Annotated in this window: 53 protein-coding genes and 1 pseudogene (2 of these 54 only partly in view); 25 read left to right on the top strand and 29 right to left on the bottom strand. The window is 51.2% G+C overall.

Annotated elements, in window-relative coordinates:
* Positions 1–285: the 5' portion of an AbrB family transcriptional regulator gene (locus AKG35_RS02450; RefSeq protein WP_011129843.1), read on the bottom strand. It extends 87 nt beyond the left edge of the window; 285 of the gene's 372 nt are visible here — the first part of the coding sequence; it begins with the start codon at positions 283–285; its stop codon lies off the left edge, out of view.
* 102 nt (positions 286–387) lie between these two features.
* On the opposite strand from AKG35_RS02450, the gene AKG35_RS02445 reads away from it, so the two are divergent.
* Positions 388–657: a YciI family protein gene (locus AKG35_RS02445; RefSeq protein WP_011129842.1), complete on the top strand. Its 270-nt coding sequence runs from the start codon at positions 388–390 to the stop codon at positions 655–657.
* Here AKG35_RS02445 and AKG35_RS02440 read toward each other — a convergent pair.
* On the bottom strand, positions 633–1,010 hold the full coding sequence (locus AKG35_RS02440) for a c-type cytochrome (RefSeq protein WP_011129841.1): 378 nt from the start codon (positions 1,008–1,010) through the stop codon (positions 633–635). The two genes, AKG35_RS02445 and AKG35_RS02440, sit on opposite strands and share 25 nt — an antisense overlap.
* Before the next feature lie 349 nt (positions 1,011–1,359).
* Here AKG35_RS02440 and AKG35_RS12225 point away from each other — a divergent pair.
* Positions 1,360–1,815 (top strand): annotated as a pseudogene (locus tag AKG35_RS12225) (Nif11 domain/cupin domain-containing protein); the annotation flags it as partial.
* Here AKG35_RS12225 and AKG35_RS02430 read toward each other — a convergent pair.
* From AKG35_RS02430 to AKG35_RS02410, 5 genes are all read right to left on the bottom strand, one after another.
* Entirely contained in the window at positions 1,778–2,308 is a 531-nt protein-coding gene (locus AKG35_RS02430) for a phosphate-starvation-inducible PsiE family protein (RefSeq protein WP_011129839.1), read from the bottom strand. The pseudogene AKG35_RS12225 and the gene AKG35_RS02430 overlap by 38 nt on opposite strands.
* Before the next feature lie 29 nt (positions 2,309–2,337).
* Positions 2,338–2,622, bottom strand: a complete 285-nt coding sequence (locus tag AKG35_RS02425; RefSeq protein WP_011129838.1) for a hypothetical protein — start codon at positions 2,620–2,622, stop codon at positions 2,338–2,340.
* Positions 2,623–2,627: 5 nt separating this feature from the next.
* On the bottom strand, positions 2,628–2,945 hold the full coding sequence (locus AKG35_RS02420; RefSeq protein WP_011129837.1) for a hypothetical protein: 318 nt from the start codon (positions 2,943–2,945) through the stop codon (positions 2,628–2,630).
* Positions 2,945–3,316 (bottom strand): YkvA family protein, encoded by a 372-nt coding sequence (locus tag AKG35_RS02415; RefSeq protein WP_011129836.1) that lies wholly within the window; start codon positions 3,314–3,316, stop codon positions 2,945–2,947. Before AKG35_RS02415 ends, AKG35_RS02420 begins: the two co-directional genes overlap by 1 nt.
* Positions 3,317–3,426: 110 nt before the next feature.
* The gene (locus AKG35_RS02410) at positions 3,427–4,353 is read right to left on the bottom strand and encodes a sigma-70 family RNA polymerase sigma factor (protein ID WP_011129835.1); all 927 of its coding nucleotides are present in this window, start codon (positions 4,351–4,353) and stop codon (positions 3,427–3,429) included.
* A 238-nt stretch (positions 4,354–4,591) separates the two neighbouring features.
* Here AKG35_RS02410 and AKG35_RS02405 point away from each other — a divergent pair, with 238 nt between their 5' ends.
* The gene (locus AKG35_RS02405; RefSeq protein ID WP_011129834.1) at positions 4,592–5,062 is read left to right on the top strand and encodes a DUF2214 family protein; all 471 of its coding nucleotides are present in this window, start codon (positions 4,592–4,594) and stop codon (positions 5,060–5,062) included.
* Positions 5,063–5,067: 5 nt separating this feature from the next.
* Positions 5,068–5,700: a peptidase gene (locus AKG35_RS02400; RefSeq protein ID WP_011129833.1), complete on the top strand. Its 633-nt coding sequence runs from the start codon at positions 5,068–5,070 to the stop codon at positions 5,698–5,700.
* A 47-nt stretch (positions 5,701–5,747) separates the two neighbouring features.
* Here AKG35_RS02400 and hisIE read toward each other — a convergent pair whose 3' ends face one another.
* On the bottom strand, positions 5,748–6,416 hold the full coding sequence (gene hisIE / locus AKG35_RS02395) for a bifunctional phosphoribosyl-AMP cyclohydrolase/phosphoribosyl-ATP diphosphatase HisIE (RefSeq protein WP_011129832.1): 669 nt from the start codon (positions 6,414–6,416) through the stop codon (positions 5,748–5,750).
* A 1,065-nt stretch (positions 6,417–7,481) separates the two neighbouring features.
* Between hisIE and AKG35_RS02385 the strand changes: the two genes are divergently transcribed.
* The gene (locus AKG35_RS02385; RefSeq protein ID WP_063419415.1) at positions 7,482–7,967 is read left to right on the top strand and encodes a 6-carboxytetrahydropterin synthase; all 486 of its coding nucleotides are present in this window, start codon (positions 7,482–7,484) and stop codon (positions 7,965–7,967) included.
* Positions 7,968–8,016: 49 nt separating this feature from the next.
* On the opposite strand, the gene clpB is transcribed toward AKG35_RS02385, so the two are convergent.
* The 11 genes from clpB to AKG35_RS02335 form a co-directional block, all read right to left on the bottom strand.
* Positions 8,017–10,614, bottom strand: coding sequence for an ATP-dependent chaperone ClpB (gene clpB, locus AKG35_RS02380; RefSeq protein ID WP_011129828.1), 2,598 nt, complete (start codon positions 10,612–10,614; stop codon positions 8,017–8,019).
* Positions 10,615–11,043: 429 nt separating this feature from the next.
* Positions 11,044–11,259, bottom strand: a complete 216-nt coding sequence (locus AKG35_RS13740; RefSeq protein ID WP_011129827.1) for a Nif11-like leader peptide family natural product precursor — start codon at positions 11,257–11,259, stop codon at positions 11,044–11,046.
* 197 nt (positions 11,260–11,456) lie between these two features.
* On the bottom strand, positions 11,457–11,816 hold the full coding sequence (petE, locus tag AKG35_RS02375; protein WP_011129826.1) for a plastocyanin: 360 nt from the start codon (positions 11,814–11,816) through the stop codon (positions 11,457–11,459).
* Positions 11,817–11,844: 28 nt separating this feature from the next.
* A complete protein-coding gene (locus tag AKG35_RS02370) occupies positions 11,845–12,852 on the bottom strand; it encodes an NAD-dependent epimerase/dehydratase family protein (protein WP_011129825.1) in 1,008 nt (335 codons plus the stop codon).
* Positions 12,849–13,907: a uroporphyrinogen decarboxylase gene (gene hemE, locus AKG35_RS02365; RefSeq protein WP_011129824.1), complete on the bottom strand. Its 1,059-nt coding sequence runs from the start codon at positions 13,905–13,907 to the stop codon at positions 12,849–12,851. The genes AKG35_RS02370 and hemE overlap by 4 nt, the downstream gene beginning before the upstream one ends.
* Positions 13,908–14,016: 109 nt before the next feature.
* Entirely contained in the window at positions 14,017–16,287 is a 2,271-nt protein-coding gene (glgB, locus tag AKG35_RS02360; RefSeq protein ID WP_011129823.1) for a 1,4-alpha-glucan branching protein GlgB, read from the bottom strand.
* A 100-nt stretch (positions 16,288–16,387) separates the two neighbouring features.
* Positions 16,388–17,155, bottom strand: a complete 768-nt coding sequence (locus AKG35_RS02355; RefSeq protein ID WP_011129822.1) for a DUF3887 domain-containing protein — start codon at positions 17,153–17,155, stop codon at positions 16,388–16,390.
* Complete coding sequence (locus tag AKG35_RS02350) at positions 17,110–18,753, bottom strand: CocE/NonD family hydrolase (RefSeq protein WP_011129821.1); 1,644 nt, start codon at positions 18,751–18,753, stop codon at positions 17,110–17,112. The genes AKG35_RS02355 and AKG35_RS02350 overlap by 46 nt, the downstream gene beginning before the upstream one ends.
* Positions 18,743–19,009, bottom strand: coding sequence for a hypothetical protein (locus tag AKG35_RS02345; protein WP_011129820.1), 267 nt, complete (start codon positions 19,007–19,009; stop codon positions 18,743–18,745). The genes AKG35_RS02350 and AKG35_RS02345 overlap by 11 nt, the downstream gene beginning before the upstream one ends.
* Before the next feature lie 66 nt (positions 19,010–19,075).
* Positions 19,076–19,480 carry a DUF4332 domain-containing protein gene (locus tag AKG35_RS02340; protein ID WP_011129819.1) on the bottom strand — a complete coding sequence of 135 codons (405 nt, stop codon included), beginning with the start codon at positions 19,478–19,480 and terminating at the stop codon, positions 19,076–19,078.
* Positions 19,470–19,949, bottom strand: a complete 480-nt coding sequence (locus AKG35_RS02335) for a Ycf51 family protein (RefSeq protein WP_011129818.1) — start codon at positions 19,947–19,949, stop codon at positions 19,470–19,472. Before AKG35_RS02335 ends, AKG35_RS02340 begins: the two co-directional genes overlap by 11 nt.
* Positions 19,950–20,014: 65 nt before the next feature.
* Here AKG35_RS02335 and AKG35_RS02330 point away from each other — a divergent pair, with 65 nt between their 5' ends.
* From AKG35_RS02330 to AKG35_RS02295, 8 genes are read left to right on the top strand one after another with little or no spacing between them, the layout of a single operon-like run.
* Positions 20,015–24,451: a translocation/assembly module TamB gene (locus AKG35_RS02330; RefSeq protein WP_011129817.1), complete on the top strand. Its 4,437-nt coding sequence runs from the start codon at positions 20,015–20,017 to the stop codon at positions 24,449–24,451.
* Positions 24,452–24,455: 4 nt separating this feature from the next.
* Positions 24,456–25,370 (top strand): ROK family protein, encoded by a 915-nt coding sequence (locus tag AKG35_RS02325; protein ID WP_011129816.1) that lies wholly within the window; start codon positions 24,456–24,458, stop codon positions 25,368–25,370.
* Between the two features lie 34 nt (positions 25,371–25,404).
* On the top strand, positions 25,405–26,721 hold the full coding sequence (locus AKG35_RS02320) for a glutamate-5-semialdehyde dehydrogenase (protein ID WP_011129815.1): 1,317 nt from the start codon (positions 25,405–25,407) through the stop codon (positions 26,719–26,721).
* On the top strand, positions 26,688–27,101 hold the full coding sequence (locus AKG35_RS02315) for a dihydroneopterin aldolase (RefSeq protein WP_011129814.1): 414 nt from the start codon (positions 26,688–26,690) through the stop codon (positions 27,099–27,101). Before AKG35_RS02320 ends, AKG35_RS02315 begins: the two co-directional genes overlap by 34 nt.
* A 21-nt stretch (positions 27,102–27,122) precedes the next feature.
* A complete protein-coding gene (locus AKG35_RS02310; RefSeq protein WP_041384290.1) occupies positions 27,123–27,743 on the top strand; it encodes an esterase/lipase family protein in 621 nt (206 codons plus the stop codon).
* Between the two features lie 58 nt (positions 27,744–27,801).
* The gene (locus AKG35_RS02305; protein ID WP_011129812.1) at positions 27,802–28,503 is read left to right on the top strand and encodes a hypothetical protein; all 702 of its coding nucleotides are present in this window, start codon (positions 27,802–27,804) and stop codon (positions 28,501–28,503) included.
* 46 nt (positions 28,504–28,549) lie between these two features.
* Positions 28,550–29,062, top strand: a complete 513-nt coding sequence (locus tag AKG35_RS02300; RefSeq protein WP_011129811.1) for a hypothetical protein — start codon at positions 28,550–28,552, stop codon at positions 29,060–29,062.
* A gap of 20 nt (positions 29,063–29,082) precedes the next feature.
* Positions 29,083–30,168, top strand: a complete 1,086-nt coding sequence (locus AKG35_RS02295; protein ID WP_011129810.1) for a hypothetical protein — start codon at positions 29,083–29,085, stop codon at positions 30,166–30,168.
* A gap of 843 nt (positions 30,169–31,011) precedes the next feature.
* Here the strand turns inward: AKG35_RS02295 and AKG35_RS02285 are convergent.
* The 7 genes from AKG35_RS02285 to thrS all read right to left on the bottom strand — a co-directional run bounded on the left by AKG35_RS02285 (position 31,012) and on the right by thrS (position 42,741).
* On the bottom strand, positions 31,012–32,613 hold the full coding sequence (locus tag AKG35_RS02285; protein ID WP_011129809.1) for a permease: 1,602 nt from the start codon (positions 32,611–32,613) through the stop codon (positions 31,012–31,014).
* A gap of 436 nt (positions 32,614–33,049) precedes the next feature.
* Positions 33,050–34,540, bottom strand: a complete 1,491-nt coding sequence (locus AKG35_RS02280) for a hypothetical protein (RefSeq protein ID WP_011129808.1) — start codon at positions 34,538–34,540, stop codon at positions 33,050–33,052.
* Between the two features lie 4 nt (positions 34,541–34,544).
* Positions 34,545–36,692: a M3 family metallopeptidase gene (locus AKG35_RS02275; protein WP_011129807.1), complete on the bottom strand. Its 2,148-nt coding sequence runs from the start codon at positions 36,690–36,692 to the stop codon at positions 34,545–34,547.
* A gap of 3 nt (positions 36,693–36,695) precedes the next feature.
* Positions 36,696–38,267, bottom strand: a complete 1,572-nt coding sequence (locus AKG35_RS02270; protein ID WP_011129806.1) for an NAD(P)H-quinone oxidoreductase subunit 4 — start codon at positions 38,265–38,267, stop codon at positions 36,696–36,698.
* A gap of 56 nt (positions 38,268–38,323) precedes the next feature.
* Positions 38,324–39,274: a homoserine kinase gene (thrB, locus tag AKG35_RS02265; RefSeq protein ID WP_011129805.1), complete on the bottom strand. Its 951-nt coding sequence runs from the start codon at positions 39,272–39,274 to the stop codon at positions 38,324–38,326.
* A 14-nt stretch (positions 39,275–39,288) separates the two neighbouring features.
* Positions 39,289–40,350 (bottom strand): glucokinase, encoded by a 1,062-nt coding sequence (gene glk, locus AKG35_RS02260; RefSeq protein ID WP_011129804.1) that lies wholly within the window; start codon positions 40,348–40,350, stop codon positions 39,289–39,291.
* 468 nt (positions 40,351–40,818) lie between these two features.
* Positions 40,819–42,741: a threonine--tRNA ligase gene (gene thrS, locus AKG35_RS02255; RefSeq protein WP_011129803.1), complete on the bottom strand. Its 1,923-nt coding sequence runs from the start codon at positions 42,739–42,741 to the stop codon at positions 40,819–40,821.
* Between the two features lie 378 nt (positions 42,742–43,119).
* On the opposite strand from thrS, the gene AKG35_RS13160 reads away from it, so the two are divergent.
* Positions 43,120–43,260, top strand: a complete 141-nt coding sequence (locus AKG35_RS13160) for a hypothetical protein (protein ID WP_162009609.1) — start codon at positions 43,120–43,122, stop codon at positions 43,258–43,260.
* 192 nt (positions 43,261–43,452) lie between these two features.
* Here AKG35_RS13160 and AKG35_RS02250 read toward each other — a convergent pair whose 3' ends face one another.
* The 3 genes from AKG35_RS02250 to AKG35_RS02240 form a co-directional block, all read right to left on the bottom strand.
* Complete coding sequence (locus tag AKG35_RS02250) at positions 43,453–44,058, bottom strand: glycoside hydrolase family 24 protein (RefSeq protein ID WP_052646214.1); 606 nt, start codon at positions 44,056–44,058, stop codon at positions 43,453–43,455.
* Between the two features lie 320 nt (positions 44,059–44,378).
* On the bottom strand, positions 44,379–45,392 hold the full coding sequence (gene trpS, locus AKG35_RS02245; protein WP_011129801.1) for a tryptophan--tRNA ligase: 1,014 nt from the start codon (positions 45,390–45,392) through the stop codon (positions 44,379–44,381).
* 3 nt (positions 45,393–45,395) lie between these two features.
* Positions 45,396–45,998 carry a hypothetical protein gene (locus AKG35_RS02240; RefSeq protein ID WP_011129800.1) on the bottom strand — a complete coding sequence of 201 codons (603 nt, stop codon included), beginning with the start codon at positions 45,996–45,998 and terminating at the stop codon, positions 45,396–45,398.
* A 220-nt stretch (positions 45,999–46,218) separates the two neighbouring features.
* Here AKG35_RS02240 and AKG35_RS02235 point away from each other — a divergent pair, with 220 nt between their 5' ends.
* The 11 genes from AKG35_RS02235 to AKG35_RS02180 form a co-directional block, all read left to right on the top strand.
* Positions 46,219–47,586: a YcjF family protein gene (locus AKG35_RS02235; protein WP_011129799.1), complete on the top strand. Its 1,368-nt coding sequence runs from the start codon at positions 46,219–46,221 to the stop codon at positions 47,584–47,586.
* 155 nt (positions 47,587–47,741) lie between these two features.
* Positions 47,742–48,818 (top strand): photosystem II q(b) protein, encoded by a 1,077-nt coding sequence (gene psbA / locus AKG35_RS02230; protein WP_011129798.1) that lies wholly within the window; start codon positions 47,742–47,744, stop codon positions 48,816–48,818.
* Positions 48,819–48,964: 146 nt separating this feature from the next.
* Positions 48,965–49,966 carry a metal ABC transporter substrate-binding protein gene (locus tag AKG35_RS02225; protein WP_011129797.1) on the top strand — a complete coding sequence of 334 codons (1,002 nt, stop codon included), beginning with the start codon at positions 48,965–48,967 and terminating at the stop codon, positions 49,964–49,966.
* Positions 49,966–50,763, top strand: coding sequence for a metal ABC transporter ATP-binding protein (locus AKG35_RS02220; RefSeq protein ID WP_011129796.1), 798 nt, complete (start codon positions 49,966–49,968; stop codon positions 50,761–50,763). The genes AKG35_RS02225 and AKG35_RS02220 overlap by 1 nt, the downstream gene beginning before the upstream one ends.
* The gene (locus AKG35_RS02215) at positions 50,760–51,629 is read left to right on the top strand and encodes a metal ABC transporter permease (protein WP_011129795.1); all 870 of its coding nucleotides are present in this window, start codon (positions 50,760–50,762) and stop codon (positions 51,627–51,629) included. Before AKG35_RS02220 ends, AKG35_RS02215 begins: the two co-directional genes overlap by 4 nt.
* Positions 51,630–51,854: 225 nt before the next feature.
* Positions 51,855–52,151 carry a hypothetical protein gene (locus AKG35_RS02210; protein WP_011129794.1) on the top strand — a complete coding sequence of 99 codons (297 nt, stop codon included), beginning with the start codon at positions 51,855–51,857 and terminating at the stop codon, positions 52,149–52,151.
* A gap of 22 nt (positions 52,152–52,173) precedes the next feature.
* Positions 52,174–52,893, top strand: a complete 720-nt coding sequence (locus AKG35_RS02205; protein ID WP_011129793.1) for a class I SAM-dependent methyltransferase — start codon at positions 52,174–52,176, stop codon at positions 52,891–52,893.
* 1 nt (position 52,894) lies between these two features.
* Positions 52,895–54,052: an NAD(P)/FAD-dependent oxidoreductase gene (locus AKG35_RS02200; RefSeq protein ID WP_011129792.1), complete on the top strand. Its 1,158-nt coding sequence runs from the start codon at positions 52,895–52,897 to the stop codon at positions 54,050–54,052.
* Complete coding sequence (locus AKG35_RS02195; protein WP_011129791.1) at positions 54,043–55,137, top strand: type III polyketide synthase; 1,095 nt, start codon at positions 54,043–54,045, stop codon at positions 55,135–55,137. Before AKG35_RS02200 ends, AKG35_RS02195 begins: the two co-directional genes overlap by 10 nt.
* Before the next feature lie 398 nt (positions 55,138–55,535).
* Positions 55,536–55,838, top strand: coding sequence for a Nif11 family protein (locus AKG35_RS02190; protein ID WP_011129790.1), 303 nt, complete (start codon positions 55,536–55,538; stop codon positions 55,836–55,838).
* Positions 55,839–56,723: 885 nt separating this feature from the next.
* On the top strand, positions 56,724–57,515 hold the 5' portion of the coding sequence (locus AKG35_RS02180; RefSeq protein ID WP_011129788.1) for a DUF4336 domain-containing protein. Its footprint extends 432 nt past the window's final position; the window shows 792 of its 1,224 coding nt (coding positions 1–792); the start codon lies at positions 56,724–56,726; its stop codon lies off the right edge, out of view.

Raw genomic sequence — 57,515 nt, 5'->3', positions numbered from 1 at the left:
AAGATCAAGTAAGGCTGTATAGGCCTTGCCAATCAATAGATTGCCATTGCCCTGAACAGTAGCTACATAACTAAGCTTGCGCCCACCCTTACCGATACCTGCAACACCAGTTATCCCAAGGCTTACACCTTTAGCTTCTAGTAGAGCTTCGTAGAAAGCAGTGAAATTAAGGCGTTCTCCACCATCCTTCTTCGTGGAGACATAGCCACAGGCGCGAACAAGATCGGATTTGCTGACATCACCCAGGTCTTTGACTTTCGTGAGGAGGTCGCTGCCGGTGAGCATGATTTGTAAAATGGAAATCTACTTCAACAACATAGCGTTTAGTTACCCATTTGTGCCATCCTTTAAGAGACAAATTTTAGCGATGAGTTTTACGCAGCAGACATGGCACGATTTGTTCTTTGGGGTACTTACTGCGAAAACGCACTTGAAAAGCGAAGCCCTTTTCGTGAAGAACACCTCAATAGGCTTACCACTCTTAAGAAACAGGGCATTCTGATCACTCTTGGTCCAACAGAAGGGAGCACTCATGTTTTTGGGATTTTCGAAGCCGCAAGTCTTGATGTTGTTAGGAAGCTTCTAGAGCAAGACGTTTACTGGAAGGAAGGAATATGGACCTCTCTTGAGGTTTACCCTTGGGTCCAAGCATTCTGAGCTTGAGCCCATATCCAGGCCGCCACGAGCTGATCTCCACTATCGCCGAGAACATCCTCGTAACCAGACATTTGCCCGATTCCTTCTCGAGCCACTCTGGCGATTGCTTGAGGATTATCTAGACCATTGCGCTCTAGTGCTTTGAGCCTAAGGGTTTTGTTACGTCGGATGATATTGCCACCATTTACATGACACCCTGAACAGTGTTGCTTGAATAACGATCCTCCAGCATCGGTATCCAATGCAATGGTGCCAATAGGATGGATCAAGAGTGTAGAGATCAGGATTAATAATCCTGCAGTTTGGCCCCCAAGTTCAAGTACAAGTCGCCTCAGACGAATCTGTAGTTTCATGCAATCATCAGCAGTAACGCCTAAGTCTGCCGTAGTGATCTGTTGTGATCTGCTGATACCGCTTTAACAGTTGCGCATGGGCTTGGCACCACCGTGAAAGAGAGGACTGGGGTATCACAAAGGCCTCGAGCAGATCCTGAGCCGAATCAACTGCTGTTCACTGCTCTCATAGGCTCGCTGATGTAAGGCATGGAAATAGGTTGTGAATCCTGGTCAAAGGTTTTCATGGTTGAGTGTTTCTATGCGTGTTGTGATGATCAAAGCGGATGAGGCAACCAAAAAATTTCGCTGATACCTTGAACAATTTGTTATCAGCATCATTAGTTGGAAATGAATTCTGGAGAAGTGGATGGCAGAACAGGATCTCTACCGATTCCTCGACAAGGTGCAACAGCTTCAAAAAATGATTCAGTCGCTAGAAACTGTCCCTGGCCGACGAGAGCTGCTAGCCGCTTGTGGAGATCACAATCAAGTGGTGAAGTTAGCTCGATCTTGGGGCTTTGAGATTGGACGCCGTTGGGGTGAACTTGAGCCTGTCGAGCAGCTTTCTTCCGATGCCAATCTACTAACGCGGCCATTACCTCCACAAGGGCAGGAACAACAGCATCTTCTCCACGCTGGTTCAAATTGGCGCCTAGAGCTAATTCTCTCTTGTGCTGCATCTAGTCCAGAGGGGTTCTGGTATGACCAGGCTGATCACGAATGGATTGTGCTAATGAAGGGAAGTGCACGTATGCAACTGAAAGATCCCGATGTGTGTGTTGATCTCAGCGTGGGAGATCAGCTGCATTTGGCCCCTCACCGTCTGCATCGTGTGGAACGAACTGATCCTCACCCTGGGACAATTTGGTTGGCTTTGTTCTGGAACGAGCAGAAAGGGCCGGATCAATTGTCGCTCTCTTAACCAGCCAATAAGCCCCGGCCAAAGCAATCGAGGCAATCCCCAGTCCAGCCAGTAACTGAGGTTTATCATCAGATCCTGGTGGCAACACGATCACTTTGCGCGCCACGGCAGTCAGCGCTGTAACAAGCACCAGCTCAATCTGTACCACGTGGCGGCGGAGATAACTGGTGACGTTCTGAAGCACTTCAAGAGCAATCAGCACAGTTAACAGATCACCAAGAACCTTGATTAAGTCATCCCCAAGCCAGCTCTGCTGTGAATCAACGAACAATTCATTGCCAACATTCACGATGAGCTGTATCAATGCCGCAATGATCACAACAACGGTGATCATTGTGAGAACCTTGACAATTACTCTTTCTCCCCAATCCACTAGATTGAGGAATGAAGGCATTGCCCGCTTGAGACGGCGCAAGGCGGATCTCAGTTATTGAACGGATTGTAGGAAGGCTGAGCCGGGGTATCGCCGCTGGGATTCTCAAGTTTGGTATCGCAGGTAATGGATCCATCGGCCTCTTCAATGCAGTTGCCGGGCACGACTTTGCTGTTTTCACCTGTACGGCTGTTCGGTCCAAGTAGCCAACCCTCCGACTGTGCCTGCAGGCTTAAAGGAGCAGCTAATTGCAGACTGGCAGTCATTCCTAGGCAAGTCACAAGTAAGGGCAAACGCATGATGAAACAGTCATTCAGATCCACTTTGCCTGTCATCTGGTTCAGCTGCCGCAGTCATCACGGATTTCTTGCAGAAGTAGGTCTAGTTGGCTGAAAGGATCGGCATCTTTTTGGTTGTCAGATTGAGATAATGCATTCGTTCCAACCCATTCCGCTTCAATTTCACATAGACGTGCCGCCACCCGTGGTATTCCTCCCAGGCGATGTTCACGTTCCAAGACCTCAAGCAAGGCAGGCATGCGAGTCGATACAGCCTGAAGGCTTCGACGCAGGTCTGCCTGGGTACGTCCCTGCTGCTTCAACCAATCCTTCAACAGGAGGGTCAGCTCATCTTCAACTTGACCAGACCACCCTGACATCAGCCGCCAACTGGAAACCACCGATCTAGTTTGCGTCGGGCACGATCACGAATCTGGGGGGTCATGTGATTGCTCCAGAGGCCTACGACTGCGGTAAGTGCAACAAGGTCATCACTAAATCCTGCTACAGGGATCAAATCTGGCACCAAATCAATGGGCATGATGAGGTAGGTCAGTGCAGCGAGCATGGTGAGTCTGGCCTGTGCAGGTGTTGATGCATCCAGGAGCATTTCCAAAGCTTCTAAAGCTGGCCTTGCAAGGCTTCGCCCAGCCTGACGCAACACCTTTTGAAACAGACTCTGATCAATAACGGAACTTTCCAGCACCGTTGCATCGACGGTGGTGTGAGTTGCGGTGGCCTCATCAACCATGGTTTGTCGGCGCCGATGTCATTCCATTTTTACCTGATTTATGGGGATTCATAAGATGAGCTCCGCCCCTTCTTGGGGCGGATTTCCCACTTTTTAGTGAGGTTTATCGCTTAGAGGGTGCTTTCTACCAAACCACTCTGCATTCCTGCTTTGCGCAGTTTTCGCAGTGCCCTTTGTAATACCTGCCTGCAGTATTCGCGACTGCAACTCATATGTCGTGCAACTTCCGCGAGAGTGCGCCATTCATGAGATCCGTCGAGGCCAAAACGAAGTGTGACCACCATCCGTTCTTTAGGAGTGAGGTTCGCACGATTGAGCAAAGTCCATACCGATGCAGTTCTTTCCGACATTTCGGCACGCTCCATAGGAGGGATCTCTTCGCTGGGAAGGACATCCGCAAGTTCTGAAGGATCGGATTTTGACTTCACAACTCCTTGAAGGCTCACTGTCACACTGCGTAATTCACAAGCGAGCAGATCTTCCACTTCAGCCATCGGCAGTCGCATGGTTTTTGCCAATTGCTCAGCAGTGGGAGGCAAGCCGTTGTTCTGCATCAGTCTTGACTTTGCTGCCCTTAATTTGGTTAGCTTCTCATTCACATTGACGGGAATTCGTATCGTCCTGCTCTGAGTCGATAGTGCCCGGTTAAGCCCCTGGCGAATCCACCAATAGGCATAAGTCGAAAATCTATGGCCACGGGTTGGGTCATATTTCTCCACTGCTCTGGTAAGTCCAAGCGTGCCTTCTTGAATCAGATCGAGAAGATCGAGCCCCTTGCCCTGGTAGCGCTTGGCAAGATTCACTACAAGTCTTAAATTGGCAGTGATCATCTGATTCTTGGCTTTTTCACCACGACGAATGGTGAGGCGCTGATCATCTGAGTATTCGCATTCGGGACCTGCTCCACCAGCAAGATGGCATCGGTTAGTAAGCGCAACCATGGCCTGAACCTTCCGACCCATTGTCAGTTCCTGTTCAGGTGTCAAAAGTTGATGTCGCCCGATCTCCCCAAGATAGGCACTTAAAGAACTCACCATCTGGAACTCAACTCTTAATTGAACCTAGAGCCAAAGTGTTTCCATCCTGACTGCGTAAGGAAGAGTACGGAATTAACTTTTTATGCGTTATTAAACAGTTTCTTCAGGATGTCGTGTTGCTTTGATTGATGCAGACCCCCCTCACCCTCTTCTTCTATTGAGATAGCCGTTCATTGAGCTTGATGTCGCTAGCGTCAAAACGAATTTCATTCATCCCATCCACTTGGGAGTTCTTCTCATGCCTGAGATTGTCAACAATGCTGGAATTGCCTACGTCCACTACCTGAGCTTCATGGTTTGCTTTGCTGCCTTGGTGCTTGAGCGAAAGCTGTTGAAGGCTTCCCCAAACCGTGGAGAAGCCACGGCGATGGTCATCACGGACATCGTTTATGGCGTAGCAGGCTTGGCGCTTTTGATCAGCGGCATTCTGCGGGTGTTGTATTTCGGCCAAGGAAGTGACTTTTATACTCAAAACCCTTTGTTCTGGTGGAAGGTAGGAGTCTTTATTGTTGCGGGGACTCTTTCTCTTTATCCAACTGTCACCTATATCCTCTGGGCTATTCCACTGCGTAAGGGAGAACTGCCTGAAGTGAGTTCCTCGTTAGTGACTCGCCTCGGTTGGTTCATCAACATCGAAATCGTTGGATTTGCATTCATTCCCCTTTTGGCAACCCTGATGGCCCGCGGCGTCGGCCTTCCTTCTCAATAATCCTAATGGTTCCAGATCCCTGTCCACCAGCGCAAGACGTGCGTGTTTTAAATGGTGGTCTCCAATTACCCGAGTCCAGAAATGGGCTCGGGTATGTCGACAAATTAGCGACCACCAGTTTTGGTTATCCAAGCTTGCCTCATTGGTGTGTATGGATTGAACCAAACCCCAAAGGCTCTGTTGCGGGCCATCGCTGGTTAAAGCGATGGGCCAATGCTGTGGATGCTGCATTCAATAGCTGGTCTGAAGTGATTCCACTAACGAGGGTCGCTGAGATTGAACGCGCTCATGTGATGGTGTTTAGGAAACGCCCTCCGCTGCGACAGCTCCCCTCGGGTTGGCGTGCCAGCAATGGCCGCAGTCTGCTGACGATCATTGAGGCTCGACGCAAAAAAGCAACCCAACTTGAGCCAAAAGTGAAGGTCATGGTTTCACCAGAACTAAGAGCGCCTGTCCTTCAAGCGACAGCCTTGCATGAGCTAGGTCATGCTTTTGGCCTATGGGGGCACAGTGATCATGCTGGCGATGTCATGGCCGTATCCCAGGGGGCATTGCCTGTCTTGACTGTTTCCAAAAGAGATCGGCTCACACTTGAGTGGATCCGTTCACAATCCACCAACTTTGGGCAACCACGTTGATAGGAATTTCACTAAAAAGAATCACTCAATCAGCCACAGTTCAGCATTCAGTTTCGACGCGGTGCTCCACGTCTATTAGCGAGCACCTCAAGCACATCTCTCCAGTTCACACCATGGTGGGCAAGAGCGACTTGCAGATGAAAGAGAAGATCAGCCGCTTCATTAGCAATTGCCTTCTCATCGTCGTCTTTGCAAGCCATCACAAATTCCGCACTCTCCTCACCAATTTTTTTGAGGATGCGATTGTCTCCACCTTCTAAAAGCTTGTTTGTATAACTGTTGGCTTCGGGTGTGGTGTGGCGTTGATCAATCACCCGAAAAAGTTCACTGCATGCATCCATGGGAGGTGGAAGAGTGAGTGAGTCTCCCTGCGAATGCTGGTTTACCTCTGCGAAGAAACAGCTTCGGGCTCCGGTATGACAACTGACCAAACCGGTTTGTTCGATACTGAGTAAAAGCACATCAGCATCGCAGTCATAACGAATTCCCTTAAGGATCTGCGTATGACCGCTCGTAGCACCTTTATGCCAAAGCTCCTGACGCGACCGGCTCCAGTAATGAACTTGGCCACTCTTTAATGTCTGCTCCAAGGCAGTGCGATTCATCCAGGCCATCATCAGAACGGCTCCATCAAGCCAGTCTTGGGAGATCGCTGGAATCAAACCAATATCGTCAAAACACAATTGGTCGATGAAGGCGGGGCTGAGGGGTTGCATTCGTCCTCAAGGAGCGCAGGAGCGGCCGTGCAATCATCCCTCAGCACCAAACTAGTCATCAACTGTGCTTCGCTCTCGCATGATCCGCCCCTCCTAAGGCCTTTTAACCTGGAAGCGGATGGAGCAGTGCATCAGCATCTCGAATGCTATGGGTGCTGATTAGAAATTTCCCCCCTAGCCATGGCTAGGGGGAAGGATCAACAGACACCAGAGACAGCAAGGGGTGATGGGTGGGCTTACGGACTGATAAGAGCCACTCAAAGCATTCAGTCTCAGTATCAAGCAGATGTCTTGTCTCAGGCTCAGATAGAAGGGGAAGCTTCCAAATACTGATAAGTTGAATTTCAATGGCTATATCATCGATAAAGCTCTGAACAGACACCTTTCCGATTTTATTTCTACTGGTGTATAGAAACAAGCTACATCGATTTTTAACTAGCAGCAGGTTCAAGCAAATAAATTCAATCAATTCTTGCTCTCTTCTTAGATCTGAGCAATTCAATTCTCCAGATTTAGTACCTGCCAGTTCTCACATCTCCTTTGTCACCAGGCAACGCCATCCAAGATATTGCATCCAATCACAGATCTAATATTATCCAAAGGAGCCTGACCTGGGTTTCCGCTGAAAAGAAATTGCCAATTGCGGAAAACATCAAATATCACGCTTCTTCTTGCACTCGGATTGGAGGCACCAAATTGAAAACCTTGATCAGAAATCAATGGATACCCGCAATCATGCCGAAATGTCGCCTGAAGATTTTTTGTTCAATTAGATATACTTTTGCAAATGAGTTAATAATCAGACTCAAGAGCTTTGAATCTAAATCATAGAATTTAGATGAACCTTTAGATCTTGCCTCTAGAGTACCTTCCCCTAGGCAACTCCCTTCAATGGAAAGCATTACAATGCATTGCCTTGAAGATTGGCTTCTATTTGAACATGATTTTGTTCGTCGCTTAAGCTGATCCGTATAGTCACATAGATCGAATCACGACATCAAAGTCACTCTCTACACATAATCTCAAAACACACGCCAACTGCAGTAACTCTCTGGATGAACGACCGTGACTAAGACACTGAAGAATGCTTACACTTGTAGCAAGAATTTCTCTGGATATCCTTGCTGTCATCGTCAATGGCGTCATCCAGGACACTGTCGATTTGTGCATGGCTATAGCCGCAGTTTTACCTTTTGGTTTGCAGCTCAAGAGCTTGATCCCTACGGATTTGTCGTCGACTTTTCCAGTCTTCGAGATCTGGAACAACAACTCAACAACCAATTCGATCACACCTTCCTCGCCAATGCTGATGATCCGCTCCTGTCTCAATGGCAGAGCCTGAATGATCAAGGCGCTATTGATCTAAGGGTGATGGACAACGTAGGCATGGAGTCCAGCGCAGAGCTGGTTTGGCAATGGGCCAATGCCCTTCTGCTTGATCGAGATGGTGGGCGCAGCTGTTGCTGGCGGGTAGAAGCGCGTGAGAATGAAGCCAATGCAGCTTGCTATGAAGCAACACCTACGTGGTTTGAGACGAAGACTTTGCTCTGATCAATTTGCTCGATCGACTCCCCTAATGGGAGCGCGAAGGGGATAAGCATTAGCGAAAACTCAGACGCTCCTGATCCACATCCACATCCACATGCACAATCTGACTATCTCCATAAAGGCCCGCCAGGATACTTTTGGCTATTGGAGTTTCAAGCTCGCGTTGTATCGCTCGCTTAAGGGGTCTAGCCCCATAAACAGGGTCATAGCCAGCATTGGCGAGCCAATCAGCTGCTGTATCACTGATCTCTAGGCCAAGCTTGCGATCGCAAAGACGCTCACGCAGCCGATTGACCTGAAGGGCAACGATCTGACGCAGTTCCTCGCGCCTGAGACTATGAAAGATGATTGTTTCATCCAGGCGGTTGAGAAACTCAGGCCTAAAATGAGCGTGCAAAGCATCATGAACTCGCCGCTCCATTTCCCTGTATTGACTATCATCGCCTCCCAAGTCGAGAATCGACTGGCTGCCAATATTACTGGTAAGAATTAGCACCGTATTTGTAAAATCAACTGTGCGACCCTGACCATCGGTGACACGTCCATCATCAAGGATCTGTAACATCACATTGAACACATCTTGGTGTGCCTTCTCCACTTCATCGAACAGGATTACCGCATAAGGGCGTCTGCGTACGGCTTCGGTGAGCTGTCCACCGGCCTCATAGCCCACATAACCCGGAGGGGCCCCAATCAGTCTGCTGACACTGTGCTTCTCCATATACTCAGACATATCGATTCGAACCAAAGCCGCCTCGCTGTCAAACAGTTGAGAGGCCAATGCCTTGGATAGCTCCGTTTTACCGACACCAGTGGGGCCTAGAAATAAAAAACTTGCGATCGGGCGGTTGGGATCACTTAAACCTGCCCTAGAACGCTGAATCGCATCCGCAACAGCTTGCACAGCCTGTTCTTGGCCAATCACACGTTGGTGGAGTTCTGCTTCAAGTCCAAGCAGCTTTTCCATTTCCGACTGCACAAGCTTGGCGACGGGAATCCCGGTCCATTTAGCGATGACATCAGCAATATCATCTTCCGTAACCTCCTCTCGCAGCAGTGATTTATCGCCTGCCTCTCCATCTTGGGCCAGGGCAGTTTCTTTCTCGCTGAGTTGTTTCTGCAATCCCGCCAGAGTTCCATACTCCAGTTCAGCTGCCTTGTTGAGGTCGTAGCTGCGCTTGGCTTGCTCCACTTGCAATTGCACCCGTTCGATTTCTTCTTTGAGCGAAGAAAGGTCGTCAATCGCACCTTTTTCTTGTTGCCACTGTGCATTGAGGGCACTTTGTTGCTCTGCTAATTCAGCAAGTTCGCGTTCTAGTTTTTCCAACCTTTCCTTGCTAACGGAGTCGGACTCACGTCCTAGGGAAAGCTTCTCCATCTCGAGCTGCACAATCTTGCGATCGATTTCATCAATTTCCTCAGGCTTGGAAGTGATTTCCATTTTCAGCCGTGCAGCAGATTCATCCATCAAATCGATGGCTTTATCTGGCAAAAAGCGATCGGCAATATATCGGCTACTGAGCACAGCTGCAGCAACTAGGGCGTTATCAGCAATGCGCACACCATGATGCACTTCGTAGCGTTCTTTGAGACCACGCAGGATGGAGATCGTGTCTTGCACTGTGGGTTGATCCACAAGCACTTGTTGGAATCTTCTTTCTAAAGCGGGGTCTTTTTCGATGTGCTGTCGGTGCTCATCGAGGGTCGTTGCACCAATGCAGCGCAGTTCCCCTCGAGCCAGCATTGGCTTAAGCAGATTGCTGGCATCCATTGCCCCACCGGTCGCTCCAGCTCCTACAACAGTATGGATTTCATCAATAAAAAGTACGATTTGTCCTTCAGAGGCGGTAACTTCTTTGAGCACCGCCTTGAGTCGCTCTTCGAATTCACCTCGATATTTCGCCCCTGCAATCAAAGCACCCATATCAAGGGTGATTAACTGTCTGTTCTGAAGGGCTGCAGGTACATCGCCATTAACAATCCGCTGTGCGAGGCCTTCAACAATTGCGGTTTTTCCCACCCCTGGCTCCCCAATGAGGACAGGGTTGTTTTTGGTGCGCCTACTAAGAATCTGAATCGTGCGTCGAATCTCATCGTCCCTTCCGATGACAGGGTCGAGTTTGCCTTCGCGAGCAGCAGCACTCAGGTCTCTGCCATATTTTTCGAGAGATTCGTAAGTTCCTTCTGGGTTCTGATCGGTCACCTTCTGGTTTCCGCGTACCGCGTCAATTGCAACCTTTAGTTTGCCGGCATCCACGCCCGCTTGATTGAGCAACTTACGGCCGCAACGATTGTCCCCGGCCAATGCAAGTAACAGATGTTCAATCGAGATGAAACTATCGCCAAAAGCTTGCTTATGTTTCTCAGCTTGATCGAGAAGATCATTGACTCCCTTGCCCAGATAGACAGAGTCTGGCGCAGCCTGCATAGTGGGCTGTTCTTGCAGGTGTGCCTCCACGGCTGTTTGCAAGTTGCCGATCGACACACCTGCTTTTTCCAGGATTCTTCCGGCCAAAGCGTTTTGCTGGAGCAGTGACAACAACAAATGCTCTGTTTCCAGTTGCTGGTGCTTGCGTTGTTGGGCAAGTTGTTGGGCCAAAACGATTGCTGCCCAGCCTTTTTCGGTAAATTGATCCGCTGTAGGTTGCATGTGGTCTTTTACGTTGATTCAACCGTATGTCGACTAACCATTAGCGCCAAGCGGTAAACCGTTCTGATTGGTACGGCTCTTTCGGCAGAGTGTGGTAAGCACCACCAAGAGACAAATCAAACCTCATTGCTGAATTCGTCATCAACAACTTTCATCTATGCATTAAGGTATTTATTGGTTGGTTTAAAGAAGCCTATAGATCAACCATCTATGCACGATTAGATCATCTCTTCATGGCTTAAACTTTTAGTATTCTCTTGATCCAAATACAACAGCCTGCCCAACATTTAGACTATCTTTTACTCTAAGCAAAATGTATTACTACTGACACCAATCATGCTTATACCTTAATTCAACATAAGCGTCGTGACCTTCAACCATTTCAACACCAAATATTTGAAGATTTGCAGCCACTTGCATTCAAGCCAATCATTTGCGAATTGGAGAGATTCTACTTTTTCTAAACCAATCCTCTATCTGCTGTGACTCAGCCTCATTTTGAAGATCGCAAAGCTTGACAGGAAAACCATAATCTTTAGCTAGATCTATTAACTCCTGACCATTAGAGCAATTCTTCAACTGACCTCGTAGCGTTAAACTGTGCTCAGCGGCATGGAGAAGATCAGACAGGCCCTCTCGTGTCATTGCATCATATACATTCTTAGTTTAATAATATATCCAAGCTTTGATGCCTGCAAACCAGCTAGAAACATATGCAGGCTTGCTTGAGTAACCAAACCTATGTCATCCAATAATAAAAATGTGGAAGCAAAAAGAATAATTACCTCAGGCTTGATATTTTTAGAGTCTTTAATGCCTACTTATCGGTCAGTCAATTCAACTCATTCAACAGTAACCTTTCCAACCATGCCAGCGCCACGATGGGGCTCACAGTAGAAATCATAAGTGCCAGCTGTTGTGAATGTTTCTTCCCAAGATTCACCCGGAGCAAAGGCTAGATCAGAGTGACTTAACTCATCGTGGCCTTCAAATACAGCGTTATGTGGGGCGAGATTATTATTGACGAACTTGATCGTGTCTCCTTCTTGAATCGTTATAGAGCTTGGTTCGAAAGCAAGCATGCCTGAATCGCTGCCTAGTTTCACTTCAGTAGTGGCAGCCTGAACGGAAGAGACTCCAAGCCCAATCACCAAAAACAAAGCGCAAGCTGCTGCTGCGATAGAGCGAAGCATTGAGGCCATGAGAGCTTACATGATTTCTAGGAGCACTTTAGCCCTGATTGTGAAGTTTTCCGCGCTGCGGCAGTCCTGAATCTGCCAACACGGCTTCAAGTGTGGCTGCATGGCTGTGACCTCCGACACGTTCTGGTGTCGTAATTGGATCATGCACAAAGTGCCTTTGTTTGATGCTGAAGCGATCCCATGCATTGATTTCGATCGGTAGCACCTTGATCAGAGCCTCAATCAGCCAACCCCAGAGGGGTAAACCAGGCGTCTGCCTGAGCCCACGCCAGCGACAAAGAGTCGCTATAGCTTGATTCACAGAGATCGAGGGTTGACCCATAACCAAACGCCGAACAGCTCCCTGCCCAGCCTCTCGATTGGGAAGTTTGGGGGTCGTTGCCAAGTGGCCACATATGCAAGCAATATCAGCTGCATGAATGAAATGAAAGCTGGCATCAGCCCTTAGCCAGCGTGCCAACCAAAGCCAGCGGCTTGCTTCTTCTAACCCTTCAGTGAGATAGCTGGTAGGGAATGGGCTCGTGCCATCGACCCTTCCCCCGAAAACGAGCGTAGGGAAAACAGCCACGATCCGATCAGCCAACGGATGGTGCTCAAGGTCCTGGAGGCACTGAGCCTTGGTTTGAATGTATTCAGTGCCATACGCAAGAGCTTCTGGCAATGGCTGAAGATCCCGATTGAGGATGCTTGCCGTAGAGAAATAGGTGATCTGCTCAAGAACCTCTGGATTGAGAAGCCCGAGCAGAGTTTTAACAGCCACAACATTCACTTGATGGGCTCGCTCTGGATCCCCCCAGGCCGTTGCCGTATGAATCACACGGCTGACCGTGGCTAGCTGATTAGCAAAACAATGGGGGTCACGTAAATCTCCTACCAGCAGTTGAACACGTGGGTGTTGCGCTGAGATGGCCGTGAGTTTGGCCGGGTCTCTGAGCCAGAGCAGTAACTCGGCATCGGAGTTTTCAAGTAGCCAGGCGGCTGTGTACTGCCCAACACAGCCGCTGGCTCCTGTGATCAGGATCCGGGCAGGAGTCAAGCGGCAGATCCGATCAGATTGTCAACAGTCTTGCCAGTTTCGAAAAACACTTTGGCATTGTCCTCAGGTGTTCCAGGCAGGATGCCATGGCCGAGGTTGAGGATGTGCCGGCGACCTCGAGCCTTACGAACCGCATCGACAATTCGCTCTCGAATCGCTTCTGGTGTTCCAAACAACAGGCCAGGGTCAACATTGCCTTGCACACCTAAGTGCTCGGGAAGTCGAGCGCAGCCATCGGCCATATCAACAGTCCAGTCAAGAGAAATGATGTCGACACCTGTGCGCCCCATTCGTTCCAACACTCCAGCGCTGCCGGAGATGTAGAGAATCATTGGAGTGTCGGGATGAGTGGATTTCACCAGGTCTACGACTCTTTTTTGATAAGGCGCTGCAAAGGTGTCGTAGTCGGCCGGGCTTAGCTGACCGGCCCAGGAATCAAACATCTGCACGACCTGGGCGCCGGAATCGATTTGATAACGCAAATAAGTGGCAATCGATTCAGCGAAATGGTTTAGCAAACGATGCAGAAGATCTGGCTGCTGGAAAGCCATCGCCTTGATCACGGCGTAATTCTTGCTGCTTTTGCCCTCAACCACATAGGCCGCAAGGGTCCAGGGAGCCCCCACAAAACCCAGCACAGCAGCCTTATTACCAACACTCTCGCGCAGGCGTCCGAGCACCTCGCCTACAAAAGGCATGGTTGCGTTTGGCTCCAATGGCTGAAGAGCCTCAATTTGGCTGAGGCTGCGAATCGGCTTTTGGATGAGGGGGCCCTTGCTTTCAACGATGTCGAAATCGATGCCCATGCCGGGCAAGGGAGTGAGGATGTCTGAGAACAAAATCACCCCATCAGGCTGGAATGCTTCAAAGGGCTGCATCGAGATCTGGTAAGAGAGATCAGGATTTTCAGAACGCTCTCGAAAACTGGGGTAACGGTCCCGGAGATCCCGGTAAACCTTCATGTAGCGACCCGCCTGGCGCATCATCCACACAGGGGTCCGCTCGACCGACTCACCACGCGCAGCGCGGAGCAATAAGGGCTGGGAGTCGCTCATTACAAGGGTCAGGATCAGTCAGAAAACCTACCTGAAGGCCGTTGTTGTTCAGGCCATCAGTGATGTTGAGAACGCAGCTTCGTCACATGTTCATTGGCTTTGGCTGCACTCAAAGACTTCGCTTCGGGTCATGACGGAAGACCAGCACGCTCAGCGCTGGTAGACAGAGTTCAAGAGACTGCTCATATCCATGGATATTGAATTCATCAGTGTTTTTACCGCCCATATTGCCGAGGTTTCTACCGCCGTAACAAGAGCTATCTGTGTTGAAAACTTCCTGATAATAGCCACTCATAGGCACGCCAATTCTGTAATTTGAATGACTTTGAGGTGTGAAGTTGGCGACGACGACAAGCCAAGTTCCGCCACTACTTTCACGGCGCATAAAGCTGATTACAGAATGACGATTATCATTGCAATCAATCCATTGGAATCCATATTGATCAAAGTCATCCTTCCATAGAGCAGGCTCGCCTTTATAGAAAGTGTTGAGGTCATCAACCAATCTCTGCAGACCCTTATGAGGATCATGTTTCAACAGCTCCCATTGCAGATCGCCCCATACATTCCATTCCGATCGTTGACCAAATTCCATTCCCATGAAGATAGTTTTCTTGCCAGGATGGGTCCACATATAGGCAAGCAATGCACGAACATTTGCAAATTTCTGCCAGTCATCTCCTGGCATCTTATGGAGAAGATTGCTTTTACCATGCACAACCTCATCATGACTAAGTGCCAGCATGAAGTTTTCGGTGTAGGCATACCAAATCGAAAAAGTGATGTTGTTCTGGTGAAACTGCCTAAACCAAGGGTCTAACTCGAAATAATCGAGCATGTCATGCATCCAACCCATATTCCATTTAAGATTGAATCCCAGCCCGCCAATATCAGTGGGCTGAGTAACCATGGGCCAAGTTGTTGACTCCTCCGCAATTGAAAGCGCTCCAGGGAAGTGCTGGAAAAGAACGTGATTGGCCTGTTGGAGGAATCGAACTGCTTCTGTATTTTCTCGCCCTCCATCTTCATTGGCAATCCATTCTCCATCAGGTCGAAGATAGTCGCGATAAAGCATCGAAGCCACCGCATCAACACGAATACCATCAATATGGAATTGCTCAAACCAATACACAAGATTGGCAACGAGAAAGTTGCGAACCTCGTTGCGGCTGTAGTTGAAGATCAACGTGCCCCATTCCTTGTGTTCACCAATGCGTGGATCAGAATGTTCGTAGAGATGGGTTCCATCAAAGAAGGCCAGGCCATGACCATCCTTAGGGAAATGGCCTGGCACCCAATCGATGATCACACCTAAACCTTCGGCGTGGCAGCGATCAACAAATGCACGGAATTCATCCGGACTTCCAAATCGGCTGGTGGGTGCATACCACCCTGTGACCTGGTATCCCCATGAGCCATCAAATGGATGCTCTGAGATTGGCATCAGTTCAATGTGGGTGAATCCCCGATCTTTCACGTAGGGGATTAACTGGTCGGCTAGTTCGGGATAGGTCAGGAGACGAGCTCCAGGCTTCATGTCCGCAGCGGGTACCGGCGCCCGGGGCGTGCCATCCAACTCGATATACGGTTCATCTGTTGCTGCATGAATCCAGCTGCCTAAATGCATTTCATAGACAGAAATTGGTTGATCGAGAGCATTACGACTATCCCGTTGCCGCATCCATTGCTCGTCCTGCCATTGATAGCGATCAAGCCTCGCGACTACGGAGCTTGTCGCTGGGCGCACCTCGTGCTGGAAACCATAGGGATCAGCTTTCTGATAGCAATGGCCTTCCTGCGTTCGGATTTCGTATTTATAAAGGGTCCCTTCTTTAAACCCAGGAATAAACAGCTCCCAAAGGCCTCCCTGGCGACGCTGCATCGGATGATGACGGCCATCCCATCCGTTTAATTCTCCGAGAACAGCCACACTGCATGCATGGGGTGCCCAGAGGCAGAACATCACTCCCTCAACACCCTCACGCTCCATCAGGTGGGCGCCCATACGTTGCCAAATGTGGTGATGGTTGCCCTCCGCAAAGAGGTGACGGTCCATCTCCCCCATCCATTCATCGTGGAAGGCCCAGGGGTCGTGCTGCTCATGCACGATTCCTGCGCGTTTAACCCGCACCTGGTATGTGCGGCCGGGATTTTGGTTGAGAGCTGCTTCGAAGATCCAGGAGTGATTGGGCGTTGTCATGGCAGTCGTTCTGCCATCACAAAGCAGCTCTACTTGGCTTGCCTCCGGCATCCAGATGCGCACGATCCATTGCCCCTCATGAGATTGAGGACCCAACAGCGAGAAAGGATCATCGTGGCGACATTCAGCAAGTCTTTGGCCGTCTTGAACCACCCAGTCGAGGGCAACACTGGTGGTCATGGGGCAAAGACATCAATGGCCGGGAGCTTAGGTCGATTCATGGACCGCAAGGGCAGACTGAGCACCAGAGAGAGCAGTTGAATCAGCGAACGCTGATCAATCAGACCAGATCAGCTGAGAAATCCACGTTGATGATCTCCCCTTGACTGTTGAAAATGACAAAAAGGTTGTCTGTTAAATCGCCAAACTCAATGGTCACTAGAACCAGCTGCTGTTCCCCTCCTTGGCTGGCAACAATTGCATCTTTCACCTTTTGGAAACCACCGCTGACGCGATTGAGTTTTGTCCACTTGCGTTGCAAGTCTTGTGGTTTCAACTCCTGTTGAAAGCTCAGTTCAAGAAAGGAACGCGCACCGATCCAGCGAGCAGAGACCAAATCGTCAACGAAATCAATGGCCGATTGCTCGATCGGCAATGCTTGACCACTCCATTTCCATGCGATCAATTTCCCTTCCTGATCGAGAACCATGATCAACGGGACGTCTCCATCGATGGTCTCAACCATGGCGTCGACAGTGGTGTCGTCTATGCCTGGTGAGACGTCGACAATGCGACTTGACTTGACTTGAGGGCGCCTTTTCAGACGTTGTTGGATCCGTTCAGTGGTGGTGGTGCTGCGCAGAGCTTCTGAAAGTTGGCCATAGATGGTTTTGGCGTCTTGCACCACTAATGCCTTGAGCAGGATTTGCGCTGTTTTTGTCGCCTCAGCAGGGCTCAAAGTGGTCTTTTGAATGGTCTCCTGCGCTGCCACAATCGGAAGGGTTAGTGCACTCAGGCCCATAGGCAATCCAAGGGATAGGCTCAGCAGGCAAACAGACAGCTTCAAAACTCTTGGGGCAAATCGAAATCTATTTTGCCGGAGTTCCATGACAAAAACCTCAACTTGGATCCATTGAGCTGCAGTGTCATGGTCACCACTTGGCAATGGGGTCCTGGAGGGCCACAAGGATGACGATCGTGGCCTGGGTTGACACCAATGGCCGGCCAGGCTGCACCTGCGAGAGATAGGCGCAGATGTTCTCCTCGCTCCAGGTCTGCAAGTATTGGTTGAAGTTTCACCTTGCGCGGCAGCATGCGCAGGGCCTGCTCTCCTTGCACACGCAGAAAACCTGTTGAGAGCTGCTTCACCTCGCTGTGGTTGCAATTAACAATGGAGAGGGCAACGCAAAGGTCAAATCCCGGTTGATCTGACTGCACGGTCAGCTGCAGTAATGGGATCCCATTGAGTTGGAGAGGTTCCTGCAAAGCAGTGCTTGTGAAGGTAGCCACATCGGCGCGCTGGTCCAAGGCGCTGCGCTCAGCAACTCCTGGTTTTGGGCTGAGATGTCCTCCCACTGATTGAACCGGTCGCCAAGGGTCATGAACCACATAAACCACGCCGCCACCTTTCTTGTTCTGATGCAGGGTGCCTTCTGAGGGGTCCAAGCAGGCCATCCCTCCACTGACAAGACTCCAGCTGGCATTGGCTGATGTTGTGGTCTGGGTGGGGCTTGCAAATGTCTGCCAAGAACAAGACGTGATATTCCAGATCCGCCCATGGGGTCTTGAATTAGTTAAGGCTTTCGAAGATTTCAGATGGCGATCAAAGAACTCCAGCTGAAGTTGCTGTGCATCAGGCCACCACTGCAGGTGAGTCGCTGGACCGATATGAAGTTCTGGGCTACCACCTACTTGGCTTGATCGTTGATAGAGATCAAGCAGGCCATTCAAATGGGGATCCCACCAGCCACCCAGAAGCAGCATCGGTTGACGAAGCCAGGAATCCAAGGGCTTGTGTACAACCCAGCCGTGATCGTTTTGGTTCGCTTGATGTAGCCATCTAAAGCTCATCCCATCGGGATCGTGGCGTTTCAGAAGTGCCGGCCCCTCATACAGGTAGCTGTCGTCTTCCAAACTGCGGCGAAGCTCTCTCCATGCTTCCCAGTTGCCACAGCGACGAGCTTGTAGTGCTGCAAGTTGCAGCCCCCAGGCCAAGCCAAGATGCCACCAGTGAGCACCCCCCTCACAACTCCAATGGTTGCGCTCATCAACTCCTGCCATCGCTGGTGCCAGACAATCCGGTGGCGGCGTCCCAGGTTCGGCAAGCAGCTGTGTTAGGCCCTGATAGGAAAACCCATAGGTTCCAAGGCGGCCATTGCATTCTGGTAACTCCCGAACCCATGCATGCGTCTGACTGGTATCAGAAGCTTCTTGCAGGAAGCCATTGAAGTGGCCTTCGGAATCCCCTTGACCACGTACGTCCTGGACCACGACCAGATAGCCGTGACTTGCCCACCAACCAGGATGGATGTAAGTCACAGTTGAGGCGAGCGCACGTCCGTAGGGCTGACGCATCACGAGAGCAGGCCAGGGTCCCTCACCTTTCGGGATCCATAACCTGGCAACGAGCTTGACCCCGTCAGAGAGTGTCAGCCAGGCATCGTGCCAGTTCACGGATCCAGAGCTCGTTAGACCTTCAACGCACATCCGGGCAGTTCATTCCAATCACATAGGTGGCCAGAATCTCAGCGTTATTGGAGCTGAGATTGCGTTGGCGGGCAACTTCTGAGATCGCTTGAGATGAATAAGCAGAAACCCCTTTGGTATTGAGAGCCTTAAATTGACTGCACAATTCGCGCGCTTCGCCTGGGTTGTTTTTGACGCTTTCAAGAAGGCTGGACTGCGCCTTGACATCCGAAGCACTGGCAAGGGCTACGACGATCAGCGCTGGCAAATAGCGCATTGGTCCCAAACATGCACGCTGTCATCATTTGAGACACTCTTGTCGGGATTGTGGGGCTTCGCTAGGTCAGTTCTGCAGTTGCCTCGTGCGAGCAAGCTGGATCCAGCGATTGGCCATAGCAAGGTCCACGCTCGATTGTCGATGGTTATTGAGTTGGCGTTGTAACCGTCCCGTCTGATGCACGACATCCTGTGGAGTCGCAGCTGCTAAAGCGGCTGCAGTGGCTAGCCCGGAGTGGATCAGCAAGGCAGCATCCGCCAGTTCTAGATCTAGATCACAAACAAGTGCCGCCATGCCTCGCAATCGTTTCAGGTTTCGGGTCGTCGCAAGCGCTCCCTTAGCAAGTCGGTTGAGTTCCTGGTCCTCAAGGCGTTTCAATGCGCTCCATGTTGTGATCCCTGCCGCCACGAGCAGGGCTTGTTCGTCACGAAAGCTTTGAGGTAAATCTCCCAGAGGTTGATCAACCTGCATCACTTTTTTCGGCTAATGGCAGCGTGATGTTCTGACGCAAGTCGCGTATGACTTCGCCGAGGATGACGGGTTGACTGACACCCTCTCCAACCGATTCCAGCCTGCGTAGCCGCACATGCACCTCACTGCCGTTATATCCACCGCGATGGATGTTGCCTGCTAGTTGCTGCAATGTGGCTTCAACCGCTTCATCCGGAAAGTCATCAGGGACCTGGGCGACAACAAGGTCCGTGCTGTTGTCAAACACCACGGGTACCACCAGAGCTCCTTCCACCTTGAGGGGGGGGGTATAGCTCACGCCAAAAGCCCAACAGCTTGCCAAAAGAAGAAGGTTGAAGCTGGTCACTCCCACCAGCCGGAAGCGTTGTCCCCAACGAACCAAGAAAGCAATCAGGGTCATTAGGCTTAGGGCTAGGCCTGACCAGGCAAGCCATCCGGTTGCGGTTTCAATCAGCTCTGGAATGGACATGGACTGGTGAACCTCAAGAGAACTACTTATATTTCGCACGCTCCCAGGAAGGTTGACTCAAATCGATGGGAGAGAAGAGTCAATCCTTGGCTAAAGGGCGATGGAAACGCCCTGCTGTTCTACTGCTAACGAGCAGCTTGGTTGTTTGGGTTGGCGCCGATCGAGTTGTTGCGGCCCTTCTTGAACGTCTGCGTCCGCAACTGGAGCAACAGCTTTCAAAACCACTAGGCCATCCTGTAAAAATTGGTGTTTATCAGGGCCTGCGGCCCTGGGGTATGGCCATTGGTCCCACTGAAGTGCTGCCGGGAAGTCATGACGATTCCACAGCATCGCTCTCTGGTCTAACCATCAGCCTTGCCCCAATGGCCAGCCTGTTCCGTTTGCGACCCGTTGCCGTACTCACCCTTGAAGGATCACGGTTAACGCTACGTCGTAATCACAAGGGTTTCTACTGGGTCCCTGGTCCATCCAAAGGCGAGCCTCCCCCAAAGGTTGATCTTCAGCTGCGGTTAACTCAGCCCGCCAGGGTCCGCATCGAACCCGCAAACTTGGAGTTCACCGCCACCACACGGGCAGACCTTCAGCTGGCGGAGGGATGGGCCAATGGATCTGTCCAATTTGTATTGCCAGATCGTGGAAGATTCTTCCTAAAGGGCCGTGGACGCTGGGATCGTTTAGAGCTTCAGGCCCATGCTCGTTTGGACCAAATCAGCCTTGAACCATTGCAGGGGCTTTTGCCGGGAACGCTGCCGATGCAAATGCAGGGTCAGATTGGCGGTGACCTCCAAGTGAGTCTTAATCAGGGACGCATGGGCTGCAAGGGAGCCCTTTCATTGGTTCGATTCCAATTAGCGGGTGGTCCCCTCAAAAAGTCACTCTCATCTCGTGAAGCCAAGATCAACTGTCGTCAAGATCGTCTTCAGTTACCTCTCAGCCAGTGGCGTTACGGCCCTTGGACCGCTTCTCTCAAGGGAGGTGCTCGTCTCAATCACTCCTACAACCTCGACCTCAAGGTCAACCAGCGGCAACAAGGGCATGCCTTCCAAGCCCGGATCAATGGACCTTGGCATGAGCCCAATCTGCACGCCAGTGGCCGCTGGACTCTTGCCCCAAAGATCCCAGTTGATGGTCCGCTGCAACTGAACTTGCAGATGCGCACCAACTGGCGCAATCCCAAGGCATTCAGGGCCGTTATTGACACTTTTGATGTTCGTGGTCCAGGTCTTCAGGTCCGTGCAAGGGGTCCCCTCTATCCCGAGTTAGGGCTGAACACCCAGCGCCTGGAGTTTGCAGGACCTGCATGGCAGCGCATCCCTGTGCTTGCTGATCTTCTCGGCAGCCAAGCCTTGATCAAAGGCAAGCTTCAAATTGAGGGCCCTTCATCGAGCCCCCAACTTCAGCTAAGCCTTGCTCAGCAACGTAATCCTTTGCTGGAAACCTGGTCTCTGCGAGCGGGGTGGTCAGCAGATTCCGGTTTGCTCCGCTTAAGGCAGTTCAACAGTCCCCTGCTCAAAGTTGTGGCGGACTTGCCTCTCTCAGTTGATCAAGGACGCCTACGCAGTGGAGAACTGCAGGCCAATCTGAATTTGAGTCCTTTCCCTTTAGCTCGTGTTGGTCCGCTTCTCGGCACCTCTTTGGCTGGAACCCTTGCTGCTTCGGGGCAGGTGAGAGGGCCATTGTCGGCCCTTCGTCCAAATCTTTCCATCCGGGTGATGAATCCAGAGGCGGGAGGGTTGCGGTTGTTGGAAGATTGGCAAGGGAACTTAGCCGGACTCCCTGCTGGGGGTAGCACTCTGCTGATGGAATCAGTGGGGGCGGTGATCCCTGGGCAGCTCTCATCTCGATTGGGACGCGACTGGTTGCCACAGGAGTTGGCGATTAACCGTGGCGATGGCCGTCTCTCGCTAAACGGCATCCCAGCTCACTATCGCTGGGAGTTGAACAACTTCAAAGTGGATGGGATTGAGGCGACCATGTCTTCAAAGCAGCAATTTGAAGGCGTTTATGGACAACTCAGCGGATCAGGCAGCCTGGGTCTTCAGCCCCTGGCCATGGAAGGCCAAGTCACCATCAGCAATCCAGGGTTGATGGGTCTGCAATTTCAACAGGCTTTGCTTCAGGGGAGGGTTGCCAACCAGCGCTACAAGCTGACTGGTGAGCTGCTACCAGCGGATACAGGCCAGATCAATCTTGCAGCGGGAGGTCGCCTTGGTGGCGAACTCTCTGCTAAGGCAAAGGCACGCGGTCTAAGCGCGCGTTGGCTGATCTCTAGTGCAGAGCAACTTTCTAATTTTAATTATGTTCTTCCAGCTTCGATTGGGCGAGCCCAAGATCTGGGCACTCAGTTGATGCAAACCTTGGGAAGGTCTCTAGATGATCAGCTCAAAGTCTTGGCAGCGGCGCAGGCTTCCGTCAATCGTTTCGACCAGCAAAATCGTCGTAGCAGGATCATCCATCCAGAAGATCTACGTGGGCAGATTGATGCGGTGATCGATCTGAAGGGTCCCGATCTGTCCAAGCTCAATCTGGGGCTAAAGGCCAGCGGTCATCTCTGGACAGAAGGTGAGGATCAGGATCACGCCCTACAAGTCAAACCCATTTTCGCCTCGATTCAAGGACCTCTGCATGGTGGGGAAGGGTCGTTTTCACTGCTTCACGTTCCCTTTTCTCTGCTTTCGTTGGTTGCACCTCTACCTCAAGCACTGCGGGGCGCTCTGGGACTTTCGGGTCGATACAACCTCAGACGGGGAACCCCTGAGATCACAGCTGATCTAGTGATGGAAAGCGCCAGGTTGGCTGAAAGCTCATTGAGCTTGGACAAAGGGCAGGTTCTCTTGAATGATGCCCTCCTGAACCTCGACTTGGCGCTGCGAAGCTCTTCTTCCAAAGAGGCGGTAACCATTACCGGTCAAGTGCCTCTTGATCCCTCCTTGCCGATAGACGTCAGGGTTGAGAGCCACGGCGACGGCCTACATTTTCTGGCTGATTTTGCTGAAGGTGCGGTCACCTGGAAGGGCGGTAACTCCGACCTCAAGTTGTTGTTTAGCGGCAGCCTTAGCGCTCCTCAGGCGAATGGATTTTTGGTGGTGCAAAACGGCGAATTCGTCGTCATGGAACAAGTTGTCAAGGGGTTGGAGGCTGCCATGATTTTTGACTTCAATCGCCTTGAGGTGCAGCGTCTCAAAGCAAAGATTGGTTCGAAGGGCATCTTGCAAGGTGCGGGATCCATTGCCTTGCTTCGCCCTGCACCTGAAGAGCAGCCCCTGACTATCGAGATCAGTAAGTCCCGTTTTAAGTTGCCAAAGGCTGATGTAGGGGTGGCCGCCAAGCTCAAGTTCACGGGTGCCTTGCAGAAACCCTTAATTGGCGGTGAGCTCACGATCAAAGAAGGAAGGATCTCACCCGCCGGCTCAGGGCTTCTGCGACCGATCAACTCTGCCATTCAATCCACCAAAAGGCCTGGAGCCGCAGAGGCGATAGCGACGTCCAGCAGCCCCAAAGTTGTTAATGCCAACACCCTGCTTGAAGAGCAGTGGGATTTCAAGAAACCCTTGGTCTTGCTTGGACCAGATGTAGAGGTCAGTCGGAGGAAGATGTTGAGCTCAGTGTTTCCCAACATCCCCTCTATCAGCTTCGACAACCTGCGTTTAAAGCTTGGTCCAAATTTGCGCATCACTGCTAATGCGCTGGCCAATTTCAGTACAGAAGGGTTGCTCAGCTTGAATGGCCCCCTAGGTCCAAAGCTTCAGGCTCGTGGTGTGATTCGGCTACTGAATGGGCGGCTGAATCTGTTTACGACGTTCTTCAGTCTTGATCAGCGAGCTGCGAATGTCGCTGTCTTTACTCCTTCTATGGGCCTAATCCCTTACGTTGATGTCGCCATGAACAGCCAGGTCTCCGACAGCATCAGCATCGGCACCGACAGTAATGCCGCATCAGCGAATGTATTTGATACCAATGGAACAGGTGCTCTTGGAGCCGGAGGACAGTTCCGCTTGATCAAAGTGATGGTGAAGGCCGAGGGACCTGCAAATCGTCTTTTCCAAAACATTGACTTACGCAGCTCGCCGTCACTGCCTCGTACTCAATTACTGGGGTTAATTGGAGGAAATTCACTGGCAGGGTTGTCGGGAGAAGGTGGTGGGGCGGCACTAGCGACTGTGATCGGTCAATCTCTTCTCACGCCTGTTCTTGGAACAATCTCTGATGCTTTCAGTCAACGAATGCAAATTGCCCTTTATCCTTCATACGTCTCGCCGGTTGTGACGAGTCAAAAAGAGCGCGTTTCTGGGCAAGTCCCACCCACGCTCGAGCTAGTCACAGACATTGGTATTGATATCACTAAGCGACTTAACGTTTCTATTTTGGCCACACCAGACCGCAACGATATTCCTCCGCAAGGCACCCTTACTTATCAAATCAGTCCCAGCATGAATCTCTCAGGCTCTGTAGACAGCCAGGGAATTTGGCAGAGCCAATTGCAATTATTTTTCCGCTTTTGACCAGGTGGCAACCGACTTAGCTCAGTTCATCGGTGTCGATTTGGGAGGTACCGCGATCAAGTTAGGTCGATTTGATCAGCAGGGCCATCTGTTGGCAGAAACCGAGTTGCCAACCCCTCAACCCTCGGTGCCAGGTGCTGTCACAGTTGCTCTTTGCGAAGCTATCGAGACCGTTGATCCAAACCATCATGCTGCATTCGTGGGAGTGGGCTTACCAGGACCAATGGATGCTGAAGGCCGGGTCGCCAGGGTCTGTATCAACCTGCCTGGATGGCTGGAGGTTCCTTTAGCCGACTGGTTGGAACCACGACTGAATCGGCACGTTACCCTGGCGAATGATGGCAACTGTGCTCTCGTTGGTGAAGCATGGCAGGGCGCGGCCCAAGATTTTGAAAACGTCGTTCTGCTCACTCTTGGCACCGGAGTAGGTGGGGGCGTCATGCTTGGTGGTCAATTGTTTGTTGGTCATAACGGAGCTGCAGCCGAGCCTGGTCTGATTGGGGTGGATTCTGAAGGTCCCAGCTGCAACAGTGGCAACCAAGGCTCCCTAGAGCAGTACGCCAGCATTGACGCCCTTCAACGTCTATGGGCTGGGGACCCAGAAGAATTAAGCGACCGAGCTGCTTCTGGCGATCGCGAGGCTCTCGAGATCTGGGAAACCTATGGCCGCAAACTTGGGGTGGGAATCAGTTCTCTCGTCTATGTTTTCACCCCTCAGCTGGTGCTGGTCGGAGGAGGTCTTGCAGGTGGAGCAGTTCATTTCCTACCAACGGTCCGTCAGGAAGTAGAGAAGCGGGTGCAAGCTGTGAGCAGAGAGGGTTTGCAGATTCGCTCCTGTGCCCTTGGGAATGGAGCTGGTCGCCTGGGGGCAGCTCGACTTGCCCTTCAACGTCTCTTAAGTGTCGGCAATGCCCCTTGAGGCGTAATGATGAGCACAGCTGTGCCGCGCTGTGATGACAACTTCCCCTGGAGTTCCTGAGCCTTCCGCCCAGTTGCTGCGACTTGCAGCAGAGGTGCGGCAAGCAGCCATGGCTCTTGGGCAAAGTGATGACAACCAGCGGCGTAAGGCCCTGATGGCAATGGCCAATGCTTTGCTGTCAAGCTCTGAGCAGATCGTGAGGGCTAATCAACTCGATTTAGAGAAGGCTCGAACTGAGGGACTTGCTTCTGCCCTGATGGCGCGGCTCAGGCTTGATGAAAGCAAACTCAACTCGGCTATCGAGGGGCTCAGGCAGTTGGCTCAATTAACTGATCCCCTTGGTTTGCGTCAGTTGCATCGTGAACTGGATCAAGACCTTGTGCTGGAGCGCATCACCGTTCCTCTTGGAGTCCTGGGGGTAATCTTTGAGGCGCGCCCAGATGCCGTAATTCAGATCACTTCACTGGCAATTCGCTCTGGCAATGGCGCACTTCTCAAGGGCGGCAGCGAAGCAAGCCACACCAATCAGGCCATCATTGAGGCGTTGAAGAATGGTCTGGCTGAAACAGAGATCGATCCCGAGGCAATTGCCTTACTCAAGACCCGTCAGGAAAGCCTTGCCCTACTTCGCCTTGATGGCCTAGTGGATTTGATCATCCCTCGCGGCAGCAACGAACTGGTGCGTTTCATTCAAGACAACACACGAATTCCGGTTCTTGGTCATGCGGACGGAATCTGTCATCTCTATCTCGATGCCGCGGCGGATCTGAAGCAGGCCCTACAGATTGCAATCGATAGCAAGACCCAGTACCCCGCAGCATGCAACTCTATTGAAACTCTGCTTATTCATCAGTCCATTGCACCGTCGTTTTTAGAGCTTGCAATTCCTGCATTTCTTCAGGCCGGGGTTCGTCTGCTTGGGGATTCAGCTAGCCGGGCTTTAGGAGTAGAAGAGTCAGCAAGTGAAGAGGATTGGGCTACGGAATATCTCGATCTGATTCTGTCAGTGAAAGTGGTGCCTGATCTAGAGGGAGCCCTGGATCACATCCGTCGCTATAGCTCCCGTCACACGGAGGCGATTGTCAGCAATGATCAGGAGACGGCTGAGCGTTTTCTCCAAGCTGTCGATAGTGCCGGTGTTTTTCACAATTGCTCCACGCGTTTTGCCGATGGATTCCGTTATGGCTTTGGAGCCGAGGTTGGAATCAGTACTCAAACACTGCCTCCAAGGGGGCCGGTTGGCTTGGAAGGGCTGGTGACCTATCGCTATCGGTTACGTGGACAAGGCCACATTGTGGCGGACTATGCCAATGGTGAATGCATGTTCACTCACCGGGACCTACCGCTGTGATCAATCGTCTCCCTTTAGGAGCCATTCATGTTAACGATGTGCGCTTGTGGGCCCACGTGGGTGTGCTTGACCATGAAAGACGTGAAGGCCAGTGGTTCAGCTTGGATTTCAGCCTTTGGTTAGACCTTGACAAGGCTGCCCTGGATGATGAGCTCAATGCCACTGCGGACTACAGCTTGGCTATTGGTGCAATGCAACGACTCTCCTTTGAACTGAAGTGTTTTACCATCGAACACTTCAGCGAGCGATTGCTAGTGCTCTTGGAAGATCTCTACGGTCCTGTGCCAATGCAAGTGCTTGTGCGTAAATGTGCTGCGCCGGTGCCTGGGTTTAGTGGCAGTGTGGCTGTTGAAAGGTGTCGCAATTGGCCAACACCCTGATCTTTGCCAAGGCTTTTAGCGATGTTTACGCATGTCGCATCAGTGGATAAACCCCGTCGACCATTGGTGCTTGTACATGGTCTTTGGGATACCCCGCATCTTTTTAGGCGGTTGGTGAAGGCACTCGAACAACATCAGCTACCTCTACAGATACCCCATCTGCCTCATCGCCTGGGAGCTGTTCCGCTTTCCAAGCTGGCGGAGACGTTGGATCAGCTCATCGTTGAGCAGTGGGGGGCCGAGACGGTTATAGATGTACTTGGCTTTTCGATGGGAGGGGTGATCAGTCGAATTTGGCTGCAACAACTAGGTGGATCACGACGAACGCATCGTTTTCTGAGTGTAGGAAGTCCACAGCGAGGCACCCTCACAGCCCAGTGGATTCCCGCCTGTTTGTTTGCTGGTTTAGCGGATATGAAGCGCGGCAGCCCCTTACTGCGCAAGCTCAACGGCGACGTTTCAGCCTTAGAAGACATTGAATGCAGCAGTTATTTCTGTCGATGGGATGTCATGGTTGTTCCAGGCTGGCAAGCCGTATTACCAGTGGGTGAGCAACAGGCCGTTCCAGTAATCACGCATCAACAATTGATGTCTCATCCGCTGGCATTGAAGTTGGTAATTTCAAAGCTTCTCAGTAATTAACTTGGCGAAGTCGAGTTACCTGACCAAACTGAGCAAACACTCATAAACAAGCGTACAGATGTGTTTCTCAGCGTCAGCCAGCTTTACGGCTGCAGCGGTCCTCATGCCCTTAGGGCTTTATACCCACTATCTTGCGTCTGAAGCGAAACGTCCCGGCTACAGACCTCTAGCCCTAGTACCATTCTTCTTCGGGCTACAGCAATTTATTGAGGGTTTTGTATGGGTGGGATTAGGTCATGGAGAAACAGTAGCTTCACCGGTCGAACCTCTCACGTCAATTACTTCTGTTGGCTTTCTATTTTTTGCCTATTGCTTCTGGATGATATGGATTCCATGGAGCGCATACTCGATTGGGCGTCATTCCGAAAGTGAAGGAGTCAAGAGAGCTTTACGCTGGGTTTGGATTATTGGTTCCATCCTTGGAATCTCATTCTGGCTGCCTTTATTAATACATCCACCGTTGATCCAGCCAGGACTAGTGACAGGCGGAAGGATCGTCTACAACGTCAACACCATCTTCCATAATTTCATCAATACAGAACCTATTGGAGAACTAATTTATTGGTGCTGGATTGTTATTCCTTTGCTGATTCTTAAAGACAAAGCCGTCAAACTCTTCGGAGCATTAATTGTATTATCTATCATTCTGACACTGTTTACATATAGCATGGCTTTCAATTCAGTATGGTGCTTCTACAGTGCTATTCTTTCAATTTTTGTTCTCTGGATCGTAAATCGTCCGGAGATGCGTCGTGCCTGATGCTCTTCTGCAGGTCTTAAGCGGACTCAGCCAAGGCCTTGATTCCATGGCCGAAGTACTGCTTAAAATGGAGGCTGGAGTTGAATTGTTGCTGGCAGTTGGCCTTTCAATGTCAGCAGCACATTTCTTTTCTCTCCTTGCTAATCGTTTAGGCCCTGTTCAAATTGCCGTGCATTTATTATTTGACGCGCTAGGCCTAAGCCTAGCTTTTCTATTGGGGATTCTCTGTGACAGCTTGATCCTTACTTCTCTAAAGGATGTACCTTTACATCCGATTACTTTTGCGAACAATATACTACCAGCAATTTGGCCAGGATTATTTTATACTCTTGCCGGAGCTCCTTATATTAGTGATCTAATTGCTATAACACTTTTCGCATGGATTCACCTCAATGTAGTTGTTTTATTAAAAGCTATTTATGGTATACCTCTCCAGCAAGGCTTGGTCATGGCCCTTCCTGGTTTTGCCTTGGCACTTGTTTTAATTGCGCTCTTGTTCGCTCAGAGGTGGAAATCAAGTTACGCCCAACTAGCAAGAGAAGTGGCTCTTAATCATTGAGTTGGATCTAATCTGAGATCATGACTAAGACTAGATCTTCGCTTCGCCATCATCGTGAGCTGCTGCTTACAAGCCGCAGGACAGTTGTTGTTTTGATGCTGGCCTTAGCCACCCTTTTGTTCCTGTGCTTAGCTGTGATTCGTCGCGATGCTATTGCATTAGTAACCAGCGAATCGATTGATGAGCTCCTTAAGCTTGCGGCACTTCTGGTGATCATCTTGGTCCCTCTGTCAGGTATTTATTCAGTGATGCTTGACTTTGTCTTTTGGGAAGGGTGGCTTGATGGTCTTCCTAACCCAAGTCATCTATTTTCTGAACGATCCCCGGACATTTCTGGACATCGACATTACATCATTTACCTGGATGGCATTCATCAAAGTGAAGAAGACCATCCTCCACGGGTGAGTCGATTCCTCTCGCAACTAGAAGAAGGAATTGATCATGAGTCTATTTTAGTCAAAGGCATTGAGGCTTACACAATCATGCCTGTTGCACTGCGTTCAGATTCATACAGCCAGTGGTTCTGGCGAAGGTTATTTTCTCTACAAGAGCATCATCCCAATTCATTAGTTCGTTTTCTAAGCGCCTTTTGTGTACAAGCCAATAATGTGATCAAAGTGGGAATTTCCTCTGACCGCCGTTATGGCCCGGTGATGAATTATGAGCTTGCCTTGAAAATCGCCCGACGTCTTGAATCGCTTGGCTTCCATCCCAGTAAAGCTGTGCGCCTGGTATTAGTGGGTTACAGCGGAGGAGGAGAGATGGCTATTGGGACAGCGGAGATCTTGCAACAACTTTGTCGTGTTCCAGTACAAGTGATCACTGTCTGTGGAGTGTTCAGTGGGAATGGCGCTTTAGAAGAGATCAATCGTGTGGCTATGGTCGTTGGCGGGAAAGACCCTGTTGCGGCTCTTGGTCAAGTGGCTTACCCAGGGCGTTCTCCACTGTTGCCATTGTCAAACTGGAATCGATGGCAACGCAAAAGGAAGCTGACTCGCTATGAAATTTCCGGCATGAACCATTGTGGTCACTCAGGACCATTCAGTGATGATTTCAGCTCTAAAGTCGTTGATGCAATTTGTTGTGAACTATGTATGACCAGATAAGCGCCTATAAATTCAGTCTTTACATGGTTTTTTTTCGCATTAATACAAGTTGTTAGTACGACCAGACTTGCACACAATGATTGAAATTCTTAGCGAAGAAACTAGTCAACATGTTAGCCAACTAAGCCACAACCTCCCAGCCTTCTATCCCCTCATAAAGATATCTCTTGCGACTCCAAAAGCCCCTGAAGACTTAGCTGCAGACAATAAAGGCCGCCAAAACCTTTCTAATGAAGCACTGAAAGGCGTAGCTGGTGAAACTCTTTCGGTGGCTGGGGCAGGTTAACTGTTCAATGTGTCCTCTCTATTGGCAAAACGAATCCATGTTTCTAGAATTCCACTACCGCACTAAGAAGTGCCTACCATTTTCCAGGATAAGATCTAGGGGATCAATGATGTTGTATTTCATAGAGATAAGTAAATAATTTACAATCATAGGGTGGCTAGGTTTACTTTGATCTTGGCATTTGAACACTCATCCCAAGCGGTGTGCTGAAACTATCTCAAACTTAAAAGTAATTACTTAACACTATAAATTCAGCCATCAATGTCTTGGCTCTAAACCAATACTTACAATCCCTCAAGCCTAATATCAGCATCTTCATTCAAAACTCTTTCTCTCATGACTCCACCAATAACATTCTCAAGGTTATTATCAGAGAAGATCTGCCTCCCTTCCACTGGGATCGAGTCATTCTCTTAGGCATCAGCCATCGTTGTAAATATTTTTTTGGCATCCATTTTACAAACGAAGAGGCGTGACATGTAGCAGTCGGGCAGAATTGATCCAGTGGTTTTACCTACGCTCATTTCATTAACTTATGCATTTTGAAAACAGTTTTGTCAACTAGAAATCAATCTGCGCTGATGCAAACCGGCGAGCATGAACACAACTGCCATTAGTAGATAGCCCGTTGCCCAGGAGCTACCAACTCCCCAGCCAAGCTCCAGAACAGTATCGGCCTGGGTGAATCGCCAAGCGTGGATGATCCCAATCCATGAGGCTGCAGATGCGAGGAAAGAAGTAAAGCTTGCTGCTAAAAGGCGTTGTTCGATCACATAAACCAACATTGCCGCTAGCAGCATGGCGGTAATAATTTGTCCTTGCTCAAGGGCAAAAGCACCACTTGCCCATACATCAGCTTCTTGAAGCCTTCCTAATAAAGCTGAATTAAAAGGTTCTGAATTGCTTCCGGCTCCTCCTGCGCGCAAACCAGCCTTGATCAGTGATGCACCCCATCCTGCTAATCCAGGAAGCAGGCCAAGAGCTACTGCCGGTGCATGGGTGCTGGGAGTGGCTTGAAAGGCTTGAGCAGCAATCACGATGCCGATATAGAGCACGATCGCCATGCCTGCCTCAATAGGTACCAACTCTGCGACCAAACCAAAAACACCTAGAAGACAAGCGCTACCCATTACCAAGCCATTTAGCCAGGAATAGCCAATGCGAGCCCCCATTTCCTTCCAGGCTGGATGGCCGATATAAATGGTTGTAGGAAAACAAGACCCCAGACCTGCGGCAGCCATTGTGCCAATGCCATCGATCAGTAAAGAGCTTCGAACGCAATAACGATCACCTGCCGCCTCTGCGCTTTCGATGTTTTGAAGAGATCCCAGCACGTTGAATAGGCCCATTGGCACAATCACCCCTAGCCAGGGCAGCAGCTGGCCACGAGCATTCCAAAGATTGGCGATTTCTAGGTGAGGAAGGCGCAAGCCAATCTGACTTGCTTCCTGACTCCAACGGCTAGCGTCGCTATCGATTAATCCAGTACTCCAAGCAAGCCCCACGCCAATAACAACAGCAAGCAAGCCACCAGGAATGGGCAATCGCAAGCGTCCGTAATAGGTGACCAGAACAATTGCTAGTACTGTCAGCCCCACTACAGGTTGGGCATAGGTACGCAGCAGAAAGCCAAGGGCGATGTAGCCAAGAGCAATGCCGGCGAGAGTGGCAAGTAATGCAGCCCTAGGCAGCCAGCGACGCAGTACCCCTGCTGTAAAAGCCCCTACTGTTTCGATCAGCCCTGAGCCCAGGCAAGCCACCATCCCTGCTTGCCAGGAAAGGCGAACAGCACTTGCCTCATCCATTCCCTGGCCCAATGCGGTGAGTTTCACAGGGAGCATTACCAAAAACACATACGCAAACAGGCTCACGGTGTTGATTCCGTAGGGCAGAGCTGTCCGATCACTACGTTTTTCGATGCTGGCAAGTTGATGAGCCTGATGCGCGTAGGCAAGGTTGCCTATCAGCAGGCTTATTCCTGTGGCAGGAAGGATTGTGCCGAAAACTAATTCATTCGGATAGCCGAGCACGTTGCGGCATAAGGCAATTATCAAGAGGACTTGAATCAAGTTATCGAGGCCAAGTCCTAGGAATCCGTCGACATCTCCACGGACAAACCATTGCGGCCTCCAGTGCTTCTGCTTGAGATCTGAATGCATGGCAGTTGGGTAAGACCAGTTCAATCATGTCTTGCTACTTCCTGATGATGCAAGACAACGTCTTTTCAAAAGAGCCTTGCTTGTTAAGTAGGAGGCAGTTCGAGTGGACGATTTATGCTTTTTCAAGCTTCATGTCTGCTTAGTTAGCACGTGTACTTTTCGCATGCACGATTCCCTTGATTGAATTGCTTTAGCTTCTTTTAGGTATTAAAGGCTTAAATGAACTTGATGCTTAACCAATTCTATGCATCATGATCAAAAGCATCTACTTTGATTTCTCGTGACTAAGAAGCTTGATGAAATCCCCCCAGAGCAAAGTCGTTCTTTCGATAGGCTTGTTAACTTCACTGATGTGGCAGTAGATCATCTGCTTGGCATTGACTCGCTCGGCTTCCGGTTGATCTATCTATAACTGAAAACGTGCATTGGCATCGCTTTAGAGATCCACTTCGCCGTTGAGGTTCCTCACAAGAGCAAATGGACTGTGGCTGGGTTGACAGCTTAAAAGCCTCTGCATTGCCTCTAATCGTGCAGAGCCTTGCAGGCTCAGATCCTGGTGCAACGTGTCAAGGCCCCATCGGTAGCGATCTACCACACTAGTGTTGATACAAAAACCCTGATCAAGAAGGATGTCGAGGCTACGGCGTAGTCGTTCTCGCCATATTCCTCCGAGTGTCAGTGGAAATAAATGGGTAGAGCCGTTAAGGCATTGCTCCAGTAGTGCTGTTGAATCAATGCAATAGCCCAGGGCTCCATACCCCCCTAGATGTAGCTTTTGCGAGCTTGCCTCCATATTGTGCACCGCTGCGATTAATTCGGTGATCTCTATTGCATCGGCGAGGCGTTGCTGTGTCAATGGCTGACTGGGGTACGCGACTGTTCCATTGTGGCGATCGTTCTGCCAGGGACGATGCAGGTCGTTCATCGCAGTCCAGCCATTCACGCCTTCTATATCCTGGCAATACTGCAGTAAAATGGAATCATTGCCCTGTGGTTGCAGTTCAAGCTCGAAGCTGCAATGCGGCAACAAGCTGAGAATCTCCTGGTTGCGATCATCCTCTAGACCCGTGCGATATGGAATCGCCAAAGGGACCTGAAACCATCTCCCGCTTTCATTGGCTTGGCTAGCTCCCAGGCCGAAGCTGGCCACACTGGCTCTAATTCGTCCGCAACAGTGCCAACCCTGTCGGTTCAGCAACTCAATCAGTTGACGTCCTGAGGATAGCCCCTCGAATAAGAAAGGTTCCGAGGGATGCAATGCCTCTGGTAGACGATTGGCAGCGAGGCAATTGAGCACCTGAGCCATGAGCTCATTCATGCGTTGAGAAGACTCGTTCTGAAGCATGACCAACCCCTCGTTGTGCCAGACCAGGCCACTACCGAGTGCCGTGAGGCCTTTCCCTAAAGCGGTTGGAGCAAGCTGTTTCGGGTCAGAAAATGCATCACTAGTGATTGGCTGGTTGGCCAGTAATCGACAGTTCTTTAAATTGCACGGCACCCCCACACCATGTCCTGGCTTTAAGGCAACTGAGGGTTGGCGCCAGAGTTCCAGGGCACTGGGCGGTTCGTTCTCCCGAATCGGCAGCAGATGCTGTAGGTCATCAGCCAACGCTGCCAACAGCAGAGGGCTTAGCAAACCATCTTCTAATAGGGTTGCAATCCCTCGTAGAAGTTCAGGAAGAACGGCCGGGGCCATCCTCCAGCCTCTCGGCAGCATTCCTATCAGTGGGATTAAACGGCGATGATCGAGATCACGCAACAACTCACTTAGCAATTGTTCTCGGCTTATGCCGCGACGCAAGCTGCTTGTTTCAAGCACCTCCTCAAGTGCAATCAGTGGTGCCGTGTGGATATCGTCATGCTCGTCTTGGCCCCAGCTTTGTGATAACGCTAGGGGGTTCAGAGAGTGCGGTATCTCTTCAGCCATCTCCTCACTGATCCGCAGCGCTTGCGGCTAAGCCGGAATGGCGAATCAATGCCTCAGTGGTCGCTGGTCGTCCACGGAATTGCTCATAGACGTCTGCTGGGGAATGGCTACCTCCCAAACTGAGAACTGTGTCGCGAAAGCGAGCGCCAGTGAGTCGAACTTGATCTTCAAGTTCCAGACCAGCTTCCTCAAAGGCAGCAAAGGCATCAGCACTAAGAACTTCTGCCCACTTGTAGGAGTAGTACCCGGCGGAATAACCACCGGCGAAGATGTGGCCAAAGCTACAGAGGAATTGATCTTCGGCGATCGGAAGCATCACCGTGGTGGTCTGAGCAATCTGACGGCGCAGCTGATCTGGGGTCACGCCGAGATCTGGTGTCCAGCAACTATGCAAACGCAGATCAGTGAGAGCGAAATGCACCTGGCGCAGAGTTGCCAAACCGGCATTAAAGGTGCGGCTGGAGCGCAATTTTGCGAACTCCTCCTCCGGAAGCGGTTCGCCAGTACGCCAGTGACGTGCCATCCCCATCAACGTGGTGCGATCGAGGCACCAGTTCTCCATGAACTGGCTAGGCAGTTCCACTGCGTCCCATTCCACGTTGTTGATTCCTGCAGCCTGTGGATACTCAACGGTCGTGAGCATGTGCTGAAGGCCATGGCCGAACTCATGGAACAAAGTCTCCACCTCATCGAAGCTCATCAGACTTGGCGTCTCTGCTTGCGGTGGAGTCTGGTTACAAATCAAATAGGCCACAGGAAGAATCGATTGGCCCTCGAGGCTTTTGCTGCGTGTCAGGCATTCGTCCATCCATGCCCCCCCTCGCTTGCTGGCTGGTCGGCTATAGGGATCGAGGTAGAACGCTGCCAGGTCAGAACCATTGGCATTCAACACCCGGAAATAACGCACGTCTTGATGCCAGATCGGAGCCTCGCCGTCGGCACTTTGAATGCGAATGCCAAAAAGACGTTCACAAAGTCCGAACAAACCTTCCAAAACCTGTGGCAGGGGAAACCAAGGGCGCAGCGCTTCTTGATCAAGGTCAAAGCGCTCTTGCCTCAGCCGTTCAGCCCAGAAGTTCACATCCCATGGTTTGAGCTGGCTGGCCTCTGGAGCTCCATGTTTTTTGGCACAGGCCTCGAGCTCAATTAACTCCTTTTGGGCTGCGGGTAAAGCGGCAGCACGCAACTCATCAAGCAACTGCTCGACGGCCTCAACGCCCTCGGCCATTTTGCTGGCCAGGCTGAGTTCAGCCCAGTTCCTGTAGCCAAGCCTTTGAGCTTGCTCAAGCCGAAGGCTTAGCAGCTCTTCAATCAATGGTTGATTGTTTAACTCACCTGCACTCGCTCTACTCACATGAGCCTTGTAGAGCGTTTCACGTAGCCCTCGATCTTTTGCATGGGTGATGAAGGGGATGTAGCGGGGCATATCTAGACCTAATCGCCAGGGACCCTGCTCCGCTGTAGGTTCTCCACCGTCTTCTCGGTGATCTCCGGCTTGCTTGGCTGCTAAGGACAAAACCTCCAAGGCCCTCTGCGGCAGTCCTTCAACTTGTGCTGATCGATTGAGGAGCAGGCTCCATCCCTGGGTTGCATCCAGGACGTGATTGCTGAAGCAGGTCGACAGCTCGGCCAGTTGTTCACTGGTTGTATTAAAAGCCTGCTGTGCGTCGTCATCGAGACCCACGCCTCGTTGATCCATGGAGAGTAATTCCGCGTTCAAAATCCGCTGTTGAGTCGAATCCAGCAATGGCCTTGAGGTCTGGTCTTTAAGCCGGCGCAGGGCACGATGAAGTGTTTGGCTTTGGCCCATAAGGTTTCCAAAGCGCACCACCTCTGGTTCTTGTGCAGCGTGAGCTTGCCGTAATTCGGAGGTATTGCAGACGCCGTTGAGATGGGATACGACTCCCCAGCTCCAACGCAATTGCTCTTGCAGCCGATGCAGAGGAGACATGACTTGTTCCCAATTAATGCTCTTGCCAGACACCAAAACTTTGTCTATGTCTTGTTCCAGCCGGCTGAATTGTTTGTTAAGAGCACAGAGAAGTTCAGGCATGTGATCCTGAACTTGTTGAGCAGTAATGGCAGTGAAGTTTGGGATTCCTTCACCCTGGAGGAGGGCTGATGACTTTATTTCGTTCACAGCAACAGGCATTATTCAGCCAAGGGGTAGCAGGGAACCTTGGGCTGCCAAGCTATGGCTAATCAGTCGATCAGCGAGAGCATTGGTTGAAGCCTCATAGAGATCGATGGCGACTCGAGGCCAAAATCCGATCACCAACGTGGGCACAATCAAACTGAGCCCAATGGTCAGCTCTCTGGGGTTGATGTCTTCGATCATTGCAAGGGCGGGAATCCTGGGGCCAAAAAAGACCCGTCGACACATCGACAGCAAATAGACGGGGGTAAGCACCAGTCCAATCGCCGCCAGCACGATCGTGATAACCCTGAATATTGAAGTGAATCCTTCCTGACTAATGATGCCGAGGAAGACGGTGATTTCACTGACAAAGCCGCTCATTCCTGGCAGGGCGAGGGAAGCCAGAGAGCTGGCCAAGAAAAAAGCGAAGGTGATTGGCAAGACCTTGGCCAGGCCACCCATATTGGGGATGGAGAGGGTCTGCGTGCGTTCGTAGAACGTTCCTGTGACGAAAAACATGGCTGCTGCAATCAGGCCATGGCTGATCATCTGCAGCATGGCCCCACTGATCCCGAGAGCATCGATCGCGCCGATACCCAACAGAACGAAGCCCATGTGGCTCACAGAACTGCAGGCAATTCGTCGTTTCACGTTGTCTTGAGCAAAGGCGTTGAATGCTCCGTAGATGATGTTGACGATCCCAATCACGATCAGGGCCGGCGCTAGCTGAAGATGAGCATCAGGCAGCATTTGCACGTTGAAGCGCAAAAGGGCATAGCCACCCATCTTTAGGAGTACCCCTGCCAGCAGCATCGACACTGGTGCGTTGGCTTCTCCATGGGCATCTGGCAGCCAGGTGTGGAGAGGAAACATCGGTAGCTTTACGCCAAAGCCCACCAGAAAGCCCAGATAACAGAGCAGTCCAAGGCTGCCTTCTGGAGATCGATTCGCCAGCTCAGTGAGGTTGAGCGTGAACTCACCACCCGAAAGTGCCAGAGCAAGTCCGCTGATCAGAATCAGTAAAGACGCTAGAGCGGTGTAGAGAATGAATTTGGTGGCGGCATATAGACGTCTGCTTCCGCCCCAGATGGCAATTAACAGGTAGACCGGAACCAGCTCTAGTTCCCAAGCAAGAAAGAACAGCAGGAAATCTTGAGAGAGGAAAACCAGCCCCTGGGCAGAAGCCTGAACCAACAACAGGGCGAAATAAAGCCTTGTCTTGCTTTGCACCTTCCAGCTAGCTGCCACGGCAAGAAGAGTGATCAGCCCGCTAAGCACAACCAGAGGAGCCGAAAGGCCGTCTGCTCCTAGCGACCACTCCAGGCCGATGAAGGGAATCCAGCTAACCCGTTCAACCAGCTGAAGCCCTCCATCCTGACCATCAAACATGCGGCTAAATACAACCAGCATGAGCACGAAATCCACCAGCAGAAAGACCAGTGCAAAATTGCGTGGTGCCTGAGAGTTACTTGTTTCATTCTTTGGCAACAGAGGCATCAGCAGGGCACCCATTGCCGGCAGCAACACGATCAGGGAAAGCCAGGGAAATGAGGCCTGGGACGCAGCCGTCAGCGGCAAATTGGCGTCCATGGCAGGCAAGAGAATGCGAAGGAACTGATCAACCCCGGGCGGGCGCTTGAGTATATCTACTCATCCTCAATCTGAGGTTGCCAGTGGCTTCCTCCTGACTGAATGCTAAGCAGTGGAGCCCTACTTGCTACACCCTCGGCCTCCCAAGCTTTTACCATTGCCTGACTGACTGCTTGCCCTTTATCCTCAGGGCAAAGAGCCAGCACGCTGGGGCCAGCTCCGCTGATGGCACAACCCCAGGCACCGGCATTCAGAGCCGCATCGCGAACATCCAAACCACCTTTGATTAATGGCCAGCGATAGGGCTCATGCAGTCGATCGTGCATCCCATCTGTGATCAGGTCGCCGTTTCCTGTCCGCAGTCCCTGCAGCAGGAGCGTAAGGGCACCAAGGTTTTCTACGGCATCGCTGATCGGGATGTCTTTAGGCATGGCGCGCCTTGCCTCGCTCGTGCTTAGGCGAATAGAGGGGATTGCTACAACGGCTTTCACGGAATTGATCCAGACACAACGAACCACCCGCCAGCGTTGCGAGGCTGCCTTGGCAGTCAAGCAAAGACCTCCCAGAAGAGAAGGAACCACATTGTCGGGATGTCCCTCAATATCAATGGCCAGTTCCAACAGTTTTTCTTTGCTGAGCGGTTCGCCCACCAAGGCATTGGCTCCGACCAACCCTGCCACGATGGCACTGGCACTGCTTCCTAGGCCTCTTGCGGGGGGTACCGCGAGCCTCACTTTGGCTTCTAGTCCCACCGGTTCGAGCCCTGCGGCTTTCCACACCCTCTGGGCGGCGCGATAAATCAGGTTATTGGGCCCACCGCGTAGGTGGCTTCCCTCATTGCCTTCAATAATGAGTTCAAAGCGTCCGCTATCCCCTTCGATCCGCCGCATGGCAAAACGGTTGTTGAGGTCAAGGGCAGCACCAAGGCAGTCGAAGCCAGGGCCAAGGTTGGCTGTGGTGGACGGTACGTCAACCACAATTCTTTGGCCGATACTCGGCTGCGCCATCCCTACTTGTCTACTTAGGTCAGTGTCCCACCTTGCTCAGCAAGCATGTGTGCTCTGCAGGCTGCACTGAACAGGCCCACCTCGGGATCGATCACTGCCATCACTGGCAATTGCTCTAGAAACGGACGGAAGCGCCCCTTGTTGCGGAAGGCTTCAAGAAAGGTGCTTGAGCGAAGACCTTGAAGCTGCTTCGCAGCGGTACCCCCACCCACCCAGAGGCCTCCGACACAGAGTTCCTGCAGAGCTAAATCTCCCGCAGCAGAGCCGTAAGCAGCGAGCCAGAGCTGTAAGGCTTCTTGAAGAATTGAATCGCCTTCGCTTGCGGCTTGACTAGCAAGAGCAGGCAGATCCAAATGGTCGCAATGATCATTAGCACCATGGCGCCAAGCATCGGCCAGACCTCGCAGAGGATGACCATCTGCGTCACTGTGCTGTAGGCGCCAGCGCGCCACGTGTCCCAGGCCCGTTCCACTGACAACACGTTCCAATGAAAGGCGTTCGAGCTGCAAATCGGCCTTGAGCCACTCACAAAGTTGCCACTCGCATTCACTGCGAGGAGCAAATTCACGGTGTCCGCCTTCACTGGGCAGCGCCACCATCCCATCTTTTGTGGGCAGGCCACGGGCCATTCCAAGTCCAGTACCTGCCCCCAGAACTGCAATGGGTCCTTGTGCAGACAAATGCTGCTGTGGACGCTGAAGCTCCACCTGCTGCGCGTCGTTGAGAAAGGGTAGGCCGTAGATCAATACGCCAAAGTCATTAATCAGTTCCAAATGCTTCAGTCCCGTGGCTGAGCAAAGGTCCTTCTCCTTCAGGCTCCAGGGCAGATTGGTGATACGTGCCTCACCATGGCGAACCGATCCTGCAACAGCGATGCAGCCGTTATTGGGTTGCTCCATCTCCCCTGGCAAATGGGCGATGAAGTGGCTCAGCATGGGTTCAAGCGAAGTCCACTGATTGGATAAATACCTCCGCCGGTGCTGTTGCTTGAGTTGCTTTTCGTCCCAGCTATAGAGCGCAAGCAAGGTTTTGGTGCCCCCCAAATCACCTGCCAGAAAGGTTCTCGGGGACGGCATGGTGATGACGAATGAGGCAAAGGGCTTCCCTCAGGCTGCATTGACAGCGAGAGATCTGCAACTTTTACGTTGGATAGATTGCTGATTAGCTCAAGGGATAGTGATTCCCATGCCTAGATCGGTCGGCAAAGACTCATTAACAAGCTCTAATGAGCCCCCACCTGACTTGGCCCTGCTCAACACGGATTGAGATTCCCCACTGGTTTGATTGACGTTTCGCAAGACCAGTCATTTCTTTTGATGGTTGAGTAGTGCTTGCATCGGAGACCATAAAGAAGTTCTGATTCTTCACAGAGCAGAAAGAGCCTGCTCCAACGAGAGAGCCAGAACGACCAACGAGAAGCAATCAGCTTCTCCTATCGCCAGGCCCAATTTGCTATTCAGCTTCTCATCCAGACGGAAGAGAGATTCACTCCAAAGCGAGGTATTCCTCAATTATTATTATCACCTAACTATTGACAACATTTGTCAAGAGACACCTGATCTACCTTTAAGAGCAATTGCTTCATCCAGAAGTGATGTGAAGCCTTTCAAAGGCATACTGCCAAAGTCCTTGCCCTCTCGAGTGCGCACAGCCACCTCTCCACTCTGTTGTTCTTTATCACCAATAATGATTAAAAATGGTACACGCTGAAGAGTATGCTCGCGAACTTTAAAACCAATTTTTTCATTTCTTAAGTCAACTTCAGTTCGATATTCTAGAGCTGATAACTTCTTGCAAATATCCTGACAAGCCTGAGCATTACGGTCTGTAATCCCCATCACTACCACCTGCACAGGTGCTAGCCAAATAGGCAGTCGTCCAGCATAGTGCTCGATCAGAATTCCGATAAAACGTTCAAAAGAACCCAGAATTGCTCGATGCAACATTACTGGTGTTCTGCGCTGGCTGTCTTCTGCTACATAAGATGCTCCCAAACGTTCCGGCATCGAGAAGTCAACCTGGATCGTTCCACATTGCCAAACTCTACCAAGACAGTCTTTTAAAGAAAACTCAATTTTAGGCCCGTAGAATGCACCTTCCCCTGGCAATAAGTCCCATGCAAGACCTTTAGCATCCAATGCATCGGACAAGGCCTTCTCTGATTTGTCCCAGATCTCATCACTACCAACACGCTTTTCGGGCCTGGTTGATAACTTTATAAGCACCGAGTCAAACCCAAATGATCTGTAAACCTCAAAGACTAGATCAATAAACTTAGAAACCTCTTCCTGAACCTGAAGCTCAGTACAAAAGATGTGAGCATCGTCTTGAACAAAATTGCGCACGCGCATGAGACCATGAAGTGAACCCGATGGTTCATTCCTTAAACATGAACCAAACTCTGCCAATCTAATTGGCAGGTCACGGTAACTTTTTAGGCCTTGATTGAAGATCTGTACATGGCAGGGACAATTCATAGGCTTTATGGCATATTCACGATTTTCAGATGTCGTTGTAAACATGTCATCTTTGAACTTCTCCCAATGGCCTGATTTCTCCCATAAGGAGCGGTCTACAACCTGAGGTGTTCGGATTTCTTGGTAGTCATGCAGGCTCAGGGTCTCGCGAATATATTGCTCTAAAACCTGATAAATAGCCCAACCCTTGGCATGCCAGAAAATCATCCCAGGAGCTTCTTCTTGAGTATGAAATAAAGACATTTGCTTGGCGATCCTGCGATGATCGCGCTTTTCAGCTTCTTCAAGGCGCTTGAGATAAGCTTTTAGCTCTTTGGAACTTCCCCAGGCCGTGCCATAGATGCGCTGCAACATTGTTTTATTTGAATCACCTCGCCAATAAGCACCTGATACTTTCATTAATTTGAAAGTGCGCAAATGCCTTGTGTTAGGCACATGTGGACCTCTACACATATCAGTATATTCTTGATGTCGATATAGCTTAATAATTTCATTCTCAGGAATTTCATCTACGATTTCGATCTTGTAGGGCTCGCATCGCTTTTCGAATTCCTTACGAGCCTCTTCCTTTGAAACTATTTCAACATTAACGTCGTAGTCAAGCTTAACCAGCTCTTTCATACGAGCCTCAATCGCTTCCAAGTCTTTAGGAGTAAAAGGATGATCATAGGCAATATCATAATAAAATCCATCTTCAATAACTGGACCAATGGCCATTTTTGCTTCGGGATATAATTGCTTTACGGCATGACCAATCAAGTGAGCGAATGAGTGGCGAATAGTCTCAATTCCATCTTGGTCTTTCGCCGTGATGATATTGACTTCAGAGTCTTTCTCGATAGGGATACAGGTATCAAGCAATACGCCATTGACTCGGCCTGCGATAGCCGCCTTTGCTAATCCAGGCCCAAGGCTTTCGGCCACCTCCATAATGGTTACGGGTTGATCAAACTTCTTTTTATTTCCGTCTGGAAGTGCAATAATAGGCATAGCAAGGAGTTTTCTTTGATGAGTTGAAATAGTGTTCTATTTTATCAGCTATATCACTAGCAATCCTTGCACCTCTGAATGCTGGACTAAAATATTTTGCACATTAGCAACAACGTAGAGGGACTCTACGAAAAAGGAACATTGAATCAAATTTTCTGGCAAGTCCAACAAGCAAAATACCAGCATAGACTTCAATGGGGGCTTGCTTAGATTCGTCAGAGCCATTTCCTACGATCTCAAAATGGTTTTTATACAGACGATCTAACCGCCTAGGCATTTTTGTAGCCGTTCTTGGCTGTCGTGAGCAAAAGATGTTGACATTACCTGCCTACCCCCAGCACACATGGCTTTGATCGTAATCAATCCGAGAGACGCTTGATGCCTAACATTTTCTGCTTAGGGAATGGTCTGTCATGGAATTTGAGCTTTGCTGATAATCCAGCTACCAGCAGGCCCGTCAGCAAAAAAAGTGAGCAAATCGCTTACGGCCCTGATCGCAATGCTCAGGGTCATGGTTGAGGGCATCGACTATGGGCTTTGCTCGTGGCAAGAAAGCTGCCGAGATTGTCTGCTTCTGTTGTGATCGTCATCCTTTTTGGATGTCTCTTTTAGAGAGTGATCCGCAAAGGGAACGCTAGGATTTGGTTGCAATCAAGGGATGTCTTTCGAGTAGAAGCACACAACTTCCTCTGGTTCTGAAGTTAAATGCTTTTAGCTTGCTAAGGCCTGCTGCTGCAGTTGACGCAAATTGGCTGAATAAAATTTTGCCAACTCTGCATGGCTCTTGACTGGCTGTCCATAACTGCTGTTGCCAGCCCAATTAGGAAACGAAGCCCATTCCGGTGCAAGACGAGCCATCGCGGAGTGCGTTAAACCAAGAGAATCTATTTCCTTGAGAGCACCGCGCTTGCTAACCAAGTGCAACGCTGCTTGATCTTGATGTTGTGGTTGGAAATTGGGTAAGTTCAGCTCCTTCGCTACTGCCATCCAAGTTGATGGCATGAATTGATAGGCCCCTGCTGCTGCACTGCTGTAAAACTTCACCACAACTCGATTGGGGTGTTGAGAGAGGTCCTCAAAGACACCCCCTCCAAACATTGTGCGATATCCGAGGTCTTTTCCTTCTTTCCAAGTGCCTTCTGCATAACGGATGGTGTTCAGAAGGGCTCGACGTTCGGGCGTTATTAAATAGTGCAGCTTTTGGCTTTCATTGCTTTGATAAGCAACGTTCACCCTAAAAGCATGTTCTTTAGGTAACTGAATGCGTTCAGCTTGCAAGGTCTGGCCAGTACCCATGAGAACACTCAGACTGATCATGGCGAAAGTTGCCGTGACCCAATTCGAATGATTCGATTGACTTGAAAAGCCAAACTGCAATGGGAACGAGCGAAGCACGTAAACCAACTAAACGGTTTGTCACATTGATCAATACCTCCCCCGTCTGGCGAGATGGTGACTAATACCCTTGACTCACGCAGCAGAGTGTGCATAAGCCTGAAGCTGACATTGACAACAGATCCTGCGTCTCACGAGACCCTTGCTGATGGCTAGAACTCGCTGACTTCAGTGCCACAAGGAGGCCTCGACCATCACTAATCCTCAATGATTAGCCAAGCTTTTCTTTCGGCCTGTATTGATTAGCTGGCTATCAGGAAGCCAAGGGCCTGGCGGACTCGTTGAAGGGTTGCTTGGGCGGTCTCTTCCGCTCTTGTCCTGCCTTGGTCAAGAACTCTGATGAGTTCAATGCGGTCGCCCATGAGTTGTTGATAACGATGCTGTATCGGCTCAAGGGCTGACACCGTGGCGTCGGCCAGCAGAGGCTTGAAGGTTCCCCATCCCATTTCTGCGCATTCTTGGGCAGCTGCGTCTCTTCCGCGGCCGCTAAGAATGGCGTAAATCCCAAGCAGATTGTCAGCCTCTGGGCGGTCTGGGTTGCCAAATTGCAAGCCCATTTGGGGGTCTGTCTTGGCCCGCTTGATTTTTTTTGTGATCAGTTCAGGCGGATCAAGCAGTGTGATACGACTTCCTTCATTGGGGTCACTTTTACTCATCTTGCTGCGGCCATCGCTAAGGCTCATCACTCTTGCCCCCTCTTTAATGATCAGGGGATCTGGAACTTTAAGGACAGGTTTCTCTTCACTACCGAAGCGAGCATTGATGCGCTGCTGAGCGATGTCACGGGCGAGTTCTAAATGTTGTTTCTGGTCTTCGCCCACAGGCACCAAATCAGCGTCATAAAGAAGAATGTCTGCTGCCATCAACACCGGATAGTCCAGCAGTCCCACAGAAACGTTGTCCCCCTGTTTGACTGACTTTTCTTTGAACTGGATCATTCGCTCTAGCCAGTTCAAAGGCGTAACACAGTTCAGCAACCAACAGAGCTCACTGTGGGCGGAAACCTGGCTCTGCACAAAGATGCTGCAGAGATCTGGATCCATCCCACAGGCCAGGTAGAGAGCGGCTGTGGAGAGGGACTCCTCGGCCAAACGTTCTGGATCGTGCGGAACGGTAATGGCATGTAAATCCACGACACAGACATAGGTGTCATGGCTGCTCTGAAGATCTACCCAGTTGCGGATGGCCCCCAACCAGTTACCCAGATGGAGGGCACCAGTCGGCTGGACGCCGGAAAGGACCCGCGGGCGCTGCATTAATCAGCCCTCACTAGGTGCATTGTCAGGTTCATGCTCTATTGCCTGCACTTGTTGAGTTTCAGCAGCCTGGTCCTGCTCTTGCTCTGCTGAGTGCAAGTGTTCGCTTTCAGCAGTCTGGGCCTGTTCTTGAGTTTGTTCTTCAGCTCGGTTTTGTTCACTTTCTAGAGCCTTCTCGGGCTCTTGAACCGATGGTTGAGGCTTGGCTGGCCTTGCGAAAGGATCAGGTCGAGCCCCTCGATGCATTGGCTGTCTGTCTCTATGAGAGCGATCACTACGCGTTCGCTGAGCTCCTTCTTCTCTTCGTCTGCCACCACTTGGGGCCTTGGAACGCTCACTGGCCACCAGTTCGTCCAATTGGCCGTCCTCCAACATCTGGCCAAGGGTGCGCAAGGCAAATCCCAGTACCGCCACTGTGGAGCGCAGTTGAAAGGCTTCCTGCAGGGCTCTGGCAGAGCGCATTTCGTTGTCGCTCAAACGGATACGAAATCCGCCGGCTTCACGGTTCCCAGGACCGCGCCCACCTCGGAATCCAGCCCTTCCGCTCTCCCGGGCACCATCACCATGCCTTTCTTGTCGTTGCGGATCGCTGTAAGAATCAGTCATGGCCTACGGCCTTCAATCAGGCGCAAGTGTGACGCATCGTCGTCTTTCGCGACATGCCTGGGGTTCATGACGGGATTAAATTTTTTTTGATCTTCATCAGAGAAACGCTTCTTTGTGATCCCATTTGGGGAGCCAAATGAACGCAAAGTCTTCTCTCAGCCATTAATTGAACGAAGAAGGTCACGTAGGCTGGTAAGGCTTGCACGACAGGTGGTGCCCCGTGAAGCTTCCAGCCCTACTGATCAATCTTGTGCCTCGCTCCCCTGCCTTAATTGGCCGGGTAGCACTCATCACAGGATCCTTCGTCCTCGGTCAGTGGGTCTTCACTGATGTGATTCATCTGCCTGGCGGTGGTCTTGGCTTGATGGTTGCTGGTGCGGGCGTCTGGTGGTTGTCAAGGCCCTCAATACCGGCCCGTTTTGATGCACCAGATTCTGTGCAGGGCTGGATCCGTCGCTGCAAAGAGGTCCTTGATCAGTTTGAGGACCTAGAAGAGGGTGAGGACGATGTGGTTGCGCTTCGCCAACAGCGCAGCGAGGCCCTTGATGCCGTTCTACAGCGTTCCGAACCTCAAAAAGTTTCTTTTGTGAATTCCGGAGAGGGTTCTCTTGAGGATCATCCCGATGTTCAGACAGCCATTGCAGGATCCACTCCACTGAGCATCAGCTGGGCGCGGCCTCTCTCTCAGACAGGCGAGTCTTGGGTCTGGCCCGCAGCTCTACAAGAGCAGGATGTCTTGCTCTATGTCTTACCTTTGCCGTTGATGGCAGCAGACCTTCTTTGGTTAGAGAGGGTGCCAGCCAATCAACCCATCTGGCTGATCGTCTCTTGGCAAGATTCATCTACTTGGGTCGATCAGCTGCAGGCACTTCAAGCTCAGTTGCCACAACGCTTGAGCGGACAGGTGCTTCGTTGGACAGGCAATCAAGACGATCTTTCAGAAGCCCTTGCGCCGGTGAGACGTCTGTTAGAGCACCCTCAGCGAAATCTTGAGATCACGCGTAAGCGCTTGTTGGGCAGTCTGCACCGCAATTGGCAAGCCGAGTTAGAGCAACTTCGCAGGCAGAAGTTCCTTGGACTACAACAGCGCACTCAATGGTTGGTTGCAGGAGCTGTTTTTGCCTCTCCTTTACCCACAACGGATCTTCTAGCCGTGGCTGTGGTCAACGGCTTGATGATTAAAGAAATGGCGGGGATTTGGAAGTGTTCCTTGAAGCCAGAGGTTCTGCAGTTGGCAGCTCGCCAGTTGGCTGGGGCGGCTCTAGCCCAGGGAGTGGTGGAGTGGAGTGGCCAAGCTCTATTGGGCGTAGCCAAACTTGACGGCAGCAGCTGGCTTGCAGCGGGTACTGTTCAGGCGCTCAGCGCTGCTTACCTAACCCGTGTTGTTGGACGCTCAATGGCCGATTGGCTGGCATTGAACAGTGGCGTTGCTGAGCCGGATTTGGAAGCCTTAAAGATTCAGGCACCGCTGCTGGTTGCTAAGGCTGCAGAGCAGGAACGTCTCGATTGGTCAAGCTTTTCACAACAGGGAATCAGCTGGATCAAGGAGTTGGCTCGCCAACCAGGCGCCTCGCCGAACCCTGCGTAGTGCGCAAGCAAACTTCATGAAGTTTGCTTGCGCACTACGTCGCAATGTGAGGAAAGCACTTGCAGCAAGTGAGCTTTGCTGCCCAATTTTTATATGCTAATGGCGAGTCTTCCCTAACCATGGGTTGAGGCTCGTTAACGTCCTCTTCATACTCAATGACCACCACCATTCGCAGTGGTCGCCTCAGTGGCTGGGAGTCCTTCTGCAATTGGGTCACCTCTACCAATAACCGCATTTATGTGGGTTGGTTCGGTGTCCTGATGGTTCCCACGCTGTTGGCAGCTGCCATCTGCTTCACTATTGCCTTTATTGCGGCACCGCCGGTTGATATCGACGGTATCCGTGAGCCTGTTGCTGGCTCTTTCCTCTACGGCAATAACATCATTTCTGGTGCTGTTGTTCCTTCCAGCAACGCCATCGGCCTGCACTTTTATCCCATTTGGGAAGCTGCTTCTGTTGATGAGTGGCTTTACAACGGCGGTCCTTACCAGCTTGTTGTGTTCCACTTCCTGATCGGCATTTGTTGCTGGTTGGGTCGCCAATGGGAACTCTCCTACCGCTTGGGCATGCGCCCTTGGATCTGTGTGGCCTACAGCGCACCGCTGTCGGCAGCCTTTGCTGTTTTCCTGATCTATCCCGTTGGTCAGGGTTCCTTCTCGGATGGCATGCCTTTAGGCATCTCTGGAACCTTCAACTTCATGTTGGTGTTCCAGGCAGAGCACAACATCCTCATGCATCCCTTCCACATGATTGGTGTGGCAGGCATGTTTGGCGGCAGTTTGTTCTCCGCCATGCACGGTTCACTGGTGACCTCATCGTTGATTCGTGAAACCACCGAAACCGAGTCTCAGAACTACGGCTATAAGTTCGGCCAAGAGGAAGAGACCTACAACATCGTGGCTGCCCACGGTTATTTCGGTCGTCTGATCTTCCAGTACGCCAGCTTCAATAACAGCCGCAGTCTGCACTTCTTCCTGGCTGCCTGGCCGGTGATCTGCATCTGGATCACCTCACTGGGTATTAGCACTATGGCCTTCAACTTGAACGGCTTTAACTTCAACCAGTCGGTTCTCGATGCCCAAGGCAGAGTTGTACCAACCTGGGCTGATGTGCTCAACCGCAGCAACCTCGGTATGGAAGTGATGCACGAGCGTAATGCTCATAACTTCCCTCTCGACCTGGCAGCTGCTGAGTCCACACCTGTGGCTCTGATTGCTCCTGCGATTGGCTGATCTGATCATCACCAATACAAGGTTTGGCAGCAGCTGAACCTCAAAACCCCCTCTCAAGAGGGGGTTTTTTGTTGCTAAGTCGCAACTTCTTTGAAAAGCCTCTTTTTGGGCTCAGCAAGATTCCATACTTAGGAGCTTCAGGGAACATGAAATACCCCCTGAGAGTCCTTTGGTGCGAACGGACCTATCACGTGTCTCAATTGATCTCTGGGCGTCAAGCCGTCCGTTTTGTACTTTCCTTCTGCTGCCTTGCACTTCTAGGTGCCTGCACACCACCAACCAGGATGGCGAGCCAGTCCCAGGCCCAAGACTCAGGCAAACCTCTTGTGCTCACCACCTTCACGGTGCTGGCAGACATGGCACGCAATGTTGCCGGCGACCGTTTACAGGTGCGCTCCATCGTCAAGCAGGGCGCTGAAATTCATGGTTATCAGCCCACGCCAAGTGACCTGGCCCAAGCTGTTGGTGCAGATTTGATTGTCGAAAATGGCTTTGGGCTGGAACTCTGGGCGCGCAAGTTCACTGCCGCTGCTGGCAAGGTCTCAACGCTGACTCTTAGTGAGGGGATGGAGCCACTGTTAATTGAGGGGGATGCCTACGCAGGCAAGCCCAATCCTCATGCCTGGATGTCTCCGCAACGGGCGATGCAATACGTCGATCAACTGGTGAAAGCCTTTAGCAGGATTGATCCAGAAGGTGCCAAGACCTTTGCCATTAATGGTCGTCGCTACAAAGACCAGCTCCAAAAACTTGATGATGAACTAAGGACATCTCTGGCAACGATTCCAGCCAAACGTCGTTTACTGGTCACCTGTGAGGGAGCCTTCACCTACTTGGCAAAGGATTACGGCATGGAGGAGGCTTACCTTTGGCCTGTCAATGCAGAGAGTGAGGTCACACCTCAACGTATGGCCAAACTCATCGAGACCGTCAAGCTGCGTGAAGTGCCAGCGATCTTCTGCGAAAGCACTGTCAGCGACAAGGCTCAGCGTGAGGTCGCACGGGCTAGCGGCGCTCGCTTTGGCGGTACATTCTTTGTTGATTCTCTTTCGCAAGCCGATGGGCCGGCCTCGACCTTGCTCGATCTTCAACGACATAACGTCGATCTGATTCTGGATGAATTGGTACCAGTCAATCGCGAAAAATAATGGATCAGTGTCGTTCAATTCCTTTCGGCGATCGCCTGCGCATTGAGGCCGATCAAATTTGCGTGGATTACAACGGCGTCGTGGCGCTTTATGACGCCAGCCTGCATTTGCGGGCTGGCTGCATCTGCGGGCTAGTTGGAATGAATGGTTCTGGCAAGTCAACCCTTTTCAAGGCCCTGATGGGTTTTGTAAGACCATCAAGAGGAACGATCCAAATCAATGGGCTATCAGTTCCCCGTGCCCAGCGCGATCAGGCTGTTGCCTACGTCCCTCAGAGCGAGGAAATCGATTGCTCGTTCCCAATAAGCGTCTGGGAAGTGGTGATGATGGGTCGCTATGGCTCGATGAATCTCTTACGCATCCCTAGGGAATCAGATCGATTGGCGGTTTGGCATGCCCTCGAACGGGTGGAGCTCCTCGACTTGAGACATCGCCCCATTGGGGCCCTCTCCGGCGGCCAGCGCAAGCGGGCATTCCTGGCCCGCGCAATTGCCCAGCGCGCCTCTGTACTCCTACTCGATGAGCCATTTAACGGTGTTGATGTACGAACCGAAAAGCTCATGGCGGAGCTGTTCCTTCAGTTTCGTCATGAGGGTCACACCATCTTGATCTCCACCCATGACCTCAGTCATGTGCGCGAGTTCTGCGATCTGGTGGTACTCATCAACAAGACGGTGCTTGCCTATGGCGAAACGGCAGAGGTCTTTACTCCAGAGAACCTCGCCATGACATTCGGCGGCATGGTTCCGAACGTCCTGAGCGGTGGTCCGACCTCCACGGAGGACTTCAAGCAATGACAGAGCTTCTTGCAACAGCGACAACGCTGTCTTGGTTATTGGAACCCCTTAGTCATGAGTTCATGGTGCGTGCCTTGGTGGTGAGCGCTCTTGTTGGAGGGGTATGTGGACTGCTCTCCTGCTACATGACCCTCAAGGGCTGGGCGTTAATGGGCGATGCGGTCTCCCATGCCGTGATGCCCGGAGTGGTTGTGGCCTATGCCCTGGGGTTGCCGTTCTCGATAGGGGCCTTTGTCTTTGGCGTGGGGTCGGTGGCTTTGATTGGCTTTGTAAAACAGAAGTCACGGGTCAAGGAAGACACTGTGATTGGCCTTGTCTTTACAGGTTTTTTTGCGCTCGGATTGGTACTGGTATCCAAAACCAGAAGCAACATCGACCTCACCCATATTCTTTTTGGCAATGTGCTCGGAATCTCAATGGCTGATATCCAGCAAACACTTTTGATTTCTGGAATTGTGGTGGCAATTCTGTTGGTTCTTCGCAGGGATTTTATGTTGTTCTGCTTTGATCCAACCCATGCACGATCGATCGGCATAAATACAGGACTACTACATTATTTGCTGTTATCAGTGTTATCACTTGCTGCTGTTGCTGGTCTACAGACCGTAGGCATCATTCTGGTGGTTGCGATGTTAATCACTCCTGGCGCTACGGCCTATCTACTCACAGACCGCTTTGATCGGATGACTTTGCTCGCAATCCTCAGCAGTGCCCTTTCAAGTGTTCTAGGGGTCTACATCAGCTATTGGACCGATAGTTCCACTGCAGGCTGCATTGTGCTGGTGCAGACCGTTCTTTTCCTGCTGACTTTCTTATTCTCCCCTCGATACGGCATTTTGAAAGTTCAGCGTTCACTTGCTCCATAGGCGTGGCCGAACAGCGCAAGTCTGACTAGAGATGACTTGATTTTTATGGGCCTCTTCAATTGGCTCTGCTCAATGTGGTTTGAGGAACACCAATTGCTCAATACCTAATCTCTGTTCAGATTTAAATTGAGCAGCCACGTTCTGTTCATGATGTGGATTTTCAATAGAAAATCCACTGATTACGCCTGAGACTCCAGTTCAAACAATCACTTGACTTGATCAAGCGTGGCTTTGATTGCCGCTGCTGCCGCTTTGCGGCTGTGGTTGCAATTTGTTTGCAGACCTTATCCCTTTGATGTCCCTAGGAATTTGTGCAAAGAGTCATGTTTCCTGCAATTGCACGTTGTCTACCTGAGCAATGAGTCCTCTCCTGTGCTCTCTGGCAATGTTCAGCAGCTTGTTGTTGAGAGAATTTTTGGGGCCTTGACCGGTTCGGTGGTAGGGCGCATTGCCTGCATCTACGGTTCGATCGAGATTAAAAATGATCTGACAATTTCCGCACCAGCCTTCTGCCTAAGTTGAGGGAACACCACGTTCGTGCCCGATGCCCTGGGGTGAGGCTCTCAACCGGCGTGATCGTCAACCGGAAGTCATGGATCAGCCAGGGCTTGATCCCACTGAACATGCCAGGGCCTTAAACGGCTTGCGTCGCATCAATGCCATCAGCCGCTGTTCTGCAGGTCTATTCCAATCCATTCAGGCTCTAGCCATCCGCCACCCCGAGACTCCCCTACGGGTGCTCGAGCTCGCCTGCGGAGGTGGAGACACAGCGATCGATCTTGCTCTGATGGCACAGCGCCAGGGCCTGAAGCTCGAGATTCAAGCCTGTGATTTCAACCCAGAAGCCGTGCGTATTGCCCGTGCCAATGCATGGAAACGGAATGCCAAATTGACATTCTTCTCTGCCGACGCACTCTCTGAAAACGTTGATGATGAATGGTTCGATGTGGTGTTCTGCACCCTTTTCACCCATCACTTAGACGACAGCGACGTGGAACGGCTTCTCGCCAGAATGGCAACAAGGGCCCGCAGGCTTGTGCTGGTTAATGATCTGATCCGCAGTCGTCTGGGCTACGTGATGGCCTGGGCTGGAACACGTCTCCTGAGTCGCTCCTGGGTGGTCCATACCGATGGCCCCCTTTCGGTTCGTGCCGCTTTCCGTCCTGCGGAAATCATGGCTTTAGCCCGGCGCGCAGGTTTGGAGGGTGTTCAACTGAATCGCTGCTGGCCTGAGCGTTACCTGCTCAGCTGGGAGCGACATTGAGATGCCGGAGTCGTGGGATGTACTGGTGGTTGGGGCCGGTCCTGCAGGGGGACTAGCCGCCCTGGATTGCGCAAGGCGAGGATTAAAGGTGTTACTTGTGGAAAAACGCGCTTTCCCCCGCTGGAAAGTGTGTGGTTGCTGTTTTAACAAACAGGCTCAGGCGACTCTCGCCTCTCTGGGGCAGAACGATCTCATTATTGATCGCGGCGGCGTACGACTGCAAACCCTTCGCCTCGGCCTGAATGGTCGTCAAACATCTCTAGCCATTCCCGATGGTTTTGCTCTCTCCAGGGAACGGTTCGATCAGGCACTGATGGACGCGGTCGTTGAAGCTGGAGCTTCCGTTCGCTGTCAAATGAGCGCCGGGGTCGAAGAAGTCCAGCCAGGCTGGCGGATTGTGCGGCTGAAGGATCAGCGCAGCGGTCAGCAGAACCACGTCAGGGCGCGTGTCGTGCTTGTTGCAGCTGGGCTTGCCCAGCGTTGCTTGCCCGAGCAGGATACTGGCATCACCAGGATCCGTAGTCGTTCCAGGGTTGGGGCGGGTTGTGTTCTTGTTGATGATGAGAAGCACTACGCCGCAGGCGCTATTCACATGGCAATCGGCGAACGTGGTTATGTGGGTCTGGTGCGCCGAGAGGACGGTTTACTTAATCTGGCAGCCGCTTTCGATCGGCAGGCGATAGCCCATGGGCAAGGAGCGGCCGGAGCGACCCAGGATGTGCTTATGCAGGCTGGTTTCCCACCACCTGCTGCTCTGAGACAGGGGCGATGGCAGCTGACACCAGCTCTTAGTCGCGGCGCTGAAGTTGTTGCCGGAGAGCGCTTTCTGGTGATGGGTGACGCAGCGGGTTATGTGGAGCCATTTACAGGAGAAGGAATTGCCTGGGCCCTCACTGCAGGTGCCGCAGCGGCACCATTCGTTGAAGAAGGCCTCCTGCGCTGGAGCCATGATCTGGAGAAACGCTGGACGAGAGAGCTGAAGCTGCGGATCGGTCGTCGCCAGCGGATCTGTCGCACTCTGGCCATGGTGCTGAGGCAGCCAAAGCCGACGAGGGCATTGTTTGAACTGAGCAGCCGCTGGCCGGCACTGTCTGAACGGATTGTTGCCAGCCTGAACCATGTGACGCTCCCCTCCGCCGGAAGTCAGCAATGCCTCTGACCATTCGCGGCATGGGAACTGCAGTGCCGGAACAACAAGTCAATCAGAGCGATTCCATGGCGCTTGCCGAGTTGGTCAGTGCCGACAGTCCCGAACGAGCGGCACTGGTCCGCCGGATTCAGCGACGAACTCAGGTTCAGAACAGGGGCAGCGTTCTGCTGGGAGACGACGCGAGTGAGCCGATCAGCAAGCGTTTGCCCTTCTACGGGGCCAAAAGCCCCACGACTGCCGCAAGGATGAACGAGTTTGATCACCATGCTTCAGCGCTAGCAATCAATGCATGCCGTCTTGCCCTCGAGGAGGCCGAGCTAGCCGCTGATGTGATCACTCATCTTGTGACCGTTTGCTGTACCGGATTCAAGGCTCCGGGTGTTGACCTTGCTCTGATCGACCAACTTGAACTTGACCCCGGTGTTCAGAGGACCCATGTGGGATTCATGGGCTGTCACGGTGCCTTGAACGGTCTACGTGTGGCGCGGGCGTTCGCTGAAGCTGATGCCAACGCTGTAGTGCTGCTGTGTTCTGTCGAACTGTGCAGTCTCCATCTTCATTACGGCTGGGACCCCGAGAAGGTGGTAGCCAACGCCCTGTTCGCGGATGGAGCCGCAGCTTTGGTTGCTTCTCAAGCTTTGGCGGAATCGAAGCAATCTCTGACCCTGAAGGCTTCTGGCTCCACCGTGATTCCAAACACCAGCAGTCTGATGCATTGGCAGGTCGGAGATCATGGTTTCGCTATGGGTTTATCACCACAGGTGCCAGAGGCGATAGCTGATGCATTGCAACCTTGGCTGAGCAGTTGGTTGAGGGGCCATGGATCCGATCTGACTGAAATCCGCAGCTGGGCCCTCCACCCTGGGGGGCCGAGGATCCTGCAGGCCTGCGCCGACGCCTTGGCCCTCAAGCATGAGCACCTGGCTGAATCCAGGTCCATCCTTCAAGCTCACGGCAACATGTCTTCGGCCACCGTTCTTTTCATTCTTGAACGCATGCGTCATAAGGCTTGCAGCGGACCTTGCCTGGCACTCGCCTTTGGTCCCGGCCTTTGTGCCGAAGTGGCGTTGTTCGATCTTTGCAACAGCAACTGAATTCGAACTTTGGATCGGAGTTCAGAGCTCCTCAGTTCTTCTTTAATCGAGGATTCAGTGAGCGATAATGGGAGGAGAAACGAACAACGCAATTGATCTAATTGGATCTAAATAGCCAATGGAGTGTCCAACTTGATAGTGATGAAGCTCTGCTGTAAATAGACCATATCAACTGCGGCAATAGATCTCCTCAAACCAACAACGATTGCATTGGGATGTAAGTTTCGATCAAAATGCAATGGATAGCATGAGAATCACGGGACTTCACTTATTTCGTCAGGATCTTGCAGTCTTTTCATCATCATCGTTCATAGGCAGAGTTTTATAATTATGGTTGGTTACGAAAGGTTGATATTGCACATGATCTTGATAGAGTAATTAATGATAGCAAGATTGCAATGCAAGCAGCACAGCTCAAAGTTTTTCTTGCCAAGCTCAAATCAGAGCCCTTGCTGCAAAGTCAATTAACCGCTGAAGGTGCAGATATAGTTTCAATAGCAAAAGTCGCTTCGCTCTTTATTGATTCAAATGAGTCCACGGCAGAAGCTGTAGTCGAGCTCTCTGACCAGGAGATTCAGGAGCAGGTTTTTGATGCCCTCAGCAAAAGAAATAATCCCTCAATTAGCCCGATTATCATATGGGCAGCCTTGCTTACAGTACTCTTGATTTTAGTTGGTGTCTTCTTGAATCTCAAATACTGAGCAATCTCTGCCAGCCCAAAAAAGCTCAATACTATTTAGGCTGAATTCATTATATCTCTATCTTTGATTAGAATTAACAGACTTTAGACAGACATTCATGAACGAATTCTTACTTAGCATCAACGATGCTAACCATGCATTTTAGGCCATTTTCTTTTGCAATTTTCGCATATCAATCAATGCTTAGATCAATAAAATGACTCTAAAAAGTAGCCTCAGGAGTAACAGAGTTAATGATTAATTTAATAGTAAATGCCGGCGCCTTCTTGTTGCCAACGCCTACGGGTTAGAATGAGAGCAGTATATAAGTTAATAGTTGCTATTCTCATCCTTGATATTTAAATCATTCCAGCATCTGTACCGGCCCCTTCTTGCTGTTCAAGCTATTTGAATGATTTTTAGGTTTTTTGCGTAGGCCTATGTATGGATAATGGTAGAAGCATTGGCATTTATTTTGTACTTCTCGCCGCGAAGATTAGGCGACGGCATGTGCAAGCTTCGAGGTTTCAGCTTCTGCTCTAACCCATACGCCCATAATCACACGCTGGTCTTTTCTGGTTTAACAGGCTTTCCTTGACCTACTGCGGGCTTTTGGTAAACGTTCTCTTTGCCGGAGTTAAGAGCCTTCCCATCAGTAGCGATATTGAAGAGCAACTATTTCAACCCCTGGCCATTCGGCCTGATCTTGCTGCGCAGAGACAAGCCATGCCGCTCAGAGTGAACTCCTCTGAGATAATTGGCAAGTTGCCTCGGCCTCGCGCTGTTGCGACGCATCCCGTAGTTGGGCGTCATCCAGGGACTGACTCGCTTGCTCGCCTGTTCTATCTCTAGCTTGTACCTAAAACCAGTTGCAGAAGATGTTGACCACTTGCACAAACTGAGGATATGACTCCCGAGAATCAAGCTATTTCAGGTCAAGTGAGTGCCAATAAGACTGTCTCTTGGCTTGATCAAGAGTGGCCTTGGTGGCCGCTGTTACCTCTCTATCCCTATGGTCAGCGCCGCACCCTGGTCCGGGAACTAATACCCAATCAGATCTGGAGTTTTGAACAACTCCAAGGCCTCTATTACGTCGCTGTGCCTGTAAGGCTCACCGTGGTGAAGGTGCCAGGTGGGTTGATGTTGTTCAATCCCCTTCCGCCTACTCCCGAGTTGCGCCGAGCTCTAGCTGATCTGGAGGCCACACATGGCAATGTCGTCACGATTGTGCTCCCCACCGCGTCTGGCCTAGAGCACAAACTGTCTCTACCGGCAATGGCACGAGCCTTCCCACAGGCAGAGGTATGGGTTTGTCCTGGTCAGTGGAGTTTCCCAATTTCCTTGCCTTCATCTTGGCTGGGCATTCCAGCGCGCCGCACCAAGGTGTTGCAGGAGGACGGCTTTCCCCATCCAGACAGTTGTACTTGGCTGCCTTTAGGCCCCCTGGATTTGGGGCTTGGCCGTTTTGAAGAGGTGGCTTGTTTTCACCGAGCTTCCGGAGCTGTATTGGTAACAGATGCTCTAGTGGGCATCGAGGCAGAGCCTCCAGCTCTGTTTGATCTAGACCCCACACCCTTGTTATTCCACGCCCGTGATCGGGGTGATCAACCCCTTGAGGATTCTCCACAAGCGCGCCGCCGAGGATGGGCCCGTGTGGTGTTGTTCGCGACCTATCTGAAGCCAGGGCCGCTTGTGATT

It is taken from the genome of Prochlorococcus marinus str. MIT 9313 (genome assembly GCF_000011485.1).
Lineage (GTDB): Bacteria > Cyanobacteriota > Cyanobacteriia > PCC-6307 > Cyanobiaceae > Prochlorococcus > Prochlorococcus marinus_D.
Note: the sequence above shows the minus strand (reverse complement) of the source record. Positions and strands in the feature narration are given on the sequence as shown.

What these genes read in the sequence shown, in the direction of transcription:
- AKG35_RS02445 (WP_011129842.1), top strand. Translation starts at nt 388, where the DNA reads ATGGCACGATTTGTTCTTTGGGGTACTTACTGCGAAAACGCACTTGAA.
- AKG35_RS02440 (WP_011129841.1), bottom strand. Translation starts at nt 1,010, where the DNA reads ATGAAACTACAGATTCGTCTGAGGCGACTTGTACTTGAACTTGGGGGC.
- AKG35_RS02430 (WP_011129839.1), bottom strand. Translation starts at nt 2,308, where the DNA reads ATGCCTTCATTCCTCAATCTAGTGGATTGGGGAGAAAGAGTAATTGTC.
- AKG35_RS02425 (WP_011129838.1), bottom strand. Translation starts at nt 2,622, where the DNA reads ATGACAGGCAAAGTGGATCTGAATGACTGTTTCATCATGCGTTTGCCC.
- AKG35_RS02420 (WP_011129837.1), bottom strand. Translation starts at nt 2,945, where the DNA reads ATGTCAGGGTGGTCTGGTCAAGTTGAAGATGAGCTGACCCTCCTGTTG.
- AKG35_RS02415 (WP_011129836.1), bottom strand. Translation starts at nt 3,316, where the DNA reads ATGGTTGATGAGGCCACCGCAACTCACACCACCGTCGATGCAACGGTG.
- AKG35_RS02410 (WP_011129835.1), bottom strand. Translation starts at nt 4,353, where the DNA reads ATGGTGAGTTCTTTAAGTGCCTATCTTGGGGAGATCGGGCGACATCAA.
- AKG35_RS02405 (WP_011129834.1), top strand. Translation starts at nt 4,592, where the DNA reads ATGCCTGAGATTGTCAACAATGCTGGAATTGCCTACGTCCACTACCTG.
- AKG35_RS02400 (WP_011129833.1), top strand. Translation starts at nt 5,068, where the DNA reads ATGGTTCCAGATCCCTGTCCACCAGCGCAAGACGTGCGTGTTTTAAAT.
- hisIE (WP_011129832.1), bottom strand. Translation starts at nt 6,416, where the DNA reads ATGCAACCCCTCAGCCCCGCCTTCATCGACCAATTGTGTTTTGACGAT.
- clpB (WP_011129828.1), bottom strand. Translation starts at nt 10,614, where the DNA reads ATGCAACCTACAGCGGATCAATTTACCGAAAAAGGCTGGGCAGCAATC.
- AKG35_RS13740 (WP_011129827.1), bottom strand. Translation starts at nt 11,259, where the DNA reads ATGACACGAGAGGGCCTGTCTGATCTTCTCCATGCCGCTGAGCACAGT.
- petE (WP_011129826.1), bottom strand. Translation starts at nt 11,816, where the DNA reads ATGGCCTCAATGCTTCGCTCTATCGCAGCAGCAGCTTGCGCTTTGTTT.
- hemE (WP_011129824.1), bottom strand. Translation starts at nt 13,907, where the DNA reads ATGAGCGACTCCCAGCCCTTATTGCTCCGCGCTGCGCGTGGTGAGTCG.
- glgB (WP_011129823.1), bottom strand. Translation starts at nt 16,287, where the DNA reads ATGACCACCAGTGTTGCCCTCGACTGGGTGGTTCAAGACGGCCAAAGA.
- AKG35_RS02355 (WP_011129822.1), bottom strand. Translation starts at nt 17,155, where the DNA reads ATGGAACTCCGGCAAAATAGATTTCGATTTGCCCCAAGAGTTTTGAAG.
- AKG35_RS02350 (WP_011129821.1), bottom strand. Translation starts at nt 18,753, where the DNA reads ATGTGCGTTGAAGGTCTAACGAGCTCTGGATCCGTGAACTGGCACGAT.
- AKG35_RS02345 (WP_011129820.1), bottom strand. Translation starts at nt 19,009, where the DNA reads ATGCGCTATTTGCCAGCGCTGATCGTCGTAGCCCTTGCCAGTGCTTCG.
- AKG35_RS02340 (WP_011129819.1), bottom strand. Translation starts at nt 19,480, where the DNA reads ATGCAGGTTGATCAACCTCTGGGAGATTTACCTCAAAGCTTTCGTGAC.
- AKG35_RS02335 (WP_011129818.1), bottom strand. Translation starts at nt 19,949, where the DNA reads ATGTCCATTCCAGAGCTGATTGAAACCGCAACCGGATGGCTTGCCTGG.
- AKG35_RS02330 (WP_011129817.1), top strand. Translation starts at nt 20,015, where the DNA reads ATGGGAGAGAAGAGTCAATCCTTGGCTAAAGGGCGATGGAAACGCCCT.
- AKG35_RS02320 (WP_011129815.1), top strand. Translation starts at nt 25,405, where the DNA reads ATGACAACTTCCCCTGGAGTTCCTGAGCCTTCCGCCCAGTTGCTGCGA.
- AKG35_RS02315 (WP_011129814.1), top strand. Translation starts at nt 26,688, where the DNA reads ATGCATGTTCACTCACCGGGACCTACCGCTGTGATCAATCGTCTCCCT.
- AKG35_RS02310 (WP_041384290.1), top strand. Translation starts at nt 27,123, where the DNA reads ATGTTTACGCATGTCGCATCAGTGGATAAACCCCGTCGACCATTGGTG.
- AKG35_RS02305 (WP_011129812.1), top strand. Translation starts at nt 27,802, where the DNA reads ATGTGTTTCTCAGCGTCAGCCAGCTTTACGGCTGCAGCGGTCCTCATG.
- AKG35_RS02300 (WP_011129811.1), top strand. Translation starts at nt 28,550, where the DNA reads ATGGCCGAAGTACTGCTTAAAATGGAGGCTGGAGTTGAATTGTTGCTG.
- AKG35_RS02295 (WP_011129810.1), top strand. Translation starts at nt 29,083, where the DNA reads ATGACTAAGACTAGATCTTCGCTTCGCCATCATCGTGAGCTGCTGCTT.
- AKG35_RS02285 (WP_011129809.1), bottom strand. Translation starts at nt 32,613, where the DNA reads ATGCATTCAGATCTCAAGCAGAAGCACTGGAGGCCGCAATGGTTTGTC.
- AKG35_RS02280 (WP_011129808.1), bottom strand. Translation starts at nt 34,540, where the DNA reads ATGGCTGAAGAGATACCGCACTCTCTGAACCCCCTAGCGTTATCACAA.
- AKG35_RS02275 (WP_011129807.1), bottom strand. Translation starts at nt 36,692, where the DNA reads ATGCCTGTTGCTGTGAACGAAATAAAGTCATCAGCCCTCCTCCAGGGT.
- AKG35_RS02270 (WP_011129806.1), bottom strand. Translation starts at nt 38,267, where the DNA reads ATGGACGCCAATTTGCCGCTGACGGCTGCGTCCCAGGCCTCATTTCCC.
- thrB (WP_011129805.1), bottom strand. Translation starts at nt 39,274, where the DNA reads ATGGCGCAGCCGAGTATCGGCCAAAGAATTGTGGTTGACGTACCGTCC.
- glk (WP_011129804.1), bottom strand. Translation starts at nt 40,350, where the DNA reads ATGCCGTCCCCGAGAACCTTTCTGGCAGGTGATTTGGGGGGCACCAAA.
- thrS (WP_011129803.1), bottom strand. Translation starts at nt 42,741, where the DNA reads ATGCCTATTATTGCACTTCCAGACGGAAATAAAAAGAAGTTTGATCAA.
- AKG35_RS13160 (WP_162009609.1), top strand. Translation starts at nt 43,120, where the DNA reads ATGCCTAACATTTTCTGCTTAGGGAATGGTCTGTCATGGAATTTGAGC.
- AKG35_RS02250 (WP_052646214.1), bottom strand. Translation starts at nt 44,058, where the DNA reads ATGATCAGTCTGAGTGTTCTCATGGGTACTGGCCAGACCTTGCAAGCT.
- trpS (WP_011129801.1), bottom strand. Translation starts at nt 45,392, where the DNA reads ATGCAGCGCCCGCGGGTCCTTTCCGGCGTCCAGCCGACTGGTGCCCTC.
- AKG35_RS02240 (WP_011129800.1), bottom strand. Translation starts at nt 45,998, where the DNA reads ATGACTGATTCTTACAGCGATCCGCAACGACAAGAAAGGCATGGTGAT.
- psbA (WP_011129798.1), top strand. Translation starts at nt 47,742, where the DNA reads ATGACCACCACCATTCGCAGTGGTCGCCTCAGTGGCTGGGAGTCCTTC.
- AKG35_RS02225 (WP_011129797.1), top strand. Translation starts at nt 48,965, where the DNA reads ATGAAATACCCCCTGAGAGTCCTTTGGTGCGAACGGACCTATCACGTG.
- AKG35_RS02220 (WP_011129796.1), top strand. Translation starts at nt 49,966, where the DNA reads ATGGATCAGTGTCGTTCAATTCCTTTCGGCGATCGCCTGCGCATTGAG.
- AKG35_RS02215 (WP_011129795.1), top strand. Translation starts at nt 50,760, where the DNA reads ATGACAGAGCTTCTTGCAACAGCGACAACGCTGTCTTGGTTATTGGAA.
- AKG35_RS02205 (WP_011129793.1), top strand. Translation starts at nt 52,174, where the DNA reads ATGCCCTGGGGTGAGGCTCTCAACCGGCGTGATCGTCAACCGGAAGTC.
- AKG35_RS02200 (WP_011129792.1), top strand. Translation starts at nt 52,895, where the DNA reads ATGCCGGAGTCGTGGGATGTACTGGTGGTTGGGGCCGGTCCTGCAGGG.
- AKG35_RS02195 (WP_011129791.1), top strand. Translation starts at nt 54,043, where the DNA reads ATGCCTCTGACCATTCGCGGCATGGGAACTGCAGTGCCGGAACAACAA.
- AKG35_RS02190 (WP_011129790.1), top strand. Translation starts at nt 55,536, where the DNA reads ATGCAAGCAGCACAGCTCAAAGTTTTTCTTGCCAAGCTCAAATCAGAG.